We start from the raw sequence: 56385 nt of genomic DNA, 5'->3' as shown, positions 1-56385 counted from the left end.
CGTTCCAGCAACCAGTCGCCGATATGCACCACGGTGACGTCCATGCCGCGCAACTTGAGGCCGTTTGCCGCTTCCAGGCCGAGCAGACCACCGCCGATGACCACCGCGTGCTTATGGGTCTTGGCGGTTTCCATCATGGTCTGGGTGTCGGCGATGTCGCGGTAACCGATCACGCCCTGCAGGTCCTTGCCCGGTATCGGCAGGATGAAGGGGTTGGAGCCGGTGGCGATGAGCAGGCGATCGTATTCGGCCTCGCTGCCGTCATCGGCCACGACTACGCGAGCCTTGCGGTCGATCTTCACCGCTTTGCGTCCGAGCAGCAGCTTGATGCCGTTGTCGGCGTACCAGTTGAGGTCGTTGAGCACGATTTCTTCGAAGGTCTGCTCGCCGGCCAATACCGGGGAGAGCAGGATGCGGTTGTAGTTCGGGTGCGGTTCGGCACCGAACACCGTGATGTCATAGAGATCGGGAGCGAGCTTGATCAGCTCTTCGAGGGTGCGCACTCCGGCCATGCCATTACCGATCATTACCAGCTTGAGTTTTTTCATGGTTCCTCACCGTCACGCATAACCGGAAAACAAAAAAGGCGTCCCGCTAGTCACCTAGCGAGGACGCCTTTGTCCAAGTCCCGTTCTCTCGGGGAGTGCGCTCTTCAACGTTGAAGAGCGCACTTTATTTAAATTTGCGAATATCAATGCAGGGCTTATGCCAACTTGGCAATCGCCTGAATATTCACGGGCTAGAGCCGTTTTTTGCTGCTGTATCGGCAGTTCATTGCACCTGTATAAGGCGTGTTGCGCCGTCCTGGTGCGTTTGCAGGCTCACTTCAGCAGTAGCACCAGCAGGGCCAGATTCACCAGTAGGGACACCAGCGCCACGGTGCGCCAGACTTTCACCGGCTCGCGTTCGAGCAATGGCCGTGGCCTGCTGCTGAGTGACTGGCGCTCACCCTGTTCCAGGGCCAGCAACCACTCCTCGGCGGTCTCGTAGCGTTGCTTGGGGTCGGCGCTGAGGGCGCGACTGAGGCTCTCGTCGATCCAGTTCGGCAGGTCGGGACGATAGCGGCTGGCCGGCGTTACGTTGCCGAAGCGCGGATGCTGGAAGGCCTCGATCTCGCCATAGGGATAGTGGCCGGTGAGCAGGTGGTAGAGGCTCACGCCCGCCGCATAGAGGTCTTGTTGGGCGCTGGGTGCGACCCCGGTAAAGGCCTCCGGCGCGATATAGCTGGGGGTGCCGGGCAGGTCATTGGGCTCGTCGCGAGACAGGCCGGGGCAGTAGGCCAGGCCGAAATCCAGCACCCGCAGTTCGCCGTCGTCACCCCACAACAGGTTTTCCGGCTTGATGTCGCGGTGCAGAATGTTGCGCCGGTGCAGCATGCCCAAGGCTCTGACCAGGCGTGGGGCGAGATCCAACCACTCGGGCAGGCCGAGCGGGCCGGACAGGCGCAGCTGTTCGGCCAGGGTCTGCCCGGCGTATTCGCGCTGCACGTAATACAGGTGCTGGCGCTGCGGCAGGGGATGGACTTCGGCGAAGAAGCGCCCGGCCACTCGGCGCAAGAACCATTCCTCGAGCAGCAGGGCAGGCCCGGCTTGCGGCTCATCCATGCGGCTGGCGGGCAGGGTCTTCAACAGCCAGCGGCGCGCCTGGCCATCGCGCACGCGGTAGATCAGCGACTGGCGCGACTCGGCCAGCAAGCGCTCGACCTGCCAGCCTTCGAAGTCCTGGCCTTCGCGCAGTTTCGGCGGCAAGGGCCAGTGCTCGAGTTGGGCGAGGGTATCGGCCAGGGCGCTTTCCGGCAGACCGTCGACTCTCACCAGCAAGGCGCTGGCATTGTCCTGGCTGCCAGCCAGGTGCGCCGCGCTGACCAGCGCGCGGGTCGCGGCGGCAGGGTCTTGTTCATCGTGCAGGATGCGCTGGATGCCCGGGTCGCCGAGTGTCGCCCAGATGCCATCGCTGACCATCAGGAAGCTCTCGCCCTCGCGCAACTCACCGTCCAGGTAGTCGACCACCAGATGCTGGTCCAGGCCCATGGCGCGTTTGAGCACATGCTGCATGCCCTGTTGTTCCCAGACGTGGTCTTCGCTGATGCGCTCGAGTTGGCCGGCGTGCCAGCGATAGGCTCTGCAGTCGCCGACATGCGCCAGGGTGAAGCGCCGGCCGCGCAGGACCAGGGCGGTGAGGGTGGTCAGCAGCGGTTGGCCGCCACCGTTGGCTTGCAGCCAGCGGTTGTGCGCGACCAGCAGGCGATCCAGCGATTGCGCCACCGCCCAGGTTTCCGGGGTGGCGTAGTAGTCCAGGGCCAGCGCTTGCAGGGTCGCGCGAGCGGCCAGACCGCCGTCGGCGCATTGGCTGACGCCATCGGCAATGGCGAACAGATAGCCCTTGCTCGCGGCCAGGGCCGGCGCCGGGGTCACCACGCGAATGGCGTCCTGGTTCTCTGGGCGCGGGCCGGTAGCGCTGGCTTCGCCGAAGGTGAGGTGCAGGGCCATGGCGGCGTTCCTGGGGATGAAGGATTGAGGCAAAGGCGGGGCCGGGGCATGGCTGCAGGGTTGGCCGTTGCCGGCGTCACCCATCGTTCCTGACCAGTGCGATTCAACTCTGCCAGTCAGCCCCGCCTTTGCCTCAATTCTCCCGTGGTTGGGGGCATGGGTGGGTCGCGCCTTGCCGATCCACCCATGCACCATGCGATTACACCCGGGCGGCGGTCACTGCAGCCGAGCCCCAAGTGGTGCGCCAGCGGCGTTTGACGCTGTACAGGCCGAACCAGGCCAGTACACCGAGGCTGGCAAAAAACCACAAGGCCAACTGATAGTCACCGGTCTGTTGCTTGATCGCCCCCAGGCCTGCGGCCAGGAGGAAACCGCCGATACCGCCGGCCATTCCGATCAAGCCGGTCATCACGCCAATCTCCCGACGAAAGCGCTGTGGCACCAGCTGGAACACCGCGCCATTGCCCGCGCCGAGGCCGAGCATGGCGGTGACGAACAAGGCCAATGCGGCGGTGGAGCTGGGCAGATTGAAACCGACGGCGGCAATGCTCAGCGAGGCGAGGGTGTACATCATCAGCAGGGCACGGATGCCGCCGATGCGGTCGGCCAGGGCGCCGCCGAGCGGGCGCAGCAGGCTGCCGGCAAAGACGCAGGCCGCAGTGTAGTAGCCCGCGGTCACCGGGCTCAGCCCGTATTGATCGCTGAAGTAACCGGGCAGGGCGCTGGCCAGGCCGATGAAGCCGCCGAAGGTGACGCTGTAGAAAAACATGAACCACCAGCTGTCGCGGTCGCCCAGGGCGCGCAAGTAGTCGGCCGCAGCCTTCGGCTTGGGCCGCTCAGGCGAGTTCTTCGCCATAAAGGCAAAGATCAGCAGGGTCAGCAGCAACGGAATCAGCGCCCAGCCGAACACATTCTGCCAGCCGAACAAGGCCGCCAGGCCCGGGGCGAACAAAGCGGCCAGAACGGTGCCGGAGTTGCCCGCGCCGGCGATGCCCATGGCTTTGCCCTGGTGCTGCGGCGGGTACCACTGCGAGGCTAGCGGCAGGGCCACGGCAAAGGCGGCGCCGGCAAAGCCGAGAAACAGGCCGAATAACAGTGCTTGTTCGTAGCTCTCAATGCCGATCTGCCAGGCGCAGAACAAGGCTGTTATGACCGCCACCTGACCGATCAACCCGGCAGTCTTGGGCGATAGCCGGTCGGCCAGAAAGCCCATGAGCAGGCGCAGTATGGCGCCTGCCAGGATCGGCGTGGCGACCATCAGGCCGCGTTGTTGCGCCGTCAGGTCGAGGTCGGTAGCAATTTGCACGGCCAAGGGGCCGAGGAGGTACCAGACCATGAAGCTCAAGTCGAAATAGAGGAAGGCGGCGAACAGCGTCGGTGTATGGCCGGCTTTCCAGAAACTGTTATTCATCGAATACCTCGTCAGCAAAAAAAGGGTCCCGGCCAGTCACGGTTCGTCGTGGTCGTGGACACGCCGAGCGCAACTGGCCGGGGAGGCTATGCACTTGTGGTGCAAGGCCCTGCGGCCGAGGCCACAGCTGGGTTGAGAGAGTGACAAGCAGAACCACTGGATCGCAGGGGAGCCACCATCCCCAGGCGTTGGGGGCAGAAACTAAAAAACGCCGCGTCACCGTTCGCGCTGGGCGAGGGTGAGGCGACGTCTTTGTCGTTCATGAGGGCAGCCGCCATTGGCTGCCTAGGGCAATGTCTAAGCAAGACCCGAGCCAATAGAGAAACTCGGTGATTTCAGGGGATATCCAGGTAAGCCCTGGTGCTGTTTGTGGTGCAAAAGAGAGCGTGCTGCTGGTTTGTGCGCCGAGATGGGGCGAGATCGTCAGTTGAGGTGTGGCTGGGGGCCGCACCAGGCAAGGGGTGATTCATAGGCTCTGAGCGCTTGTGAATTAACTCCCCCAGCAGCGGCCGCCCCAGGCGCCCGCTGCTGCGTTGCGCTCTATTTATGCCCGACCTCTGAGGCTGCCGGTGTGGTCTGACCCCGTGATCTGGGCTCTAAACAGCATGTTTTTTAGGGGCTTTGACTTATTGACTTGACTTTTGCTTGATTGTTGTTTTTAGCGAGGCGCCTATACTTATAGTTGATCGAACAAGAGAACAGGGGCCATGTCGCTGCACCCATGCCGCAAGCCTCTCTCGGTGAAGGTCGGGTGATCGCGATTTTGCAGTGGCGGCTAGGCTAGATGGGAGGTACGTCATGAATAGGCACTATTACACCAGTGACAATCTCGACGATCTTGAAACCGTCGAGCAGGAGTTGGAGGCCAAGGGCATCAGCACCGAGCAGATTCACGTGCTCAGTGAAAAGGATGCCGATGTCGAGCAACATCACCTGCACGATGTGCCTTCCTTCATGAAGCAGGATGTCGTTCACTCCGGAGAGATTGGTGCAGTCGTCGGTGTGGTACTTGCCGTGCTGGTGCTCGGTGGTGCCTATTTGCTGGGTTGGACCGCAACCGCTGCGGGATGGGTACCCTTCATCTTCCTGGCGATCGTGCTGTTTGGTTTCTGTACCTGGGAAGGTGGCTTTTTCGGCATCCAGGTGCCCAATGCCCACTTCCGCCGCTTCAGGAAGAATCTCCAAGAAGGCAAGCATGTCTTTTTCGTCGATGTCGAGCCGGAACAGGAAGCGGTGCTGGAGCAGGTGGTCAACCATCATCCGCGGCTGCAAGTTGCCGGAACGGGCTCCGCCGCTCCGCACTGGATCGTGGCCTGGCTGCACAGATGGCATCAGTTCAAGCGAACGATCTGATCTAGAGCCTTGATTACAGCAACCGCGGCGTCATCATGGTGACGGCGCGGTTATGCCTTGGCCAAAGAAGAGCACCCGGCTGAGGAAAATGTAGTCCGCCTCGCTGACCATCAGCCCCACCAGCACCAGCAGGCACAGGGGTGGCACCAGAATGGCGTAGACCATGGCCAGGCGTTCCCAGGCCATGTGCATGAAGATGGCGACGATCAACCCGGCCTTCAGCAGCATGAAGGTGATGATCAGCGACCACCTGAGGTAACCGGCGAAGTGGAAGTAGTCGACCAGGTAGGAGCAGGTGCTGAGGACGAATAGCAGCCCCCAGATTTTCAGGTACAGGCTGATCGGATGCTGTTGTCCGCTGTGCGTCATGGCCAGTGCTCCTCTGCAGCGCTACCAGAGATAAAAGAAAGCGAAGATAAACACCCACACCAGGTCGACGAAGTGCCAGTAGAGCCCGGCTATCTCGACGTTCTGGTAGTTGCCGGAGCGCTCGTAGTCCCCGCGTAGCACCTTCCACGCGATGGTGCACAGGTAGAGCACGCCGATCGATACGTGCAGGCCGTGGAACCCGGTGATCATGAAGAAGCTCGCGCCAAACTGTGGCGCGCCCATGGGGTTGCCCCAGGGGCGTACGCCTTCGGCGATCAGCTTGCTCCATTCGAACGCCTGCATGCTGACGAAGGCCACGCCACACAAGGCGGTGGCCAGCATCAGGGCGGCGGTCATGCCGCGGTTGCGGCGGTAGGCGTAGTTGACCGCCATGGCCATGGTGCCGCTGCTGCTGATCAGCACGAAGGTCATGATGGCGATCAGGATCAGCGGAATGTGGTTGCCGGCGATGGTCAGGGCGAAGACCTCGCTGGTGTTCGGCCAGGGCTCGGTGCTGCTGATACGCACGGCCATATAGCCGGTCAGGAAACAGGTGAAGATAAAGGTGTCGCTGAGCAGGAAGATCCACATCATCGCCTTGCCCCAGGGCACCTGCTTGAACGCATCCTTGTCCGACGACCAGTCGCGGGTGATGCCCTGCCAGCCCGCGGCAGATGCATCGGGCGCAAGCGTTGGGTGATCTGTGGGGGGGGCTGAATGCGCTGCCATGGCTTCACCTCAGGCCGCAGAATGCGGCGATGGCCTCATAGGTTTGCGGTGTACTGGTCAGGAGGGCGAACAGCAGCAGCCAAAGCCCCAGCAGGTAATGCCAGTAGATGGCGCAGAGTTCGACGCTGCTGGCGAGCCGCGCCAGGGGCACATGGCGCAGAAACTTGCCCAGGGTTCTGCCCCAGGCCACCAGGCCGCCCAGCAGGTGCAGGCCGTGCAGGCCGGTCAGCAGGTAGAAGAAGCTGTTGGCCGGGTTGCTGGCGACGAAATAGCCCCAGGCGGCGAATAGCCGCCAGACCCAGAGTTGGCCGAGCAGAAAGGCGATCGCCAGCAGGCCGCCGAGGGTGAAGCCGGCCAGCGTCGCCTGCGCGTTGCCCCGGCGGGCGGCCACGCGGGCCCATTGCAGGGCGATGCTGGCGCCTATCAGCGCGGCGCTATTGAGCCAGAGCGCGTTGGTCTGGGCCAGGGGCGCCAGCGGTTCGGTCAGCGGCTGCCAGTCAGGTACCTGCGAGCGGATGATGAAGGCGATCAGGAACAGCAGGAACAGCGAACTGACCACCGCGAGCAACAGGCGCAGGCCGACTCTTGCGGTGCGTGCGCGATCCATCGCGGCAGGGCTGGGCATGCCCGCGTTGGGATGCCAGCCGCCACTGGGTTCGAAGCTGTCGGTGTTCCTCAGCAGCAAGCGGTTCATGGTCGTTGATCCTTTGGGGTGGTCGCGCGGTCGCGCTGGCGCATGTGCTGCAACTCTTCGGCGGACACCGTCTGCGGGACAAAATCCTGCTCGATTCCCGGCACGCTGTAGTCATAGGCCCAGCGATGCACCACCGGCAGCTTGGCGCCCCAGTTGCCGTGCATCGGCGGGGTTTGCGGCGTCTGCCATTCCAGGCTGGTGGCTTGCCAGGGGTTGCCGCCGGCGGGTTTGCCGTTGAAGGCACTCCAGAACAGGTTGAACAGGAACAGCAGCTGGGTCACGCCGACCGTCAGGGCGGCCACGGTGATGAAGGCGTTGAGGTCCTGAGCCGACTGCGGGATGAACGCATAGTCTTCGTAGGCGTAGTAGCGCCGCGGCATACCGAGGAAACCCAGGTAGTGCATGGGGAAGTAGATGGCGTAGGTGCCGAGGAAGGTGATCCAGAAGTGCAGCTTGCCCAGGCGCTCATTCATCATGCGCCCGGTTATTTTCGGGTACCAATGGTAGATGGCGCCGAACACCACCAGAATCGGCGCGACGCCCATGACCATGTGGAAGTGGGCGACGACGAAATAGGTGTCCGAAAGCGGGATGTCGACGATCACGTTGCCGAGGAACAGCCCGGTCAGGCCGCCGACCAGGAAGGTGAGGATAAAGGCCAGGGCGAACAGCATGGGCACGGTCAGGTGGATATCGCCCTGCCACAGGGTCAATACCCAGTTGTAGACCTTAAGCGCGGTGGGTACCGCGATGATCAGGGTGGTGGTGGCGAAGAAAAAGCCGAAGTAGGGGTTCATGCCGCTGACGTACATGTGGTGTGCCCAGACCACGAAGCTGAGCACACCGATGGCCACTATGGCCCAGACCATCATGCGGTAGCCGAAGATGTTCTTGCGCGCATGGGTACTGATCAGGTCGGAGACCAGGCCGAAGGCGGGCAGGGCGACTATGTAAACCTCCGGGTGGCCGAAGAACCAGAACAGGTGCTGGAACAGAATCGGGCTGCCGCCCTGGTGCTCCAGTGACTGGCCCAGCGAGATGATCGCCGGCATGAAGAAGCTGGTGCCCAGCAGCTTGTCGAACAGCATCATCACCGCGCTGACGAACAATGCCGGGAAGGCCAGCAGGGCCAGAATCGAGGCCATGAAGATGCCCCAGACCGACAGCGGCATGCGCATCAGGGTCATGCCATGGGTGCGCGCCTGCAGCACCGTGGTCACGTAATTCAGGCCACCCATGGTGGCGGCGATGATGAACACTGCCAGGGACACCAGCATCAGCACGATGCCCCATTCGGTGCCCGGGGTGCCCTGGGTGATTGACTGCGGTGGGTAGAGCGTCCAGCCCGCACCGGTGGGGCCGCCGGGGGCGAAGAAGCTGGCGAGCAGGATCACCACCGAGAGCAGGTAGAACCAGTAGCTGAGCATGTTGACGTAGGGAAAGACCATGTCGCGCGACCCCACCATCAGCGGGATCAGGTAGTTGCCAAAACCGCCGAGGAACAGGGCGGTGAGCAGGTAGATGACCATGATCATGCCGTGCATGGTCATCGCCTGATAATAGGCGCCGGCGTCCATGAACCCGATACTGCCGGGGAAACCCAGTTGCATGCGCATCAGGCCGGACAAGACCAGGGCAATCAGGCCGACGAAGATCGCCGTCAAGGCATACTGAATGGCTATGACCTTGTGGTCCTGGCTCCAGATATAGCGGGTCAGGAAGCTCTTGGGTTCGTGTAGAGCCTCTGTTTCGACCTGTTCCGCGTAGGCCATCACATCATCCTCCGGGTGAGGGTTGAGTGCATCTTGGCGGCTTAGGGGGCTGCTCCCGGTGTGCTGTCACCTTCGTCGGCGATGGATTTGATCAACGCGACCAAGGCGTCGAGTTCCTCATCGGTCATTTCGAAGGCCGGCATGATCGGGGTAAACCCCTTGACGATCACCGCATTGGGATCGCGAATGGATTCCCTGAGATAGGCTTCGTCGACCTCCACGGAGGTCCCGTCGGCCAAGAGCTCCGTTTTGCCATACAGGCCACGCCACGTCGGCCCGACGCCCGGCTTGCCATCGATGCTGTGGCAGGTCAGGCAGCCGAAGGAGCTGGCCAGTTGCCGGCCCTGCGCCGCCGGATCTTCGGAGGCTGCCGCTGCGCCGGACGGGGCCTGTTCGTCTGGCATCGCGCCGCTGAGCGACTTGATCAGGGCGAGCAGCGCATCCAGCTCCTCCTGCTTGAAAGTGTAGGGCACCATGACCGGCGGGTAGCCCTGCACCAGCTTGGCCTTGGGCTGGAGGATCGATTCGATCAGGTAGGCCTCGTCGACCTGCACGCTGCTGCCGTCGGCCAGCCGCTCGGTGCGGCCGTACAGGTCCTTCCAGCTCGGGCCGAGGCTGGCGCTGCCATCCAGGCTGTGGCAGGCCAGGCAGCCGGAGTTCTGCGCCAGCTGGCGGCCCTGCTCCAACACGCTTGCGCGGCTGGGTTTGGCGGCGCTAAGTCGGGTCTGGGCAAAGGTCGGCTGGCTGTTCAACCACTGGTCGAAGGCTGCGGGTTCCTCCACGATCATCTTGCCGCGCATATTGTAATGGGCCAGGCCGCAGTACTCGGCGCACAACACTTCATAGGTGCCGAGTTTGGTCGGGGTGAACCAGAAGTGGGAGACCATGCCGGGGACCATGTCCATCTTGCTGCGGATCTGGGGTATATAGAAATTGTGCAATACGTCCTTGGAGCGCAGCAGTACCTTCACCGGTTGATCGAGCGGCAGGCGCACTTCATTGTTGCGGATAAGCACATCGTCCTGGCCGAGCGGATCATCGGGATCGAGGCCGAAGGGGTTGGCGCTGTTGACCCATTTGATATCCGACTTGCCCAGCATGCCGTCCTGGCCTGGGAAGCGAAAAGACCACTGCCACTGTTGGGCAACCACTTCCAGTTCGTGAGCGCCTTGCGGCACCCGGACGAAGTCGTGGTACACCACCAGGCCCGGTGCCAGCAGGCCGATGATGCCGACGCTGGTGACGCCGATTAACCACCATTCCAGCTTCTTGTTTTCGGGCTGATAGGCCGCCCGGCGTCCTTCTTTATGGCGGTAGCGAATGATCGCCAGCGCCATGAACAGGGTGACGGCGATGAAGAAGATGCCGGTGATGAGCAGGGTGATGAACAGTGCGGCGTCTATCGAGCCCCAGTTGGAGGCTGCCGCCGTTGCCTGCCAAGGGCTCAGTACATGGAACAGTACCGATGCCACAACGATTAGCACCAAGACAATTGCAAATACCATGTGTTTTGCATCCTGTTCCTGTCGCGCTTTGGCCACACAAACATCCTGCCAAACAGCAAGGTCGAACAAATTCGGCCAGCAATTCATCCCGCGTCGCGCCTGGCAATGCTAGTAGGCTGGCGAGCAACGCTGGGGGAAGTATAGGGGAGGAAAAGTCGCGCTGCCCACGTCAGCCGCAGATGTGCCCGGCGAGGGGTCGCCGGTCGGGCGGATTGGCCGTCTGCTGGTGCAGCACCTATAAGTTAAGGCGTAATTGCGACTCGGTAATGCGATCGACAGTGTTGCGGAGGGTCAAACGATGTCCGCCAATCCCCTGCTCGACATGATCGGCAACACCCCGGTCTTGCCGCTCACCCACCTCGACACGGGGCCGTGCCAGCTGTTCATCAAGCTGGAAAACCAGAACCCCGGCGGCTCGATCAAAGACCGCATCGCCCTGACCATGATCGAGGCCGCCGAGCGCAGCGGCGCGCTCAAGCCCGGCGGCACCATCATCGAGGCCACCGCCGGCAACACCGGCCTGGGCCTGGCCCTGGTCGCCGCGCAGAAGGGCTACCACATGCTGCTAGTGGTGCCGGACAAGATGAGCCGCGAGAAGATCTTCCACCTCAAGGCCCTCGGCGCCGAGGTGCGCCTGACCCGTTCCGATGTCGCCAAGGGCCACCCCGAGTACTACCAGGACCTGGCCCGCAGCATCGCTGCGCAGACCCCGGATGCTTTCTACATCGACCAGTTCAACAACCCGGCCAATGCCTGGGCCCACGAGCGTGGTACCGGCCCGGAGATCTGGCGGCAGATGGAGCAGCGGGTCGATGCGGTGGTGGTCGGCGTCGGCTCGGGTGGCACCCTCGGCGGCCTGACCCATTTCTTCCAGAAGGTGGCGCCGCAGGTCGAGATGGTCCTGGCCGATCCCGAAGGCTCGGTGCTGGCCGACTATGTCGAGACCGGCCACTACGGCGAGGCCGGCAGCTGGCTGGTCGAGGGCATCGGCGAGGACTTCGTCCCGGCCATCGCCGACTTTGCCCTGGTCAGGCGTGCCTACCGCATCGGCGACGCCGAGAGCCTGCACACCGCGCGCCTGCTGCTCAAGGAGGAGGGCGTGCTGGCCGGCTCGTCCACCGGCACCCTGCTGGCGGCGGCGCTGCGCTACTGCCGTGAGCAGACCACGCCCAAGCGGGTGCTGACCTTCGCCTGCGACAGTGGCAACAAGTACCTGTCGAAGATGTTCAACGACTACTGGATGCTCGACCAGGGCCTGATCGAACGGCCCAAGCAGGGCAACCTGCGCGACCTGATCGCGCGGCGTTACGAGGAAGGCACCACCGTCACCTGCACACCCGAGGAAACCCTGGCGGCGGTCTACGGGCGCATGCGCTTCCACGACATCGACCAGGTGCCGGTGATGGACGGTGACCAGGTGATTGGCCTGATCGACGAGTGGGACCTGCTGCGCGCGGTCAAGGACGCCCCTGAGCATTTCCAGTTGCCGGTGCGCGAGGCGATGGTCAGCAAGCTGCAGACCCTCGACCCGGATGTGCCGCTCGAACGCCTGCTGCAGACCTTCGACGAAGGCCACGTGGCGCTGATCGTGGAAAACGGTCGCTTCCTCGGTCTGATTACCAAGAGCGACGTGCTCAACCTCTGGCGCCGCACCCTGCGCTAGGGACGGCTTGGCGAGCCCTTTGTAGGAGCCAGGGGGACGCCTAGTCCTTGCTGGCGATGAGCTCGTAGGATGGGTCGGGCCGCGTAGGTTGAGCGCAGCGATACCCATGCTGTTGCGGGCCTGATAGGGATGACGCAGCGACGGGTTTCGTCGCTGCGCAGCTAACCCATCCTACGGCCTTGATCAATGCAGGAGCCGACATGAGCGAATTCGAAACCCTGAGCGTGCACGCCGGCTACGAGCCGGACTGGACCGGCGCGGTGATGCCGCCGATCTACGCCACCTCGACCTTCCGTCAGCAGTCGCCGGGGGTGCACGCCGGCTACGAATACGGGCGCAGCCAGAACCCCACGCGCCAGGCGCTGGAGCGGGCGATTGCCGAACTGGAGGGTGGTGCCCACGGCTACGCTTTCGCCTCCGGCCTGGCGGCCTGCGCCACGGTGCTGGAACTGCTGCCGGCCAGTAGCCACATAGTCGCGGTGGATGACCTCTACGGCGGCACCTACCGCCTGTTCGAACGAGTGCGCAAGCCCAGCGCCGGCCTGCAGGTCAGCTACGTGCCGGCGGACGCCGACGTCGCCAGCCTGGCCGCCGCGCTCAGGCCAGAAACGCGGATGATCTGGGTCGAGACCCCGACCAACCCCACGTTGAAACTCTGCGACCTGGCCCGGGTCGGCGAGTTGGGCCAGGCCCACGGCATCCTCACCGTGGCCGACAACACTTTCGCCTCGCCCTACCTGCAGCGGCCGCTGGAACACGGTTTCGACATCGTCGTGCATTCGGCGACCAAGTACCTCAACGGCCACTCCGACGTGATCGCCGGGCTCGTGGCCATCGCCGATCGCGCGGAACTGGCCGAGCAGCTGGCCTTCCTGCAGAACTCGGTGGGCAGCATCCTCGATCCCTTCTCCAGCTTCCTCTGCCTGCGCGGCATGCGCACCCTGGCCCTGCGCCTGCAGCGTCATGTGGATAACGCCGGCGAGCTGGCCGCCTGGCTGGAGCAGCAACCGCAGGTGGCGTCGGTGCTCTATCCCGGCCTGAACAGCCACCCGCAGCATGAGCTGGCGGCCCGGCAGATGCGCGGTTGCGGCGGCCTGATCAGCCTGTACCTGGCCTGCGACGGCGAAGGCACCCGACGCTTCCTCGAGGCCACCCGGTTGTTCACCCTGGCCGAGAGCCTGGGCGGGGTGGAAAGCCTGATCAGCCAGCCAGCGAAAATGACCCACGCCTCGATTCCCGCCAAGCGCCGGGCGCAGCTCGGCATCAGCGACAACCTGGTGCGCCTGTCGGTGGGTATCGAACATGTCGAGGACCTGCGCGGCGATCTGCGGCAGGCGTTGGCGGCCATCGCGTCCTGACCACGACCGTATGGCACCTGGTGCCGCCGCGGAGGGGGCGCGGCTGACTGCGGCTGACTATAGTTTTCCTTAGCGGGCAGGGGCGTCCACTGGTTGTCCAAGCATGCTCGCCAAGGAGTAATGCTCATGACAATGAGGCTGAGTTCCGCCGCTTTTCCAGACCAGGGCACCATCCCGGCGCGTTATACCTGCGAGGGTCCTGATATTTCCCCGCCGCTGGCCTGGAGCGGCGTGCCGCCGGGTAGCGAGAGCCTGGTGCTGATCGTCGACGACCCGGACGCGCCGGACCCGGCGGCGCCCACGACCACCTGGGTGCACTGGCTGCTGTACAACCTGCCGCCGACCACTAGCGAGTTGGCGGAAGACCTGCAGTCGCTGCCGCCCGGCACCCTGCAGGGCCGCAACGACTGGCGCCGAACCGGCTACGGTGGACCCTGCCCGCCGATCGGCAGCCACCGTTATTTCCACAAGCTCTACGCCCTGGACTGCGTCCTGCCGGATCTCGGCGGGCCGACCAAGGCCCAGCTCGAAGGCGCCATGCAGGGCCATGTCCTGGCCAAGGCCGAATTGATCGGCACCTACCGCAAGACGCGCGGCTGAGCGCTGCTGATCAACGCGCGCCTGCTGCGGCCGCCTCCAAACGACCGCTACGGCGTTGCGCCTTCGAGGTCGCGACGCTGCCGGCAGACGGCCTTGATGGTGATGCCGTATCGATGCTTCAGGCGGGGGAATCCGGGTAGGCGCAGGATTCGCCGGCCATCAGCTGGCGCCAGGGGCAGGAGCGAGTCTTTGTGGTGGCGCAGAGAGGCCGAGTCTTCCCGGCCAGTCGAGTGCTCATCAGCGGCGTCTCACAGCAAACCGAGTTGCAGGCGCGCCGCCTCGGACATGCGGCTCTGGTCCCAGGGCGGCTCCCAGACCAGTTCGACCTCGACCTGGCTGACCCCGGGGAGCGCCTGCACCTTGGCCCGCGCCTCTTCCTTGAGCACGTCGCCCATGCCGCAGCCGGGCGCAGTCATCGACATCTTGATGTTCACCCGCTGGCCGCCGTCCGCGAGCGGCTGCGCCTGGCACTGGTAGATCAGCCCGAGATCGACCACGTTGACCGGGATCTCCGGGTCATAGACGCTGCGCAGCACCTCAACCACCTGCTCGAGGTCGAAGGTGCCGGCCGCCGCCGGTTGCTCCGTCTGCAGCGCTTCCAGCCCGAGGGCATCGGCATCTTCGCCGGCGATCCGGGCTAGCTGGCCACTGGCGGTCCTCACCGTGAAGCTGCCGCCGAGCGCCTGGGTCAGCGTCACGGCCTCGCCCTGGGCCAGCCGCAGCGGCTCGCCGTACGGAATCAGGGTGGCCGCGCAGTCGCGCCTGAGCAGCGTCTGCTCGCCGCACCCCGGTTGGTTGGGATTGTCGAAGCGCAAGCCGGCGCCGTGCAGATCCTGGACGAAGTCGATGCACAGGCCATCGGCACGGCGCGCGCTGGCCGGGTCGAGGAGCAGGCGGATGCCGTCCACTTCGACAACGATATCGCCCTCGGCGCCGGGCTCGAACAGCAACTCATGGGCGAAGCCTTCGTCGATCTTCAGCCGTAGCCAACTGCCGCCTTCCCGGGCCAGGGCGTCGGCCAAGGTCTGGCGGGCCGCCTCGCTGAGGCGAATGTGCGGGTTCGGGCGCTCGGTTGGCATGGCTTACTCCGTCGTGACCGGCGCAGGGTCGCCGGCGAGGGCGCTACGCAGGGTGTGCCAAGCCAGGCTGGCGCACTTGACCCGCAGCGGGAACTCCCAGACCCCGGCCAGCACCGCCAGCTTGCCGAGCGTCTCCGGGGCCGCCTGACTGCCCGGGCCCTCGGTGAGCAGCGCATGCACGCGGGCGAACAGCGCCAGCGCCTGCTCCTGGCGCATGCCCTTGACCGCCAGGGTCAGCAGCGAGGCAGAGGCCTGGGCAATGGCGCAGCCTTGCCCCTGGAAGGCGATGTCCTCGATCACCCCGTCGGCGAGGCGCAGATAGATCCTCAGTTGATCGCCGCACAGCGGATTGAAGCCCTCGGCGGTGTGGGTCGCACCTTCCAGCACGTGGAAATTGCGCGGTCGCTTGCCGTGGTCGACGATCACCTCCTGGTACAGCTCGCGCAGTGCGTCGCTCATCGGAACACCTCCTGCACCTTGGCCAGGCCGGCCAGCAGTGCATCGATGTCCTGCTGGTTGCTGTAGCAGCCGAGCGAGGCGCGGGCGGTGGCGGCCAGGCCGTAGCGTTGCATCAGCGGCTGGGCGCAATGATGGCCGGTGCGGATGGCGATGCCCTCGCGGTCGAGGATAGTGCCGATGTCGTGCGGGTGAATGCCGTCGAGGACAAACGAGAGCACGCCGATCTTGTCCGCTGCGGTGCCGATCAGGCGCAGCCCGGGCACTGCCGTCAGCGCCTGGGTCGCGTAGGTCAGCACGGCCTGCTCGTGACCGGCCAGAGCAACCGGATCCAGGCTGGTGAGGAAGTCGATCGCCGCGCCCAGGCCGATCGCACCGACCATGTTCGGCGTGCCGGCCTCGAAGCGGTACGGCGGCTTGTTGTACAGGGTCTTGTCGAAGCTGACCGAGAGGATCATGTCGCCGCCGCCCTGGTAGGGCGGCATCGCCTCGAGCAGCTCGCGGCGACCATAAAGTGCACCGATGCCGGTGGGGCCGTACATCTTGTGCCCCGACAGGGCGTAGAAGTCGCAGCCCAGCGCGCGCACGTCGAGCTTCAGGTGCGGCGCGGCCTGGGCGCCGTCGACCAGTACCCGCGCGCCTTGGGCGTGGGCCAGTTCGACGATGCGGCGGATCGGGTTGACGGTGCCGAGCACGTTCGACACATGGCTGATGGCCACAAGCTTGGTCCGCGGTCCGATCAGCCGTTCCAGCTCGTCGAGCAACAACTCGCCGCTGTCGTCGATCGGCGCCACCCGCAGCCGCGCGCCGCTCTGCTCGCAGAGCATCTGCCAGGGCACGATGTTGGAGTGGTGCTCCATGGCGCTGATCAGCACCTCGTCGCCCGCGTGAACATGCACCTTGCCATAGGTTTGCGCCACCAGATTGACCGCCTCGGTGGTGCCGCGCACGAAGACGATTTCCTCGGCGTGCGCGGCGTTGAGGAAGCGCTGGACCTTGGCCCGCGCCTGCTCGTAGGCCTCGGTGGCGCGCAGCGAGAGGTAGTGCACGCCGCGGTGCACGTTGGCGTTCTCCTCGAGGAAGAAGCGCGACATGGCGTCGATCACCGCCTGCGGCTTCTGGCTGGTGGCGGCGCTGTCGAGGTAGACCAGCGGCTTGCCGTAGATGCGCTGGGCGAGGATCGGAAAGGCCTGGCGCAAGCGCTCGACCTGGTAGGGCTCGAAGCGCTTCGCCAGGGGCTGCAGGCGGCTCGCGCGCGGGTTCATGGCGTCACCTCCAGGCCGCGCAACTGCGCGGCGACCAGGCGCTCGACCTGGCTGCGCAGCGGAGCCAGGCGGATCGCCTCGAGCATCTCGCCGACGAAGGCGTAGGTCAGCAGCGCGCGCGCCGCCGGCTCGTCCAGCCCGCGCGAGCGCAGGTAGAAGATCGCCTGTCGATCCAGCTGGCCGACGGCGGCGCCATGGGCGCACTTGACGTCATCGGCGAAGATCTCCAGGCGCGGCTGGGCGTTAGCCCGGGCCGTCGCCGACAGCAGCTGGTTCTTGATGGTTTGGCTGGCATCGCTCTTGACCGCGCCGGGGTGCACGATGATCCGCCCGTCGAAGACCCCGTGGCCGCGGCCGCCGATCACCCCCTTGTAGCGCTCGCGGCTGGTGCAGTAGGGCGCCAGGTGCTCGATGCAGGTCTGGTTGTCCAGGTGCTGCTCGCCGCCGGGCAGGTACAGGCCGTCCAGGGCCACCTGGGCGCCGGGGCCCTCGAGCGCGACCCGCACCTCGTGGCGGCCGATGGCTGCTCCGCAGGCCGTCAGGTGCGCGGCGAAGCGGCTGTCCCGGGCCTGGCGCACGTCCAGGCAGGCGAGCTGGAAGGCGCTGCGGCTGGCATCCTGCAGGCTGTAGTGCTCAAGCGTTGCGCCGGCCTCGAGCACGACCTCGCTCAGAGAGTTGCTCAGGTAGCCCCCGGCGCCGCTGGCCACATGGCTTTCCACCAGGCTCGCCCGGCTGCCGGCGCCGAGCTGGATCAGGCTGCGCGGATGCGCCGCCAACGGCGTGGCGCCCGGATCGGCGAGGAACACCAGGTGGATCGGCCGCTCGAGCGTGCAGTGGGCGGGGATCTGCAGCACGGCGCCATCCTCGCCGAGGGCGGCGTTGAGTGCACCGAAGGCATGCGGCGCGACCTGCAGGCTATGCGTCAGCAGGGGTTCGAGGGCCGCGCGCTCTGCCTGCGGCAAGGCCGCCAGGTTGCCCAGGCGCACGCCCGCGGGCAGCCCGGCCAACGCCGAGAGCCGCGCGGCGAAATGGCCATTGACGAACACCAGCCGCGGGCCGCCGTAGTCGCCGAGCCACTGCGCCAGGCGGGCGGCGGACAGGCGCCGGTTCGGCGCTGCGGCGGCCGGCTGGAACGGCACTGCCAGGATGGGCGCGACCCGGGTGTACTTCCAGGCTTCGTCCCGGGCCGTGGGAAAGCCGTGCTTGGCCAGCCACTGCCAGGCCGCGTCGCGCGACTGCCGGCGCCAGGCGGGTTGGCGGGCCGGCTCGGCGGCCTGCAGAGCCGTCAGCAGGGGGATCTGGCTGGCACTGTTCATGAGCCTTCCCCGGCCGCCGCTGGCGCGTCGAAGTGGGCGTAGCCGTGGCGCTCCAGTTCCACGGCCAGGTCCTTGTCGCCGGACTGCACGATCCGCCCGTTGGCCATGACGTGGACGTAGTCGGGGACTATGTAGTCGAGCAGGCGCTGGTAGTGGGTGATCAGCAGCAGCGCTCGCTCCGCGCTGCGCAGGGCGTTGACCGCGGCGGCGACGCTGCGCAGGGCATCGATGTCGAGGCCCGAATCGGTCTCGTCGAGGATCGCCAGGCTGGGTTGCAGAATCGCCATCTGGAAGATCTCGTTGCGCTTCTTCTCGCCGCCGGAGAAGCCCTCGTTGAGCGCGCGGTTCATCAGCTCAGGGTCCATCTCGACCAGCTGCATGCGCTCCTTGGCCAGGGCGAGGAAGTCCATCGCGTCCAGCTCCTCGAGCCCGCGCTGCTGGCGTATGGCATTGAGGGCCGTGCGCAGGAAGTACAGGTTGCCGACCCCGGGGATCTCCACCGGGTACTGGAAGGCGAGGAAGATGCCGGCGGCCGCGCGCGCTTCCGCCGGCAGGTCGAGCAGATCCTTGCCCTGGTAGCGCGCTACGCCGCTGACCTGGTAGCTCGGGTTACCGGCGAGCACCTGGGCCAGGGTACTCTTGCCCGAGCCGTTCGGTCCCATGATCGCGTGCACCTCGCCGGCGCCGATGCGCAGGCTGATGCCGCGCAGGATTTCGTGCCCCTCGACACTGGCGTGCAGGTCTTCGATCTCCAGCATGGGTCACCTCCGGCCTCAGCCGATGCAGCCTTCCAGGCTGACGCCGAGCAGTTTCTGCGCCTCCACCGCGAACTCCATCGGCAGTTCCTTGAACACCTCGCGGCAGAAGCCGTTGACGATCATCGGCACCGCGTCCTCCTCGCGGATGCCGCGCTGGCGGCAGTAGAACAGCTGTTCGTCGCCGATCTTCGAGGTCGAGGCCTCGTGCTCGACCCGGGCGCTGGGGTTCTTCACCTCGACATAGGGAAAGGTGTGCGCGCCGCACTGGCTGCCCAGCAGCAGCGAATCGCACTGGGTGTGGTTGCGCGCGCCGCTCGCCGCCTTCTGCACCTTGACCAGGCCGCGGTAGGTGTTCTGCCCGTGGCCGGCGGAAATGCCCTTGGACAGGATGGTGCTGCGGGTGTTGCGGCCGATGTGGATCATCTTGGTGCCGGTGTCGGCCTGCTGGTGGTTGGCGGTCAGGGCCACCGAGTAAAACTCGCCGACCGAGTCGTCGCCCTGGAGGATTACCCCCGGGTACTTCCAGGTGATGGCCGAACCGGTCTCGACCTGGGTCCAGGAGATCTTCGAGCCTCTGCCTGCACACTTGCCGCGCTTGGTGACGAAATTGAAGATGCCGCCGCGCCCTTCGGCGTCGCCCGGGTACCAGTTCTGCACGGTGGCGTACTTGATCTGCGCGTCATCCAGCGCGACCAGCTCGACCACCGCCGCGTGCAGCTGGTTGTTGTCGCGCATCGGCGCGGTGCAGCCTTCGAGGTAGCTGACGTAGGCGCCTTGCTCGGCGACGATCAGGGTGCGCTCGAACTGGCCGGTATCGGCGGCGTTGATGCGGAAGTAGGTCGACAACTCCATCGGGCAGCGCACGCCCTTGGGCACGTAGCAGAAGGAGCCGTCGGAGAACACCGCCGAGTTCAGGGTGGCGAAGAAGTTGTCGCTGTAGGGCACCACCGAGCCGAGGTACTTGCGCACCAGCTCGGGATGCTGCTGCACCGCCTCGGCGAAGGAGCAGAAGATCACCCCGGCCTCGGCCAGCTTGCGCTTGAAGGTGGTCGCCACCGACACCGAGTCGACCACCGCGTCCACCGCGACGCCGGTCAGGCGCTCCTGCTCGGCCAGGGAGATGCCCAGCTTGGCGAACATCGTGCGCAACTCGGGGTCGACCTCGTCGAGGCTCCTGGGCCCTGGGGTTTTCGGCTTGGGCGCCGAGTAATAGATGATGTCCTGGTAGTCGATGGGCGCGTAGTGGACGTTCTGCCAGGTTGGCTCGCGCATGGTCAGCCAGTGGCGGTAGGCCTTCAGGCGCCAGTCGAGCAGCCACTGCGGCTCGTGTTTCTTCGCCGAGATCAGGCGCACGACGTCCTCGTTGAGCCCGCGCGGGGCGGCGTCGCTCTCCAGGTCGGAGACGAAGCCGTACTTGTAGGCACGGCCGCTGAGTTCGCGGATCTTGGCATTGTCGGTGCTCATCGTTGCCTCCTCGTGCTGCTGGCAACTACCTTCAACTGTACTCCTTTGACAAGTTTGGCCAGAAAGATCTCCCCCAAGTATAGATAGCTGGTTCGGCCTGAGCCGGCGGCGCGGCGATCAAGGGGCGGGCCGGCGCAGCAGGATATCGGTACCCTCCACGCGCACCTCGAAACGCTCGACGCAATAGGCCGAATCGGTGAGGCACTCGCCGCTGCAGACGTCGAACTCGTAGGCGTGCAGGGGGCAGGTCACCACGCTGCCGCATAGGCTGCCTTCGCCCAGCGGGCCGTCTTCGTGGGGGCAGTCGTTGTGGATGGCGTAGTACTGGCCGTCGACGTTGAACAGGGCGACCGGCGTTGCCCCCAGATAGAGGGTCTTGCCGGTGCCGGGGGCGATGTCGCCTACCCGGGCGACCTTGACGAATTCACTCATGGCCTACCTCCGCCTCACCAATCGCTCGGGCCCGGCGCTCGGCGACCAGACGCGGCCGCTGGCTAGGCGAGCAACTGCAGACTGCCAATGATTTACTGTACAAAGTTTGCGTATTGGCCAAAAGCACGGAGCGATGAACGTTGCCGGAAAGCCATTGTGCGATCGCACAGGCGGCGAACGGGTGCTGTGCCGTGAACTGCTCGCTGACGGCGTCAGGGTCGCATGCGGCGAACACCTGCTGGCGGCGTGCGCCGTTGCACCTGGCGTACCTTCAGCAGCGAGGTGCGGCCCATACGCCACTAGTGGCCTGGTCGGTCATAGCGCTTGGTCATGGCTTCAAGCCCATCTGGTCGGCACTCGCGCTCGCTGCGGTGGAGGCAGCGCTCAGCTGCCCGCGGTGCCGGATAAACCCTGGAACAGCCTTGCACTGACAGGGCTCAACCGCTGAACTGGCAGTCACCCGCTAAGCGCAGGGGTCACTGCTCGAGCCAGTTGACCTTGGGGAACAGGACGCTGAACGACTCGGGCATCGCCACCACCTGGCCGGTTCTGTAGTTGAAGAATACAAAGCCTGACTTGGCCATCGCCACCAGGCTGCCGTCTGCCGGGCGAGTGATGCGGAAGGTGATGTCGCCGCCGTATTTGTTGAAATCCATAACGCCGACCTCGAACAGCAATTGATCGCGCGCATGTGCTTCGGTCCGGTAGGTGGTGGCGAGGTCGGTGACGATGATGCCGGTGCCATCCTCACGGGTTTCCTGAATGCCGAATTCGAACAAGAAACGCGCCCGGGCCTCGGAAATCATCGAGATCATCGAGTCGTTGCCCAGGTGGTTGGCCGCATTGATGTCGGTGACGCGGACGCTCAGGTGGGTGCTGTAGCAGAACTGGTTTTCGGGGAACTCGAGTTTCAAGCGGGCCATGAGCGGGTCTCGTGCAGGCAGGATAGGGCGGCGCGATTGTACGTGGGCTTGTGTCGGTATTGCATGATATGCCCGGTGAATGACGCGCCGCCGTCTGGCCACGGATCAGCGATGCAGGCGATTCAAGTGCTAGCAGATTAGCCGCCGCCTTCTTTGCTCGGCCCATGGTCGTGCTGCATGTAGGCACCCGTCTTGAAGGACAACTGCTGCACGCGCCAGTAGCCACTCAGCAGCTGATACAGCGCGCCATGCTCATCACGCTGACGCTGAGTTTGCCGCTCGGCGTGATGCGCAGGGCGTAGACGCAACGCTCGTTGAGCTGGATGAGCCCGGCCAGGATAGGGGGCGTCGTTTGCCCTGGAGGCAGCCAGGGCCGCTACAACCCGCGCCGCGCTTGCGTGGGTTGTAGCGGCTTTACAGCGATTCCGCTCAAGCAGCCGGGCGCTGTTGCTTCTGGTAGAGGAATTCCAGCACGGCGGCACGGTATTCGTGGTAGCGCGGGTCATGTGCCAAGGCGATGCGCTCGCGCGGGCGCGGCAGTTCTACGTGGAGAATCTCGCCGACACTGGCCGCCGGGCCATTGCTCATCATGACGATGCGGTCGGACAGCAGCACGGCCTCGTCGACATCATGGGTGATCATGATCACCGTATTGCCGAGGTCCGCGTGGATCTCCATCAGCGAGTCCTGCAGATGGGCGCGGGTCAGGGCGTCGAGGGCGCCGAAGGGTTCATCCATCAACAGCACCTTGGGCTGCATGGCCAGGGCGCGGGCGATACCGATGCGCTGCTTCATGCCGCCGGAAATCTCACTGGGGCGCTTGTCGCGCGCGTGGTTCATGTGCACCAGTTCCAGGTTGTGCTCAATCCATTCGCGCATTTCGTTGCGCGACTTCTTGCCCTGAAACACCTGGCGCACGGCCAGTTCGATGTTCTGGTAGCAGCTCAGCCAGGGCAGCAGGCTGTGGTTCTGGAACACCACCGCGCGCTCCGGGCCGGGCGAGTTGACCTCGCGGCTGTCGAGGATCACCCCGCCGGTGCTGGCCTGGTAGAGGCCGGCGACTATGTTCAGTACGGTCGATTTGCCGCAGCCGGAATGGCCGATCAAGGACACGAACTCGCCCTTGTCGATTTTCAGATTGACGTTCTGCAGGGCGCAGTACAGGCCCTTGTCGGTGGGAAAGCTGATGCCGACGCCGGTCAGTTCAAGGTGTGGATGGTTCATGGTGAGCTCCTGAAGGTGGCGATTAGCGCAGGTCGGCGTTCTTGTCCCAGCTCACGTAGCGCTGGAGCATGAGCATGAGCCGGTCGAGGGCGAAGCCGAGCAGGCCGATGACCACCACCGCAACCATGATCCGGCCGAGCGAGTTGGAGCTGCCATTCTGGAACTCGTCCCAGATGAATTTGCCCAGGCCCGGGTTCTGCGCCAGCATTTCAGCGGCGATCAGCACCATCCAGCCGGTGGCCAGGGACAAGCGCAGGCCGGTGAAGATCATCGGGATGGCAGCCGGCAGGACGATGCGGCGCACATGGCTGAGGGGCGACAGGCTGAGTACGCGGCTGACGTTCTGCAGATCCTTGTCCAGATTGGCTACCCCAACGGTGGTGTTGATCACGGTCGGCCACAGGCAGCACAGCGCCACGGTCACCGCCGAGGTGACGAAGGATTTGGCAAACAGCGGGTCGCTGCTGGTGTAGACGGCGCTGACCACCATGGTCACCAGCGGTAGCCAAGCCAACGGCGACACCGGTTTGAAGATCTGGATCAGTGGGTTGACCGCGTTGTAGATCGGCTTGCTCAGGCCGCAGACAATCCCCAGCGGGATGGCGATCAATGACGCGATGAGGAAGCCGGTCATCACCGTGTACAGGCTGGTGACGATCTGTTTGAAAAACGTCGGCTTGCCGGTGTAAGGGCGAATGCTGACGTTAGCCTCGGGGTCCTTGGCCAGCTTCTCGGCATTGCGTACTTCCTGGCGCTCGAAGAAGGCATCGGCCCGCTTCTGTTCGCGCAGGTGTTCATCGATCAGGGTGCCGAACTGGCTGGCAACCTGGGCTGGCCCGGGGAATTTTCCCAGGCTGGTATCAATGCTGCCGGCAACCATCTGCCAGAACAACAGAAAGGCGAGAATGCCGAACATGGGCATCAGCACGCTGGGCAGCCAGCGCTTGATGGCCAGGCTGCGAGCGGATTTCAGGGTGTCTTTAATGGGCTGGGCGACGGCGGGGTTGCTCATCGTCTTGTCCTCGGAGCAGAGGGGGGCCGGTGTGTCCGGCCCCCAGGGCAATGGCTGCGTTACAGAACTGAGTCGGGTTTCAAGCCAATCTTGAACTGGTTGATGTACTCGTTCGGTTTGCGCCCGTCATAGGTCAGGCCATCGATGAACTCGTTGGTGGGCGCCCGGAAACCTTCTTCGCCGGCCAGGGGAAAGTCTTCGGCCTTGGCCTTGCCTTCTGCGATCAACTCGTTGGCGGCACTTGTGTACACCGCCGGCAGGTAGACCTGTTTGGCGATATCGAAGTACCAGCTGTCCGGTTTGGCTTCGCCAACCTGGCCCCAGCGGCGCATCTGGGTCAGGTACCAGATGGCGTCGGAGTAGTAGGGGTAGGTCGCGTTATAGCGGAAGAACACGTTGAAGTCCGGGACCGCGCGCTTGTCGCCCTTCTCGTACTCGAAGGTGCCGGTCATCGAGTTGGCAATCACCTTGGCATCGGCGCCGACGTACTCGGGACGCGAAAGGATCTCCACGGCTTCCTGGCGGTTGGCGTTGTTGTTTTCATCCAGCCACATGCCAGCGCGGATCAGTGCCTTGACCAGCCGCTTGTGGGTTTCCGGGTTGGCATCGGCCCAGGCTTTCGACACCCCGAGCACTTTCTCCGGGTTGTTCTTCCAGATTTCGTAGTCGGTGATCACCGGCACGCCGATGCCCTTGAATACGGCGGCCTGGTTCCAGGGTTCGCCCACACAGTAGCCGCTGATGGTGCCGGCCTCGAGGGTGGCCGGCATTTGCGGCGGCGGGGTCACCGAGAGCAGCGCGTCGGCGTTGAGGGTGCCGGCGATGTCGCCCTTGGCCGGCGCGTAGTAGCCTGGATTGATGCCGCCGGCAGCCAGCCAGTAGCGCAACTCATAGTTGTGGGTAGAAACCGGGAACACCATGCCCAGATTGAAGGGCTTGCCCTTGGCCTTGTATTGCTCGATCACCGGCAGTAGCGCGTCGGCCTTGATCGGGTGTACCGGCTTGCCGTTTTCCATCGGCACATGCTTCTTCATTTCATCCCAGACGGCGTTGGACATGGTGATGCCATTGCCATTGAGGTCCATGGAGAAGGCGGTGACGATGTCGGCCTTGGTGCCGAAGCCGATGGTGGCGCCCAGGGGTTGGCCGGCGAGCATGTGCGCGCCGTCCAGTTCGCCGGTGATCACCCGGTCCAGCAGGACTTTCCAATTGGCCTGGGCTTCCAGGGTGACGTAGAGGCCCTCGTCCTCGAAGAAGCCTTTCTCGTAGGCAATCGCCAGTGGGGCCATGTCGGTCAGCTTGATGAAGCCAAGCTTGAGTTCATCCTTCTCCGGGTTGGCGGCGTGAGCGATCTGCATGCTCAGTGGCGTGAGCAGCATGACGGCGGCGCAGCCCAGGCCAGTCAGGGTCTTTTTCATGAAGGAGCGGCGAGCGGTGGAGTTGCGCATGGTGGTTCCTCAGTTCTCGGAAACGAAAAAAGACGTCAACGGACAACTCTGCCAGCGAGGGCAGGGTGCCTTTGACGTCTTTGTCTATTCGTCTCGATCACCGCCGTTGGCGATCCGAAGACGGGTGTTAGGTCTTGGAGAGATATAAGCAAAGGGCTTGCCAGGTTTGCCAAGGCCATGGGCATGGCGGCTTGCCTGTGGCTATTCCTGCACCTCGACCGATTCTAGACCAGCTATAGATAAGCTATATATATCAGTTAGATAGACTGTGTAGCTCAGGCTAAATATAGCTAAGGAATCCAGCGCTCGCTGCAGACAGAAGGGGAGAAGTGTCGGCCTGCTGGCGGGAATTTGATCCAATGGCGGGCGCGCTGACGGGGCAATGAGCGCTTTTGGTTCGCTTTTCATGCAGCCGGCCCGGCAACTTGGAGGGGGGTGGTTTGGCCGCTAGCTGTCGTCAATGCAGAGCAGATGGCTGCACCATTACGCACGACGCCGCAGCCTACGCAATCGAGGGGTGATGGCGCCTGGGTTTATCGAGCGGCAGGTTTCATCTGCGCCTCCTCGACAAACTCCTTGAGCCACTTGAGCACATCGACAGCATCCCAGCGCGCCGGATCGAACATGGCGTAGGCAAGCCCCTGATAGCCCACCACGTCCAGTTGCTTGTGATAGCCGGCACGTTGCAGCAGCGCTTCGATTTCGGCGAAGCAGGTGTTGAAGTGCACGCGGGTGAAAGGCGTTCGGCCCTCGGTGACAATCCCCTCCAGGTGCAGTTCGGCGGCTGTGGCGCGAACTTTATCCAGAGGCATCTGGTTCACGCTGTGTTTCAGTTGCAAGACATCCAGCATCGTTGTGCTCCTGATTGACGCTGTGGATTGGCCAGATTCGCTGTCTGCAGACCTGACGAGATAGCAGGGACAAGGGTAGTCTAAAAAGACTGTACAAATAAACAGTATTCGACAATAGTAAAGCCAAGCCTTTCTGGGTATTCACTCGATCACCCCTGGTCAGTCGCTGGCACAGCCGCTGACCATCGGGACTGCAGAGGAGCAACTAGTAATGCAACAGATGCTGATGACAATTGTGCTGTTGGGGCTGCTGGCAGGCTGCGCCCAGCCGCAGGTCGAGCGACCCAGGGCCAATGGCTCTTATCTGGTGATTGAAAACAGCCAGGCCTGGGCGGTAATGGTTTCGGATGGCAAGCGGGTGGAGGAGCGCGGCACCGTGATGGATGTGATCGTGCTGCCCAGCCCGCATTCTGTCCTGGCCGCCAGCTATGTGATCGAAACGGCAAACTGCGGCCGGGTGCAATGGCTGACCGAGCGCGCCGCTGATGCCGGCGGTGCCACCACCCTGATATCGCTGCGCAACAAGCAGCAGCTTGGCGCCGCTGGCTGCATGCTTGGCAATGGGCTGGCCCGGGTCTGGACAGTGCTGGACTATTCGGGCTGAGGCGCGGGCTGCCGCCGGCTGTCGTGCCCGCCAAGTTGCATCAGCGGGCACGAAGCAAATGGCTTAGCCTTCGGTGCCCTTGCGCGTTTTGCTCGGCACCGGGGCCTGAATCAAGCCATCGGTACGGAACATCGCCTTGATCCCGCGTACGGCTTGGCGAATGCGATCCTGGTTCTCGATCAGGGCAAAGCGCACATGGTCGTCGCCATAATCGCCAAAGCCGATGCCGGGTGACACGCATACCTTGGCATCCAGCAGCAGCTTCTTGGCGAACTCCAGCGAACCGAGCTTGGCGTAGGCTTCGGGAATCTTGGCCCAGACGTACATCGAGGCTTTCGGGTTCACCACCATCCAGCCGATCTCATGCAGGCCTTTGACCAGCACATTGCGGCGCTGGCGATACTGTTCGGCGATATCGAGCACGCACTGTTGATCGCCTTCCAGCGCTGCGATGGCGGCGACTTGCAGCGGCGTGAAGGTGCCATAGTCGTGGTAGCTCTTGATCCGCGCCAGGGCGTTGACCAGTTCCTTGTTGCCGACCATGAAGCCAATACGCCAACCGGCCATGTTGTAGCTCTTCGACAGGGTGAAGAACTCCACGGCAATGTCCTTGGCCCCCGGAACCTGCATGATCGACGGCGCCTTCCAGCCGTCGTAGACGATATCGGCATAGGCCAGATCGTGAATCACCAACACGTCGTACTGCTTGGCCAGGGCCACCACGCGCTCGAAGAAGTCCAGCTCCACGCATTGGGCGGTGGGGTTGGAGGGAAAACCGAGGATCATCATCTTCGGCTTGGGGATGGATTCGCGAATCGCCCGTTCCAGTTCGGCGAAGAAGTCCACCCCGGGCACCAGCGGCACCGAGCGCACCTGGGCACCGGCGATCACCGCACCGTAGATGTGGATCGGGTAGCTGGGGTTGGGCACCAGCACGGTGTCGCCATGATCCAGGGTGGCGAGCATCAGGTGCGCCAGGCCTTCCTTGGAGCCGATGGTGACGATGGCTTCGCTGTCCGGGTCGACCTCGACGTCGTAGCGGTCCTTGTACCAGCGCGAGATGGCGCGGCGCAGGCGCGGGATGCCGCGGGAGGTGGAGTAGCCATGGGTATCTTCGCGCTGGGCGACCTGTACCAGCTTCTCGACGATATGTGGCGGTGTCGGGCCGTCGGGGTTACCCATGCTGAAGTCGATGATGTCCTCACCGCGGCGACGGGCAGCCATCTTAAGTTCGGCAGTGATGTTGAATACGTAAGGCGGGAGTCTATCGATGCGCGCAAAGCGACGCGGAGCTTGGTCAGCCATGCTGTCCTCGGAACGTAAGCGCCCGGAACCGTCCGAGCGACGTTGGCCACCTGCTGTGGCCTGGCGGCGAAGATAAGCGGGAATAGGGGCATCTGTCGAGAGGCAGGAGGGCAGGACATGCATCACTTGTCCTGCCTTGCTGCTGCTTGCAGCTCAGGGCCCGATGGTGGCTTCAGCCGCCCAGCATGTCGTGCATGGCGATGATCTGCTCGGCGACCTGCAACAGTTTCTGCTGCCGGCTCATGGCTTGGCGACGCATCAGGGTGTAGGCCTCTTCCTCGTTGCAGCTTTTCATTTTCATCAGCAGGCCTTTGGCCAGTTCGATGCGCTTGCGCTCGGCAAGCTGTGCGTCGCGAGCCTGTAGCTGGGCGCGTAACGCCTGATCGCTCTCGAAACGGGCCATGGCCACGTCGAGTATTGGTTGCAGGCGTTGAGCGTGGATGCCTTCGACGATATAGGCACTGACCCCGGACTGAATGGCCTGACGCATTACCCCAGGGTCGTGCTCGTCGGTGAACATGACGATCGGACGCGGTTGGTCACGGCTGACCAGTACCACTTGTTCCATCACATCGCGGCTTGGGGATTCGGTGTCGATCAGGATCACGTCGGGGCGTACGGCCTCGACGCGTTCGGGCAGGTCGATGGTCAGTCCTGATTCGTCGATCACCTCGAAACCGGCTTCGATCAGCGCGGTTTTCAGGCGTCCGACCTTCTTCGGGGTGTCGTTGATCAATAGGATGCGCAGCATAGAAGCTCTCCGGGCAATTACAGGGCGACAGCGTCGCTGTCGGCCAAGGCGTGGAGCGTGAAGCTGCGGGCATAGCCAGCCGGATCTGAGCCATTCCAGGTCTTGCCATCGAGCAGTGTGGCGCTGCGCTGTTCGGCCGGTACCTTGATATGCAAAGCCTCCGCCGCCTGACAGTAGAGGTCAAGCTGTTGTACCTGGCGGGCAATGCCAAGGTAGTCGGGGTCGTCGCGCAGCAGGCCCCAGCGGCGAAACTGGGTCATGAACCACATACCGTCGGAGAGGTAGGGCATGTTGACTGCCCCGTCGGCGTGAAAGCGCAACGGGTGCGGGTCCAGCCAGGCATGGCCAAGACCATCCTGATACTGACCGAGGAAGCGTGGCTGGATGGCGCTCAGTGGCGCCCCCACATAGTCGTTGCCGCTGAGCAATTGCGCGGTGCTGCGTTTGTTCTCTTCGTTGTCGTCGATGAAGCGACTGGCCTCCAGTACGGCCATCACCAAGGCGCGGGCGCTATTGGGGTGCTGCTCGACAAAGGCACGGGTACAGCCGAGGACCTTTTCCGGGTGGTCCGGCCAGATCGACTGGGTGGTGGCCAGGGTAAACCCAAGATTTTCATCGACCGCCTGGGCGCACCAAGGCTCGCCTGCGCAGAAACCATCGATGCGCCTGGCTTTGAGGTGAGCGACCATTTGTGGCGGCGGCACCACCACGCTATCGACATCGTTGAGTGGGTGAATGCCCTGACTGGCCAGCCAGTAATACAGCCACATGGCGTGGGTGCCGGTGGGCAGGGTCTGAGCGAAGGTCAGTCTTGCGCTGTTTTGGTGCGCGCGCAGCTTTAGTGCGTCGCTTGTGGTCACGCCAGCGAATTGCAGGGCATGGGACAGGTTGATGCTCTGGCCGTTCTGGTTCAGGCCCATCAATACTGCCATATCGGTGGCCGGCGCGCCGCCAAGGCCAAGCTGCACACCATAAATCAGGCCATAGAGGCTGTGCGCGGCATCAAGTTCGCCACTGAGCAGTTTGTCGCGCAGGCTGGCCCAGGACGCCTGGCGCTGCAGGTTGATGGTTAACCCATGCTTCTCGGCGAAGCCCTGGGTGGCGGCGACAATCACCGAGGCGGCATCAGTCAGGGCCATGAAACCCACGTTCAGTACGCGCTTTTCCGGAGCCTCGCTGCCGGCAGGCCATGCCTGTGTATCGATACGGCTGTGTGTATGCTCGCTCATGGCGTTTTTCCCAGATCAACGCAAAAAGGTACCGTTCCAATGGCTGCATGACCCAGCGATTGGAGCGACACCATTGTCTATTGAGCCGATTCCGCCGTTGGAAGGGCTCAGTTGTTTGGGATAAAGCAAGTGATATGCCAGTGCGCGGGATCTGTTGGCAGAATCATGACTGGCGCAGGGCAATGGAGGGGAAGGCATTGGCGGTGTGAAATGATTAGCACCGGCTATGGGCGCATGGCGTCGCTCTCGCTGGTGGTGATGGTGGATGCGCTGCTGCAGCCGGCCAGGGCGCTGCAACAGGTCAGGTTTTCATGACGTGCTCCTTAGGCTGGCAGTGAGTCTGCGGTTACCCCCTCCTGCACCAGATAGCCGCTGGGCATTCACCTCAAGGACTTCAGGCAAGAAAAAGCCCCGCACGATGGCGGGGCTCTTTTTGTTGCGTTGTAGCGTTAGGCTTGAACGACCGGGATGTTGGCGTTCGCTGCCGCTTCACGGAACTCGGCGATCTGGTCGAAACTCAGGTAGCGATAGACATCGGCTGCCATGGTGTCGATTTCCTTCGCGTAGACCATGTACTCCTCGACGGTCGGCAGTTTGCCGGTGATCGCCGCAACCGCAGCCAACTCGGCCGAAGCCAGGTAGACGTTGGCACCATCGCCCAGACGGTTGGGGAAGTTACGGGTCGAGGTCGACACCACGGTGGAGTTCGCTTCAACGCGTGCCTGGTTACCCATGCACAGCGAGCAGCCCGGCATTTCCAGGCGGGCGCCGGCTTTACCGTAGATGCCGTAGTAGCCTTCTTCGGTAAGCTGATGCTGGTCCATCTTGGTCGGTGGCGACAGCCACAGACGTGTAGGCAGGGAGCCTTCGACTTTTTCCAGCAACTTGCCGGCCGCGCGGAAGTGACCAATGTTGGTCATGCACGAGCCGATGAACACTTCGTCGATCTTCTCGCCTTGAACGCTGGACAGCAGACGGGCGTCGTCCGGATCGTTCGGGGCGCAGAGCACCGGCTCGTTGATATCAGCCAGGTCGATTTCGATGATTTCGGCGTACTCGGCGTCCTTGTCGGCAGCCATCAGCTTAGGATCGGCCAGCCAGGCTTCCATCGCCTGAGCGCGACGCTCCATGGTCCGTGCATCGCCGTAGCCTTCGCTGATCATCCAGCGCAGCAGGGTGATGTTCGATTGCAGGTACTCGGCGATGGCCTTTTCCGGCAGCTTGATGGTGCAACCGGCAGCGGAGCGCTCGGCGGAGGCGTCGGACAGCTCAAAGGCTTGCTCGACGGTCAGCTCGTCCAGGCCTTCGATCTCGAGGATGCGGCCAGAGAAGGCGTTGATCTTGCCCTTCTTCTCGACGGTCAGCAGGCCTTTCTGGATCGCGTAGTAAGGGATGGCATGCACTAGGTCACGCAGGGTGATGCCTGGTTGCAGTTTGCCCTTGAAGCGCACCAGGATGGACTCTGGCATGTCCAGCGGCATGACGCCGGTGGCGGCGGCGAACGCGACCAGGCCGGAGCCGGCCGGGAACGAGATGCCCATCGGGAAGCGGGTGTGCGAGTCGCCACCGGTACCGACGGTATCCGGCAGCAGCATGCGGTTCAGCCAGCTGTGGATGATGCCGTCGCCCGGACGCAGGGACACGCCGCCACGGGTACGGATGAAATCCGGCAGGGTGTGGTGGGTGGTGACGTCGATCGGCTTCGGGTAGGCCGCGGTGTGGCAGAACGACTGCATGACCAGGTCGGCGGAGAAGCCCAGGCACGCCAGGTCTTTCAGCTCGTCGCGAGTCATCGGGCCAGTGGTGTCCTGGGAGCCGACGGTGGTCATCTTCGGTTCGCAGTAGGTGCCAGGGCGTACGCCTTGACCTTCCGCCAGGCCGCAGGCCTTGCCAACCATCTTCTGCGCCAGGGTGAAACCCTTGGTGCTGACAGCAGGCGGCTCAGGCAGCTTGAACAGATCGGTTGGGCCCAGGCCCAGTTCGGCACGGGCCTTCTCGGTCAGACCGCGACCAATGATCAGCGGGATACGGCCGCCAGCACGCACTTCGTCGAGCAGGACCGGGGTCTTCATCTCGAAGCGGGTGAGGACTTCGTCGCTGCCGTGCTTGCAGACTTTGCCGGCATGCGGATACAGGTCGATCACATCGCCCATGTGCATATTAGAGACGTCAAATTCGATCGGCAGGGCGCCGGCGTCTTCCATGGTGTTGTAGAAGATCGGAGCAATCTTGTTGCCGAAGCAGAAGCCGCCCGCGCGCTTGTTCGGCACGTTCGGTACGTCGTCGCCGAAGAACCACAGCACCGAGTTGGTGGCGGATTTGCGCGAGGAGCCGGTACCGACCACGTCACCCACGTAAGCGATGGGGAAGCCTTCGCCGCGCATGGTTTCGATTTGCTTCATCGGGCCGGTGACGCCTTGCTCATCGGGCACGATGCCATCGCGCGCCATTTTCAGCATGGCCAGGGCGTGCAGCGGGATATCCGGGCGCGACCAGGCATCGGGTGCAGGGGAGAGGTCGTCGGTGTTGGTTTCGCCAGTCACCTTGAACACGCGCAGGCTGATCTTGTCGGCCAGGGTCGGGCGGTTCTTGAACCACTCGCCATCGGCCCAGGACTGCAGCACGCCTTGAGCGTGAGCGTTGCCGTTCTTGGCTTTTTCCGCAACGTCGTGGAAAGCGTCGAACATCAGCAGGGTGTGCTTCAGTTGGGCAGCAGTAGTAGCGGCCAGTTCGCTGTCGTCGAGCAGCTCAACCAGGGTGGCGATGTTGTAGCCGCCCTGCATGGTGCCGAGCAGTTCGACGGCGTGTTGCTTGTCGATCAGCGGGGAAGTGGCTTCGCCTTTGGCGACAGCAGAGAGGAAACCGGCCTTGACGTAGGCAGCTTCGTCCACGCCTGGCGGTACGCGGTTGGTGATCAGGTCGAGGAGAAAGGCTTCTTCGCCAACCGGCGGGTTCTTCAGCAGCTCGATCAGGCCTGCGGTTTGTTCGGCGTTCAGCGGCTGGGGCACGATACCCTGAGCGGCACGCTCTGCTACGTGTATGCGATAGGCTTCAAGCACAGTTATTACCCTCATCAGTGGTCCCAAAGGGTTGTCCGGGACGCGATCCAGAAAACCCTGAACCAGGCGCTTCGTGGCTTTATGGGCCCCTCAGCCGAGGTTTCAGAGGTTTCTTGCGGAAGCTGTTTTCAAAGTTTTACGCCGGCAGGACGGTTTGATGAGGGCTGACACAGGCACTTGAACGGGCGTTCCAAGTGCCTGCGTCAACATCGTACCTGCAGGATTTACTGTGCTCGTGACGCTTTGAAAACAGCTTCCAACGGACATTGGCGCCTATAAAAGGCGGGCCGATTCTACTGGAAAGCTTCGATAAAGTTAAGCTAAAGCCCCGCCGCGGGCAGACCAGGTACAAATCGCATCTGCAACGGGCAGATGTAGAGAACGTCGGTGAAACGCCGAGTTTGCCTAGGGTTAAGGTGTGCATCCGGTCAGTTATCCGTGCTGCCGGCAAGTCTGCGGTAGCTTTCAGCCGGTCGTTCGCCAGGGGTGAACTGACTTAGACAAAGGGCTAACATGCCCGCCTTTCCGCCAGTATGTATCCATCCTTGCCATGTCCAATCAGCGCATCAAGACCCCGTGTGTCGGCCTTTGCTCCACTGTCTACGGTGACGTGGTGTGCCGTGGCTGCAAACGCTTTCACCATGAAGTGATCAACTGGAACAGCTATCGCGACGAGGAAAAGCATGCGGTCTGGCTGCGCCTCGAGGTGTTGTTGGTGCAGGTGATGGCGGCCAAGCTGGAAGTCTTCGATGCCGCGCGCCTGCGCACTCAATTGGAGCAGCGGCAGATCCGCTTCGTGCCGCAGCAGTCACCCTATTGCTGGGCATACCAGCTGATCGCCCGCGGCGCACGGGCGATCAATCAGCTGGATGCTTATGGCCTGGCGCTTTTACCGGAATTTCGCGGCTGGAGCCTGCCACAGTTGCGCGATGCCATCGATCGAGAGTTCTTCCTCCTCTCCGAGGCGCACTACCAGCGCTATATCGCGCCGCGATTCCTGCGCGAGGGCGTCCAGGGGCTCAGCCAGGGAAGCTGATCCGGCTGCAGTGCCGTCGCTCAAGCGCTGACGCGACTCTGTTCCGGCAGCGGCTCCCCTTCCTCGAGCGGCTCGAGCAAATGAAGGTCCGGATCGTGGGGCTTGAGGATCAGCACATCGCTATCGATCCGATTGAGTACCGCTTCGGCGGTATTGCCGATCCACGCGCCGGCCAGGCCGCTGCGGCCGACGGTGCCGATTACCGTGACCGCGACCTCGAGCTGATGGGCAAATTGTGTAATCAGTGCCTTGGCAGGGCCCTCGGCGACATGAATTTGATGCGCGCGGAGTTGGTATTCCTCCTGGAACCAGCGACAGGCCTCCAGGCAGTGATGGGCATTGCCGTCATATCGCGGTGCGCAGGGGTCGGCTGCCGAGAAGGGGGTTTCCGGATAAGCGCAAACGGCATGAACCGAGCCATGAATCAAGGCCGCAAGGTCGACCGCGTGGGCAATGATGCTGCCCTGCAGGTTGCGATGCTCGCTTTCGTCGTTGTCGATATCCATGGCGGCCAGGACCACGCCGTCATCCCAGGGGCGATCGGTTTTCGTCATCAGTACCGGAACCGGGGATTGCCGCAGCAGTTTCCAGTCATCCGGGGTGAGTAACTTGTGCGTCAGCGGGTTGTCCGGGTAGTGCTGCTTGATCACCAGTCCACAGGGCCGGGTTCGCAGGCTGTCGAGAATCCCGTTCGTCGGATGCAGGTGATCACTCGCATGCTGCTCGGTAGTCACACGAAAGCCTTCTGCGACAAGTTGCCCGCTCAGTCGCCGGAGAAATACGGCGTGGTCGTGCCGGGTGTCGCAAAGCAGCAGGTGAAGTTCTGCCTGGAGGGCTGAGGCAAGGTATTTGGCGCGCTTGAGCGGCAGGCTGTCGGACTGCTCGGCTTTGAGTACGACCATAATATGACGAATGCTGTGCATGGTTATCTCCCACTCGATTGGACCTGGCGTCACTAATCGTGATCGAGGCCTTCCTCGGCATGTCCTGTTACTTGGGAGGTACTGCTGGCCTGGCGTTCAGCCTATGAAGCATGGCTTCTGGTTGCCGTTTTTCTAGTGCCGTACGTCTGTTTGGCTGCTGGGGTCATGCCTTTGGAGGATGTTGGGAAGTCGTCGGCAAAAAGCCGCCCGCAGGCGGCTTGACGGATCGAAGGGTGCTTCAGTGATTGGCGACCAGCTCTTCCAGGTGGGCAATGATGTCGTCGGGCTTGAGCACCAGGACATCGCAATCCAGCGCATCGAGGATCACCTCGGCAGTGTTGCCGATCAGCGCCCCGGACAGTCCGGTGCGAGCCACTGTGCCGATCACGGTCACGGCGGCATTCAGTTGATGGGCGACTTGTGGAATCAGTACGTCAGCCGGGCCTTCGGCGACATGCAGGCGTTCCTCGGCAATGTCGTATTCGGCCTGGAAGGCTTTGCACTGCTCGCGATAACGCGCCTCGATGGTCTCTTTCAGCTGGAAGGTCGGGTCTGCGGCCGACAGCATCGGCGCAGGATGGGCGCTGATTACATGCAGGTTGGCCTTGGCCAGGGCGGCGATGTCGTAGCCGTGGTTGACGATGCTGTTGTGCAGGGTGCGGTGCTCGCCGTCGGCGTTACCGACATCGACCGCGGCGAGTATGGTGCCGCCCGTCCAGGGTTTGTCGGTTTTCACCATCAGCACCGGGGCCGGGCAATAACGCAGCAGCTTCCAGTCGTCCGGGGTGAGCAGGGCTTTTTTCAGCGGATTGTCGGGAAAGTGCTGCTTGATCACCAGGCCGCAACCTTCGGCCTGCTGCACGCTGATGATGGTCTGGTGCAGGTTTTCATGCCAAGCCTGCTGACTGGAGGTGCTGTAACCCTCCTTGTCGAGCGTGGCGCACAGGTCACTGAGATAGCTCGTGTGGTCATGCTTCTTGCCGCAGACCAGCAAGTGCAGGTGCGATTGGGTCACGCCGGCGATCAATTTGGCCCGCTTGAGTGCCAAGCCTTCGGGTCGTTCTGGTTCCATGACGACTAAAATGTTGCGAATGGCTTGCATGCTCGTCTCCGTCCGAAAAGGGTTGTGACTCGTAACTATCAACTATAGGTACAGCATAGATGCGGCAACAGTACTGTGTTGTTGACCGGTATCAACTGACCGGCTGGTCGCGCGCCGCTGCATTCGTATAATGGCCGGCCCAGCCCCTCAGACGAGGCTGCCATTGGATCTCGTGAGCTTATGCAACTGTTACCTGAAATTGAAGCCTTCCTGTTGTGCCCAACGCCTGACGCCTGGATTGCCCAAGCCTTGCAGAATCAGGACGTGATGCTGATAGATCACGCCAACTGTGAGAAAAAGGCCGCATCAACCGCCTTGACTCTGCTTTTTCGCTATATCGAAAAGGCCGATTTGCAGCACAACTTGTCGCGTCTGGCCCGTGAGGAACTGCGTCATTTCGAGCAGGTTGCGGCGCTGATGAAGAAGCGTGGGATCACCTATCGTCCGGTCAGTGCCGCCCTGTATGCCCAGCGTCTGCACAAGCACATGCGCACCAGTGAGCCGCACAAACTGGTGGACACCCTGATCGTCGGCGCTTTTATCGAGGCGCGTTCCTGCGAGCGATTCTTTCGCCTGGCGCCGCATCTGGATGAGGAACTCGGGCAGTTCTATCGCTCGCTGCTGAAGTCCGAGGCGCGACACTACCAGGGCTACCTGAAGATGGCCCGGGACTATGCCGGTGAGCCAATCGATGAGCGGGTGGCGTACTTCGCCGAGGTCGAGCGCGAGGCGATTCTCACGCCGGACAAGGAATTCCGCTTTCACAGCGGCGCTGCCGCTTAGGGCAAGCGCCACCTTTAGTGGAAATCAGCAGGACTACACGGCTACCGGCTTCGCCGTCAGTGCTGCCTGGCGGTCACCACGCAGGATGACGATGGCCAGGGCCACCAGCAGCAGGGAGGCGCCGGTCAGCACGAAGAACACGTCCTGCAGCGAGCCGGTGGTTTCGCGGATATAGCCGGCCAGCAGGTTGCCCAGGGTGCCGCCCAGGCCGAAGGTCACCATGCAGATGCCGCTGATCTGCATGGTCGCGGTCGATGAATAGTGCTGGTTGAGCCAGCCGGCGACGATGCCCCACATCGGGAAGTACATCAGGCCGTAGCCGAAGCCGGCGACCAGGGCGAACTTGCCCGGGTCCGCGACGAATGCCAGCAAGCCTAGGGTGAAGCCGCTGAAGATCACCATCAGCGCGGTGCCATGGCCCTTGCGGTCGGCCAACTTGCCGGTGAGGAAGCCGGCCACCATGCCGGTGCCGCCGACCGTCGCCCAGGTATAGCCGCCCAGCGCCGCCGGCAGGCTGAGTTCATCCAGGTAGCTGTTGAGCCAGTAGGAAAACGGCATGGTGGTGAAGCCGACGAGCAGGCAGATCAGGCAGGCGAACAGCGCGGTGCGCTCGCCGATGATGGTGGCGAACAGCCGGGAAGTGGGGATCACCGAGTCGACCGGGCCGCTGCCGGCGAGCGCAGCCGCGGGCGCGGCCTTGAGGTCGCGCAGCATGTGCCAGGTCAGAGCCACGACCAGCAGGCCGAACAGACCGGCGACTTGCCAGCTGGCCTGCCAGCCAAGCAGCGGCACCACGACAAGGATCAGCAGGCCGTTGAGCGCATAGCCCCAGGCCGTGCCGCTGGAGGCGCAGGACAGGTAGGTCGAGCGCGACTCGGCACGGGCGCAGCGGCTGACGATCTCGACGATGCAGCCCCAGCTGATCGCCGCGCTGGCGGCCAGGCAGGTCAGGGTCAGCGTGATCAGCAGGGGATCACGCAGCTGCGACATGGTGAGCAGCAGGCTGCTGCTGGTAATGCCGGTAATCAGGGCCAGGCGGCTGGTGCCCAGGCGATGGCCGAGCAGGCCCAGGAGCATGGCGCCGCCGAGATAGGCCAATTGGGTCAGGGCGCCGATGGTCGCCAGCTGCCAGGCACTGATCTCGATGGACTCGCGCATAAACGGCATCAAGGCGGCAAACAGGAACATGCCGAAACCGTGGCTGACGATCTGGTTCATGCCGAACGTGGTGGGCATTCGCATCATTCGAACTCCGTGATGGCGCTGAGGCGCATGGGGCTGGCTGGATGCGGGCTAAGATATCCGCTTGCCAGAATTCGTAAAAACGATAAATATTGATCACCACTTTCAAGAAGATTGAACTCTGCCATGCGCGACCTGCCAATCGTCTTGCTGCGTACCTTTGTCGTGATCGCGGAGACGCTTAATCTGACCACTGCGGCTCAGCGCCTGCATCGCGCGCCTTCGACCATCAGCATGCAGCTCACGCGGCTGGAGGCCCTGGTGGCGGCCGAACTGCTGCAGCGCGGTCAGTACGGCGTCAGGCTGACCCCGGCCGGGGAGCAGCTGAAGTCCTGTGCCCAGCAGTTGCTCAACCTGCATGACCGCATTCTCGGCAGCTTCCAGCATGCCGATGTGGGCGGGCAGGTGCGTTTCGGCACCCATGATCAGTACGCCACCCGCAGCCTCGTCCCGCTGCTGGAGAGCTTCGTGCTGAGCTACCCGGAGGCCAGCCTGGAAGTGGTCTGCGATCACCGCCCCTATCACCTGGCATCAATGGTGGACGAGGGCAAGCTGGACCTGGCCCTGGTGGAGATGCCGGCCTTGTCGGATGGGGGAAAGCGCTTGTTTCGCGATGAACTGGTCTGGGTGCGCAATGAGGCGCATTCGACACACCAGCGCGAGCCCCTGCCGCTGGCGGTCTTTGTCGAGGGCTGCTATCACCGTGATTCGGCGCGCAGGGCTCTGGCCGATGCACAGATCCCGTACCGAATCGCGTTCACCAGTCAGAGCCGGGCCGGGGTGCTGGCGGCTGTGCGAGCGGGGATCGGTGTGGGCATCATTCCCCGTTCGACCCTGGAGCCTGGTCTACACGTGATCGAGGAAGGGCTGCCGTCCCTGCCGGGTACGGATATCACCTTGTTCGTCGCCGAACGGGTCAACGAGGCGACTCAACGCCTAGCGCAAACCATTGAGGCAAGCCCGCAATACCGACACCAGGAGCGGCCGTCGCTGCTGCAGCGCTAAGCCCGCAGCGGCGCTGATCAGCTGAGGGAGAAGGGTGCCAGCTGCCAGTTTTGGTCGTCGACCTGCAAGGCCCAGCCTTGACTGTCCCAGTCACCCAGAACAATCCGCCTGGCAGGCTGACCCGCCACTTGCAGCGGGTGTATCGCTGGGCGGTGGGTGTGGCCGTGAATCAGCGTGCGCACGCCATGGGCGGCCATGATTCGCGGCACTTCCTCCGGGGTGACATCGACAATGTCGCTGGCTTTCATGCGGGTTTGCGCGCGGCTTTCATTGCGCAGTTTGCGCGCCAGCTTGCGGCGGCTGGCCAGCGGCAGGTTGCGCAGGATAAACAGCGACAGCGGGTTGCGTAGCCAGCGGCGCAGGCGCATGTAAGCCGCATCCTGGGTGCAGAGGCTGTCACCGTGCATCAACAGGACTTGCTCCCCGCCGAGTTCGACCAGGCTGGGGTCGCGCAGCAGGGTGCAGCCCGCCTCGCGGCAAAAGGCCTGGCCAATCATGAAGTCGCGATTGCCGTGCATCAGGTAGATGCGCGTGCCACTGTCACTGAGGCGGCGCAGGGCCTGGGCGATGCTGCGCTGAAAGGGGCTGATGGCGTCGTCGCCGATCCACACCTCGAAGAAGTCACCAAGGATATACAGCGCCTCGGCTTCGCTCGCGCGGCTCTCGAGAAAATGCAGAAACGCCCGGCTAATATCCGGGCGCTCCTGTTCAAGATGCAGGTCGGAGATCAGCAGGATCACTCGACGATCTCGGCCTTCTCGATGATGACGTCGTCGACCGGCACGTCCTGGTGGCCGGATTTCATGGTGGTGGCAACACCCTTGATCTTTTCGACCACGTCCATGCCTTCGACCACTTCAGCGAATACCGCATAGCCCCAGCCTTGAACGGTGGGGGCGCTGTGGTTGAGGAAGCTGTTTTCAGCGACGTTGATAAAGAACTGCGCGGAGGCCGAATGCGGCTCCATGGTGCGGGCCATGGCCACGGTGCCGATCTTGTTGAGCAAGCCATTGTTGGCTTCGTTCTTGATGGTCGCGCGGGTGGCCTTCTGCTTCATGCCCGGCTCGAAACCGCCGCCCTGGACCATGAAGTTGCTGATTACGCGGTGGAAGATGGTGCCGTCGTAATGACCTTCCTTCACGTATTGCTTGAAGTTGGCCACGGTTTCCGGCGCCTTGTCTTCGAACATCTTGAGGGTGATGACGCCATGGTTGGTATGCAGCTTGATCATGTAGGTAATCGCTCTGTCGAGAAATCCATTAGCCTGCTCGCCATCCTATGCTGGCACCGCGTTAGCGATGTGCGGGGGATAGAGAACCGGTTCGTGGGCCTGTCAGGGGGTTGACAGCTTCGGCTATGATAAGCGCTTTGTTTTAGTCGGCCTACCCTGCGCCGCGCACCTGCATGATCAAGGACCCCATGAGCAAGCCAGAGATTGTCGCCGCTTCGAATTTTCTTCGTCCCATCGTCCAGGCTGACCTGGACAGCGGCAAGCACACGAAGATCATCACCCGGTTCCCGCCGGAGCCCAATGGCTACCTGCATATCGGCCATGCCAAGTCGATCTGCCTGAACTTCGGCCTGGCCAAGGAGTTTGGCGGCGAGTGCAACCTGCGCTTCGACGACACCAATCCGGCCAAGGAAGACCAGGAATACATCGACGCGATCAAGGACGACCTGCAGTGGCTGGGCTTCCAGTGGGCCGGTGAGGAGCGTTACGCCTCCAATTACTTCGATCAGTTGTATGCCTGGGCCGTCGAGCTGATCAAGGCCGGCAAGGCCTACGTCTGTGACCTGTCGCCCGATGAGGCGCGCCACTACCGCGGCAATCTGACTGAACCGGGCAAGAACAGCCCGTTCCGCGAGCGCTCGGTGGAGGAGAACCTCGACTTGTTCGCCCGCATGAGGGCCGCTGAGTTCCCCGATGGCGCTCGTGCCCTGCGCGCGAAGATCGATATGGCCTCGCCGAACATGAACCTGCGCGATCCGATCCTCTATCGCATCCGCCATGCCCATCATCACCAGACCGGTGACAAGTGGTGCATCTACCCGAGCTATGACTTCACCCACGGCCAGTCGGACGCCATCGAGGGCATTACCCACTCGATCTGCACCCTGGAGTTCGAGGATCATCGGCCGCTCTACGAGTGGTTCCTGGACAACCTGCCGGTGCCGACCAAGCCACGTCAATACGAGTTCGCCCGTCTCAACCTGAACTACACCATCACCAGCAAGCGCCGGCTCAAGCAGTTGGTCGATGAAGGTCATGTGCAGGGTTGGGACGATCCGCGCATGTCGACCCTCAGCGGCTATCGCCGGCGCGGCTACACCCCGGGTTCGATTCGCACCTTCTGCGACATGGTCGGCGTCAACCGCGCTGGCGGCCTGGTGGATATCGGCATGCTCGAATTCGCCATTCGCGAAGACCTCGATGCCTCCGCTTCGCGGGCCATGTGCGTATTGCGGCCCCTGAAGGTAGTGATCACCAATTACCCCGAGGCTCAGGTGGAAAACCTCGAGTTGGCGCGCCATCCCAAGCAGGACATGGGCGTACGTCAGCTGCCGTTTGCCCGCGAGATCTATATCGACGCCGGCGACTTCGAGGAAATCCCGCCTGCCGGTTTCAAGCGCCTGATCCCAGGTGGCGAGGCCCGGTTGCGTGGCAGCTACGTGATCCGCGCCGACGAAGCGGTCAAGGATGCCGAGGGCAATATCGTCGAACTGCGCTGCACCTACGACGAAAATACCCTGGGCAAGAATCCCGAGGGGCGCAAGGTCAAAGGCGTGATCCATTGGGTGCCGGCCGCTGCCAGCGTCGAGTGCGAAGTGCGCTTGTACGATCGCCTGTTCCGCTCGCCGACCCCGGAAAAAGCAGAAGAGGGCAGCAGTTTCCTCGACAACATCAACCCCGAGTCGCTGGTGGTGCTCAAGGGCTGTCGCGCCGAGCCGTCGCTGGCCCAGGCGCAGCCTGAGGAGCGTTTCCAGTTCGAGCGCGAGGGCTACTTCTGTGCCGACATCAAGGACAGCAAGCCTGGTGCCCCGGTGTTCAACCGGACCGTGACCCTGCGCGACTCCTGGGCTTAAGAACCTGTCTTGGATCAGCTGCGCGTCGGCGATACTGCGTTAAAAATGGCCTCGGAATGCTCATTTACAGCTAGTAAACTCCGCTTCCTCGGCCATTTTTGCCTTGTCTCGCTCTAGCTCGCGAGATCCGAAACAGGCTCTCAGGCCCAGACGCTCTGATTAGAACCGGGCCGGTGCGCTGGCCCGTGGTTTCCAAGGAATCCCGATGCTCTCGATCTACAACACGCTGACCAAAAGCAAAGATGTCTTCAAACCGCTGGTGGACAACCAGGTGCGCCTGTACGTGTGCGGCATGACGGTTTACGACTTCTGTCATATCGGTCATGCGCGGGTGATGGTGGCCTTCGACGTGGTCACCCGTTGGCTGCGCCATCGCGGTTATGACGTGAATTACGTGCGCAATATCACCGATATCGACGACAAGATCATCAGGCGCGCCCAGGACAACGGCGAGCCGTTCGAAGCCCTGGTCGAGCGCATGATCGCCGCCATGCACGAAGACGAAGCGCGTCTCAACGTGCTGCGTCCGGATCAGGAGCCGCGTGCCACCGCGCACATCGCCGGCATGCACCAGATGATCCAGACCCTGATCGACAAGGGCTTCGCCTATGCCCCGGGCAATGGCGACGTGTATTACCGGGTCGGCAAATTCGTCGGTTACGGCAAGCTGTCACGCAAGAAGATCGAAGACCTGAAGGTCGGTGCGCGCATCGAGGTCGACGAAGCCAAGCAGGATCCGCTGGACTTCGTCCTGTGGAAGGGGGTCAAGCCCGGCGAGCCGAGCTGGCCGTCGCCCTGGGGCGCGGGGCGTCCAGGCTGGCACATCGAGTGTTCGGTGATGTCCACCTGCTGCCTGGGCGAGACCTTCGACATTCACGGCGGCGGCCCGGACCTGGTGTTCCCGCACCACGAGAACGAGATCGCCCAGAGCGAGGCGGCCACTGGCAAGCTTTACGCCAACGCCTGGATGCATGCCGGCGCGGTGCGCGTGGATGGCGAGAAGATGTCCAAGTCCCTGGGCAACTTCTTCACCATCCGCGAGGTGCTGGAAAAGTACCACCCGGAAGTGGTGCGCTACCTGCTGGTGTCCAGTCACTACCGCAGCCCGATCAACTACTCGGAAGACAGCCTCAAGGAAGCCAAGGGCGCCCTGGAACGTTTCTATAATGCGCTCAAGGGGTTGCCGGATGCGCCCGCGGCCGGCGGTGAAACCTTCGTCGAGCGTTTCGGCGCGGCCATGGACGACGACTTCAACTCCCCGGAAGCCTGCGCCGTGTTGTTCGAACTGGCGCGCGAGATCAACCGCCTGCGCGACAGCGATCAACCGGCGGCTGCCGGTCTGGCTGCGCGTTTGAAGGAACTGGCCGGGGTGCTCGGTGTGCTGCAACTGCACCCGGATGCATTTCTCCAGGCTGGCGCCGCAGGCAAGGTCGATGCCGCAGAGGTCGAGACGCTGATCGCCGCGCGCCTGCAAGCTCGCGCCGAGAAGAACTGGGGCGAATCCGACCGCATCCGCGACCAGCTCACCACCATGGGCGTGGTGCTGGAAGACGGCAAGGGCGGGACCACCTGGCGCTTGGCGGAGTAACCGTTCGCCGGACTAAACAGGCCGCTTTCGAGCGGCCTTTTTCTTTTCCGCGGGAGGAGCGTGCCAGCCGGTTGAGCGACGCGATCGTCAGCCTTCTGCCTGAAAACCAGAACGATTTATCCCGGTAAGGAGGATGAAGCGTTTTTGGGTAGCCGGGGGGCTGCGCAAGAGCGCTAGAAGCTCGATGCCCTGCAGGGGGGGGGGCGGCGGGGCTTCTTGCCCACCGGGCATTCGCCTGTCGTGCCGCTAGCCAACCACCTGTTGCAGGGGCCGGAATATCTGCGGCGGCTCAAGAGCGGGGTGCGCCGGTGATGGCTGGACGCAGGCTTTTGCAGGATCCAGCTGCTGGCGCTACTGCTTGCTAAGGAGCGGGCTCCCAGTGTGCACGCCATCCCGCCTAGGTCATTACACTGGCGAGCAGCCGATCGCTGGGGCTCAGGCTCAGTTCCAGAGCCAGTTCCAGATTCCAGGCAGGCGGGCATACTGCAGCGGGTCACTGAGGCTGCGCTTCAAGGCTGCACGCTCGAGGGGCCGGCGCTGGTCGTAGAAGGGTTTGGCGTCAGTGGCGAGTCCGACGTCTACGGCCACATCCAGCAAAATCTGCAGGTACTCCTGCATATGCCGCGCGGTGTAGGTGTTGAGGTCATGGAAGGTCACGATGACCGGGATGACCCCTTCCACCACCGGCATGCGGCCGGCTTGGATCTGAGTCGCTATCAGTGCGAGTTGCTCGCGCAGGCTGCTGCGCCGGCGCAGGCTGCCGTTAATGCCCCAGGTCTTGCCATCGTTGGCGCTCAGGTCGGTCAGCAGCAAATGCAGGCCATGCGCCTGGTAGGCGGCAAAGGTGCGCTGGTCGTAGTTCCAGAACGGCGGCCGGACCAAGCGCGGCGGCTTGCCACTGACGGCGCTGAGGTCGGCCACGCCATGGCGTAGCGACTGTTCCAGTTCGGCCGGGCTGAGGAAACGATGATTGGAATGCCTGGGGGTGGCGCTGTGAAAACCCAGCAAGTGGCCGTTTTTTTGCTGGCGGCGCAGCAATGCCTGCCCCTGAGCGCTGCCGCCGGCGTAAGGGGCGCGCGTCTGGATAAAGAACAGCGCCTTGATGCCGGGCTGGATGGGATTGTCTGACAGGGCGTCGAGAATCTGGCGGGTCGGGTTGAGTCCCTCGCTGCCACTCGGGCCGTCGTCGAAGCTGAGCAAAAAACGTATCGGCGCACTCCCGGGTGATGGCAAGGGGGGCGGTGCGCTGACGCAGGCACTCAACAGCGCCAGAGCCGGTATCGCCCAGCCCCATGCACCTAGCTTTCGTGGGGCACGGCAAAGCCATGCCAATGCTCGTGAAGCAGCGACTGCAGGGCGCAATGGAAAACTCATCGGGTTGTTTGACTCGTGAAGACCGGAGGCGAAGGGTACAGCAGTCGGGGTGGTTCGGGGCTTTACCGTGGATGCCGGCAATTGCCGGCTGACGGCGAAAGACCCAGAGTCGGCAAACTGCGCGGAGCGATGGTTGGCGGTTATGCCCGTTCCGCCACCCTTCGGCGATTAGCGCAGGAGTTGGTCCAGCATTAGCCACAAAAGTTCGCCTGTCACCGCTGTTGAAGCTGTGAGCACATTGCGCTGCAAGGGGCGATCGATGGCCGCGTTTTAAGGCTTCAACCCCCGCTCCCTCAAGCGCTTGTACAGCGTATTGCGGCTCAGGCCCAGGCGCCGTGCCAGGTGCGAAATATTGCCGCCGCAGGCCTGGAACTGGCTGGCCAGATCATCAGCAGCGGTCGCCAATAGCCCCGCTTGCTCAGCGGCCGAGTTGCGCTCATCGACTTCCTGCAAATCGGCAAAAAAATCATCCGGCAGATGCTCCGCTCGAATCGGCTGGTCATCGGCCATGGCCAGAGCGATTTGCAGCACACTGCTGAGTTGGCGCAGGTTGCCCGGCCAGGGGTGGCGTTCGAACAGTTCCATCACTTCAGGGCTGGGTTTGGCCCATTGCTGGGGTTCGCGGTGGTACTCCCAGAGGCGTTGCACCATGGCGGCAATATCGGTGCGTTCACGCAGGGGCGGCAGTTCCAGGTTGAGGCCGCTGATGCGGTAGTAGAGGTCCTGGCGGAACAGGCCGGCGTCGACGTCCTGGCGCAGGGAGCGGTTTGTCGCGGAGATCAGGCGGATATCCACCGGGTAGAGTTCGCTGCTGCCCAGCGGTTGCACGCAGCGTTCCTGCAACACCCGCAGCAGGCGGGCCTGCACGCGCAGCGGCATGTCGCCGACCTCGTCGAGAAACAGGGTGCCTTGATGGGCCTTGCGGATCAGGCCGACGCTGCCTTTCTGGTTGGCACCGGTGAAGGCCCCTTTTTCGTAGCCAAACAGTTCGGATTCCACCAACTCGGCGGGAATGGCCGCGCAGTTGACCGCAATCAACGCATGCTTGGCGCGGGAGCTGGCGTGGTGCAGGGCTTTGACGAATACCTCTTTACCGACCCCGGTTTCGCCATGCACCAGGATCGGGATGTCCTTTTCCAGCAGGCGTTCGGCCTGGCGCACGGCTTTATCAACGCGTGGGTCGCCGAGGTTGATCGAGGCCAGGGTGAAGCCCTTGCTACTGGCTTCGGGCTCGATGGGCTGACGGAAATCCCTGGCCTGGATCGGCGCCGGCTGCTGCGGGCGTTTGACCTGAGCGTGAAAACGGAAACGGCCACCGGCACGCAGGCAGAAGGGCAGGGCTTCGGGCTGGTTGAGCAGGTGTTGCAGGGGCACATCGAACAGGCTTTCGATACTCACCCGCGCCAGACCGACGCCGAGCAGGTTGTCGGCGCGGCGGTTGGCCGACACCACCTGGCCCTGGTCATCGAAGATCAGCAGTCCGGCCCAGGGGCTTTCCAGGTTGTCCAGGCTGGTATTGAACGTCAGTTGAAAGTAGCGCTGCTGGAACAGGTTGAGGATCAGCCGGTTTTCCACCGACTGGCTCATCATCTTGACCATGCCCAGGGTATGGGAGGGCGGCAGGTAGCTGTCGCTGGAAACGTCCAGTACCGCAATCATTTGCCGTTGCTCGTCGAAAATCGGCGAGGCCGAGCCGGTCATGAAGCGGTTGACCTTGAGGAAGTGCTCATCGTGCTGGATATGCACGGGTTGCGCGCAGTTCAGGGCGGTGCCTATGGCATTGGTGCCGGTGTAGCGCTCCAGCCAGCTGGCCCCGGCGACGAAGCCGGGCGCGCGGCTGGGCTCGATAAAACGCTGGTCGCCCCAGGACTGCAGCACCTGGCCCTGCTTGTCGGCGAGCATGATCAGGCAATTGGAATTGGCCAGGATATTGCCGTAGTAGGGCAGTACTTCTTTATGGGTGGTGTGCACCAGGGCGTGCTGACTTTCCAGCAGGGCAGACACTTCGCCGGCACTGGGCTGGGTGAAGGTAGGGGTGCTCTGGTGGGTCAGGCCGAAGTCGCGGCAGCGCGACCAGGAGTCCTGAATGATGGTCTCGTGGGGCAGGACACTGGCAGCTTCAGCCATGACAAAAGTCTCGCAGTGGGTCTTGTTGTTATTAGGTGCCGGTCTTCGCCGAGGTGCACTCAGTGTCGCCTATGGCTGTTCAAAGTCAACGTTTCGACTGTTCAATTGTTCATGATTGACTGTGCAAAATTGTTCATTTGCGAACATGGCGCCAACGGCAATATTCAGTTAAGTCTATATAAATCAATCAAGTAGATGGCTTTGTAGGCGCTTGGCACGGAACTCGCCTTGTCACTGTGCAGTTAGAACGCACATAACAAGAAAATAGGACGGTCCATGTCACTTACGCTTGAGAATGTCACGCGTATCGTCGAGCAGCAGGTGCACATCGACGATGTATGCCTGAGCTTCGAACCCGGTTCCTTCAATGTGTTGCTCGGCCGCACCCTGTCCGGCAAGACCAGCCTGATGCGCTTGATGGCTGGCCTGGACAAGCCGAGCAGTGGGCGCATTCTGATGAATGGCGCGGACATGACCAATGTCTCCGTGCGTCAGCGCAACGTGTCGATGGTCTACCAGCAGTTCATCAATTACCCGACCCTGACGGTGTTCGAGAACATCGCCTCGCCGTTACGCCAGGCCGGGGTGAGCAAGGCCGAGATCCTCGAAAAGGTGCATGCCACCGCGAAGATGCTGCGCATCGAGGCGTTGCTCCAGCGCCACCCGCTGGAGCTTTCCGGCGGCCAGCAGCAGCGCACGGCCATGGCTCGTGCCCTGGTCAAGGATGCCTCGCTGATCCTGTTCGACGAGCCACTGGTCAACCTCGACTACAAACTGCGTGAAGAGCTGCGCCAGGAGATGCGCGAGTTGTTTCAGGCGCGTCATACCATCGCCATCTACGCCACCACCGAGCCGAACGAGGCCCTGGCCCTGGGTGGTACTACCACCATCCTGCATGAAGGACGGGTGGTGCAGAGCGGCAAGACCGCCGAGGTCTACCATCAGCCGCAGCAGGTGCTGGCCGCCGAGCTGTTCTCGGAGCCGGCGATCAACCTGATGCCAGGACGCATCAGTGGCACCGAGGTGAGCTTCGCCGATGCCGTGCATTTTCCGCTCAACTCCGATCTGCAAAGCATCGCCGTAGGCGAGTACCGCTTCGGCGTGCGCCCCAGCCATATCGGTCTGGTGCCATCCAACGACGACGATCTGGAATTGGCCGTGACCGTGGAGCTGGCGGAAATCAGTGGCTCGGAAACCTTCCTGCATGTGCGCAATGAACAGTTCGTGCTGGTGCTGCACCTGCCGGGCGTGCACGAGTACGACGTCGATACGCCGATTCTGATTTATATCCCGACCCACAAGCTGTTCGTCTTCGAGGTCAATGGCCGATTGATCCAGGCGCCGAGCCGCCGTTCAGCGAGGAGCGCCTGATGGCCGAGATACGCTTGCACAACCTGGCGCACAGCTACAGTCGAGCGCCCAATGGCGCGGCGGATTATGCGATCCGCGAGATGAACCATGTCTGGGAGCAGGGCGGTGCATATGCCTTGCTCGGACCGTCCGGCTGCGGCAAGTCGACCCTGCTCAATATCATTTCCGGTTTGCTCAGCCCCTCCCACGGCGAGGTGCAGTTCGACGGCAAGGTGGTCAACCAACTGCATCCCGAGCAGCGCAATATCGCCCAGGTTTTCCAGTTTCCGGTGGTCTACGACACCATGACGGTGTTCGACAACCTGGCCTTCCCGTTGCGTAACCAAGGCATGAACAAGGCCAGGATTCTGGCCAAGGTCAACGAAATCGCCGAAGTGCTGGAGCTGCACCCGCTGTTGCACAAGCGAGCGAGCAACCTGACTGCCGACGAGAAGCAGAAGGTCTCCATGGGCCGCGGCCTGGTGCGCGATGACGTCTCGGCGATCCTCTTTGACGAGCCGCTGACGGTGATCGACCCGCACCTGAAATGGAAGCTTCGGCGCAAGCTCAAGCAGATCCACGAGCAGTTCAATATCACCATGGTCTACGTCACCCACGACCAGCTGGAAGCGTCCACCTTCGCCGACAAGATCGCGGTGATGTACGGCGGCCAGATCGTCCAGTTCGGCACCCCGCGCGAGCTGTTCGAGCGGCCCAGCCACACCTTCGTTGGCTACTTCATTGGCAGTCCCGGGATGAACCTGATCGAAGTCGAGCGCTGCGAAGGCGGCGTGCGTTTCGCCGATACCGTGCTGCCCTTGTCGCCGGCGCTGAATCAACGATTGGACCAGCTGGATTGGAGCAGCCTGAAAGTCGGCATTCGTCCCGAGTTCGTCCATGTCTGGGAAGGCCCAAACGAAGACGCGTTGTGCGGTGAGGTGGTGCACCTCGAAGATCTGGGCACTTATAAGATCCTCACCCTGCGCCTGGACGGCCAGCTGCTCAAAGTGCGCCTGCAGGAGGATCAGCCGGTACCGCACCAGCGGGTTTATCTGAGCTTCCCGGCGCAGTGGCTGATGCTCTATGCCGACGAATACCTGGTGCAAGAGCTGCCAGCGCCAGCTCGGTCGACTTCAGGGGAGGTGCAGCCATGAAGGTTTATAACAACAAGGCCTGGTGGCTGGTATTGCCGGTATTTCTGCTGGTGGCGTTCAGCGCCATCGTGCCGATGATGACGGTGGTCAACTACTCGGTGCAGGACATTTTCGACCACTCGACGCGCTATTTCGTCGGGGTCGATTGGTACAAGCAGGTGCTGCAGGACACACGCCTACATGACTCGCTGCTGCGTCAGTTCATCTATTCCGGCTGCGTGCTGCTGATCGAAATCCCCCTGGGGATCGCCATCGCCCTGACCATGCCAACCAAGGGCCGTTGGGCATCGCTGGTGCTGATCGTCATGGCGATTCCGTTGTTGATCCCGTGGAACGTGGTCGGCACCATCTGGCAGATCTTCGGTCGCGCCGACATCGGCCTGATGGGCTGGGCGCTGAACAGTCTGGGTATCAGCTACAACTATGCGTCCAACACCAGCGACGCCTGGGTCACGGTGCTGATCATGGATGTCTGGCATTGGACGTCGCTGGTGGCGCTGCTCTGTTACTCCGGGCTGCGGGCGATCCCCGATGTGTATTACCAGGCGGCGCGCATCGACCGCGCCTCGGCCTGGGCGGTGTTTCGGCACATTCAGCTGCCGAAGTTGAAAAGCGTGCTGCTGATCGCGGTGATGCTGCGTTTCATGGACAGCTTCATGATCTACACCGAGCCCTTCGTGCTGACCGGCGGCGGCCCGGGCAATGCCACCACCTTCCTCAGCCAGACCCTGACTCAGATGGCCATCGGCCAATTCGATCTGGGCCCGGCGGCGGCGTTCTCGCTGGTGTACTTCCTGATCATTTTGCTGGTGTCCTGGCTGTTCTATACCGCCATGACCCATAACGACAAGACCCGCTGAGGCCGACCATGACCCTACGTAAAAAAGTGGTGCTGGGGCTGTATATCCTGTTCCTGTTGGTGCCCATCTATTGGCTGCTGAACATGTCGTTCAAGAGTAATACCGAGATTCTCGGTGGTCTGAGTATGTGGCCGCAGAGTTTCACCCTGGCCAACTACCAGGTGATCTTCACCGACCCCAGCTGGTATGAGGGCTACCTCAACTCGCTGTACTACGTGACCCTGAACACGCTGATCTCCCTGAGCGTGGCGCTGCCGGCGGCTTATGCCTTCTCGCGCTACCGCTTTCTTGGCGACAAGCACCTGTTCTTCTGGCTGCTGACCAACCGCATGGCTCCCCCGGCAGTTTTTCTGCTGCCGTTTTTCCAGCTGTACTCCTCGATTGGCCTGTTCGATACCCATATCGCCGTGGCCCTGGCGCACTGCCTGTTCAACGTGCCGCTGGCGGTGTGGATTCTCGAAGGTTTCATGTCCGGGGTGCCAAAGGAAATCGACGAAACGGCCTATATCGATGGCTACAGCTTCCCGAAATTCTTCGTGAAGATATTTATCCCGTTGATCGGCTCCGGCATCGGTGTCACCGCGTTCTTCTGCTTCATGTTCTCCTGGGTCGAGCTGCTACTGGCACGCACCCTGACCTCGGTGAACGCCAAACCCATTGCCGCGGTGATGACCCGCACAGTCTCGGCCTCCGGTATCGATTGGGGGGTGCTGGCGGCTGCCGGTGTGCTGACCATCCTGCCGGGAATGCTGGTGATCTGGTTCGTTCGCAATCACGTGGCCAAGGGCTTTGCCCTGGGCCGGGTCTAAGGAGCAAAGATTATGGATTGGATGGCTTGGACTCTGCCCACCGCATTGTTCTTCGGCACTATCGCCGCGATTCTGGCGGGCATGACGGTGTGGGAACTGCGCTCCCCCTGTATCGAGCGCAAAGGCTTCTTGCCGATCAGCACCACCCGTGGTGATCGGTTGTTTATCGGTCTGCTGGGAAGCGCCTACCTGCATTTGCTGGTGGTGGGTACGACCGATTGGAGTGTGTGGATAGCCTCGGTGCTGTCCTTATTCTGGCTGTTTGCAGTGATGCGTTGGGGCTAAGCCGGATTGTCGCCGGTCGCGACCGCTGGGGCCACGATCTGCAACCGACTTACCTCGCCCAAAACCCTGAGATGGAGGTCTCTCTATGTTCGACAATAACAACAAAACTCGACATAGCATGGCGCTGGCTGCCTTGCTGACGTTGTCCGGATTAAGCGGCGCCGCTTGGGCGGATGCTTATGAGGAGGCGGCAAAAAAATGGATTGCCGATGAGTTCAGCCCCTCGACGTTGACCGCGCAGCAACAGCTCGAAGAGCTGAAATGGTTCATCAAGGCGGCGGAGCCGTTCCGCGGCATGGAGATCAGCGTCGCCTCGGAGACCATCGCTACCCATGAGTACGAATCCAAGGTGCTGGCCAAGGCCTTCAGTGAAATCACCGGGATCAAGCTCAAGCACGACCTGATGCAGGAAGGCGATGTGGTTGAGAAGCTGCAGACCCAGATGCAGTCGGACAAGAATATCTACGACGGTTATATCAACGATTCTGACCTGATCGGTACGCACTTCCGCTACGGCAAGGCCGTGCCGCTGACCGACATGATGGCCGGCGATGGCAAAGACTTCACCTCGCCGACTCTGGACCTGCCGGATTTCATCGGCCTGGATTTCACCACTGCGCCGGATGGCAAGTTGTATCAACTGCCTGATCAACAGTTCGCCAACCTCTATTGGTTTCGCGCCGACTGGTTCGAGCGCCCGGAACTGAAGGCCAAGTTCAAGGAGATCTACGGTTACGAGCTGGGTGTGCCGGTCAACTGGTCCGCCTATGAAGATATCGCCGAGTTCTTTTCCGAGAAGGTCAAGGAAATCGACGGCCAACGCGTCTATGGCCACATGGACTACGGCAAGAAAGACCCCTCCCTGGGCTGGCGCTTCACCGATGCCTGGTTCTCCATGGCCGGTGGTGGCGACAAGGGGCTGCCTAACGGCCTGCCCGTAGACGAATGGGGTATCCGGGTAGACGGTTGCCGCCCGGTCGGATCCAGTGTCGCGCGCGGTGGTGCCACCAACGGCCCGGCGGCGGTCTATGCGACCACCAAGTACGTCGACTGGATGCGCCAATACGCGCCGCCGGAAGCCCAGGGCATGACCTTCTCCGAGGCCGGCCCCGTGCCAGCTCAGGGCGCCATCGCTCAGCAGATATTCTGGTACACCGCCTTTACTTCCGATATGACCAAGGCGGGCCTGCCGGTGGTCAACGAAGATGGCACGCCGAAGTGGCGCATGGCGCCATCACCGAAAGGTCCGTACTGGGAAGAGGGCATGAAGCTGGGTTATCAGGACGCCGGCTCCTGGACCTTCCTCAAGTCCACCCCGGACAAGCAGCGCCTGGCGGCTTGGCTGTATGCCCAGTTCGTTACCTCGAAAACCGTGTCGCTGAAGAAGACTTTGGTTGGCCTGACGCCGATTCGCGAGTCGGATATCAACTCGCAGGCGATGACCGATCTTGCGCCGAAGCTTGGCGGTTTGGTCGAGTTCTATCGCAGCCCGGCCCGGGTGCAGTGGACACCGACCGGTACCAACGTACCGGATTATCCGCGTTTGGCGCAGCTGTGGTGGCAGTTCATCGCCGAAGCAGCCAGTGGCGACAAAACGCCACAAGAGGCGCTGGATGGTCTGGCGGCAGCCCAGGACACCATGCTCGGTCGTCTGGAGCGCGCCGGCGTGCTGGGTGAATGCGGGCCTAAGCTGAACGAGGCGAAAGACCCGCAGTACTGGCTGGATCAGCCGGGCGCGCCCAAGCCGAAACTGGCCAACGAAAAGCCCAAGGGTGAAACCATCAATTACAACGAGCTGCTCAAATCCTGGGAACAGGCGCGTGATTGATCGTTAACCGATAAAAAAACGGCACCCTCGGGTGCCGTTTTTTATGACTGTCGAGCACTCTACTTGTGCAGGTGCTCGGCCGCATGCAGGGTGTTCTCCAGCAGGCCGGCGCGGGTCATGGGGCCAACTCCGCCCGGTACCGGGGTGATCCAGCCGGCGCGGGGCAGGGCAGCGTCGTACTCCACGTCGCCGGTAAGTTTGCCGTCCGTCTGGCGGTTGATCCCGACATCGATGACGATGGCGCCAGGCTTGACCCACTCGCCCTTGACCAGACCAGGCTTGCCGGCTGCCACCACCAGGATGTCGGCTTGTGCCACATGGCTGGCCAGGTCCTTGGTGAAACGATGGGTGATGGTGACTGTGCAACCGGCCAACAGCAGCTCCATGGCCATGGGTCTGCCGACGATATTGGATGCCCCAACTACCACGGCGTGCAGGCCATACAGGTCCACGCCGGTGCTGTGCAGCAGGGTCATGATGCCTTTTGGCGTGCAGGGGCGCAGCAGCGGCATGCGCTGGGCAAGGCGGCCAATGTTGTAAGGATGGAAGCCGTCGACATCCTTGTCCGGGCGGATGTGCTCGAGCAATAAGGATGCATCCAGGCTTTCCGGCAGCGGCAGCTGCACTAGGATGCCGTCAATGCTCGGGTCATCGTTCAGCCGTTCAATCAGTGCCAGAAGCTCACTTTGGCTGGTGCTGGCGGGAAGGTCATAGGCTTGGGAAACGAAGCCGACTTCTTCGCAGTCTTTGCGCTTGTGCGAAACGTAGACCTGAGAGGCAGGATCGCTGCCGACCAGAATCACCGCCAGGCCAGGCGCTCGCAGACCTAGCTGACGCCTTTCGGCGACGCGTTTAGCGATCTGCTGGCGGAGGTTGGCGGCGATCGCTTTGCCATCGATCAGTTGTGCGGTCATTGCGCTTGGTTAACCATTGGAAAGGATTGAAAAAGGAGGCGCATTCTCGCATGACCAAACCCCAGGGCAAAGGCGCGTGCGAGGCTTTTCGCGTAACTCCTTTATATAACTGAATTTTTTTAGCTTTCCCTGTTGACGTGCTATCGACGCCTCTATAACATTCGCCCCGCTTGTCGAGCACAGCCAGTCGCTGGGTAAGACGGCAAACGCAGAGGTCGCAAGGCTTCTGCTGCAGCCGAAAGCTTTAAGTCTGCTCTTGCAGATGGATAGGCGCCCGTAGCTCAGCTGGATAGAGCATCCGCCTTCTAAGCGGATGGTCGCAGGTTCGAGTCCTGCCGGGCGTGCCATTTGGCAGCTTTGGCGCAAGTAAATGCAATATGGTGGGCGTAGCTCAGTTGGTAGAGCGCAGGATTGTGACTCCTGTTGTCGTGGGTTCGATCCCCATCGTCCACCCCATATTTAAAGGCGCCAGGCCAAAAGCCTGGCGTTTTTGTTTGAAAGCCTTACCACGCGGACGTGGTGGAATTGGTAGACACACTGGATTTAGGTTCCAGCGCCGCAAGGTGTGAGAGTTCGAGTCTCTCCGTCCGCACCATCTAAGGTGCTGTTTTCAAAGGGTTTCGTTTTCAGCGCTCGTTATATGGGAGCGATTTGGGAACACTTTGGGAATGGCAGACAAAAAAGGCAGCTCCGAAAGGGCTGCCTTTTGTCGTTTCTGGGGGCTGGATTCAGAGCTTTAGCGCGTGCTCGAGCAGGCTGATCATGTCGGGGCCGTCCTGGTTGATCCATTTGCCGTAGTGGCGCCAGATCATGGCCGTGGACGTGTGGCCTAGCTGGTCGGCGATCCAGTCGATTGGCACGGCGCCGGTGCTGAGCAGTTGGCTGGCGTAGGTGTGCCGGCAGTTGTTCGGGCCACGGTAGCGCACGCCGACGCTCTCCAGGTGCGGCCGCCAGAATCCCTTGAGCAGCATGTCCGAGCTGCTGTGCGCCGCGCTGGTGGTGGTGCAGTGGAAGACAAAGCGCACCTTCACCTGTTTTTTCGTCTTGTTGTCCCGATCCGTCACCTCGATGTCCACCGGCGCGGCCTTCTCGGTAAACCGCTGCTGTGCCTTGAGCGCCTCGATCGCCGGCTTGAGCAGGCGCACCTCGCGGGTAGAACGGCGGGTTTTGGTGACCTTGTAGTGGCCACGCACCTGCGAGCGGCGGAACTTCACCGTGCCGGCCTTGAGGTCGACGTCCTCCCAGGCCAGTGAAATCGCCTCGGACACTCGTGGACCGGCCCAGAGCATGAACTGCGCCAGGTTGATCTCCTGCGGCTTGTCCGTTGCACCGCCCAGGATGTCGCGGATCTCTTTACGGTCGAACGGGTCGGCCTCGTCCGGGTCCGGCAGCGTCACGCCCAGCCCCTCGGTCGGATCATGGGCGGTCTTGTTGCGGGTGCGGTAGATCACAAACACCTGGCGCAGCAGGCTGATGATTTCGCGCACAGTCTTGTTGTGCAGCGCCGGCATCAGCTTGGTTTGGATCCAGCTTTGCAGGTCCAGGTGATCGATCTGGTCGGCCTGGTGCTCGCCCCAGCGCGGGCGGATGTGGGTTTCTACTTTGCTCTTGTACGTCCGGAAGCCAGACGGCGCCATCTGGTTGGCCTTGATCTCAAGCCACAGGTCGATGTAGTGGCCCAGGGTATTGGTCTTGATCCTGGGCGACTCCGGGAAGTGCCGCGCATAGCTGAACGTGCCGGCCTTGATTTCGTAGTTGATCATGCCCACCAGCCGCTCGGCCTGGGCGATGTTCTCCGGGCT

General features: G+C 62.7%; 50 protein-coding genes and 3 tRNA genes (2 of these 53 only partly in view). 19 read left to right on the top strand and 34 right to left on the bottom strand.

Annotated elements, in window-relative coordinates; all coding sequences use genetic code 11:
• The 3 genes from nirB to PH586_RS09390 all read right to left on the bottom strand — a co-directional run.
• Nucleotides 1–548, bottom strand: the beginning of a protein-coding gene (nirB, locus tag PH586_RS09400; protein ID WP_271347489.1) for a nitrite reductase large subunit NirB. Its footprint begins 1906 nt before the window's first position; 548 of the gene's 2454 nt are visible here — the first part of the coding sequence; it begins with the start codon at nt 546–548; the stop codon falls past the left edge of the window.
• Between the two features lie 273 nt (nt 549–821).
• Nucleotides 822–2489: a bifunctional protein-serine/threonine kinase/phosphatase gene (locus PH586_RS09395; protein ID WP_271347488.1), complete on the bottom strand. Its 1668-nt coding sequence runs from the start codon at nt 2487–2489 to the stop codon at nt 822–824.
• Between the two features lie 199 nt (nt 2490–2688).
• Complete coding sequence (locus PH586_RS09390; protein WP_271347487.1) at nt 2689–3900, bottom strand: nitrate/nitrite transporter; 1212 nt, start codon at nt 3898–3900, stop codon at nt 2689–2691.
• Between the two features lie 798 nt (nt 3901–4698).
• Here PH586_RS09390 and PH586_RS09385 point away from each other — a divergent pair.
• The gene (locus PH586_RS09385; protein ID WP_271347486.1) at nt 4699–5253 is read left to right on the top strand and encodes a magnesium transporter; all 555 of its coding nucleotides are present in this window, start codon (nt 4699–4701) and stop codon (nt 5251–5253) included.
• Nucleotides 5254–5286: 33 nt separating this feature from the next.
• Here the strand turns inward: PH586_RS09385 and PH586_RS09380 are convergent, their stop codons facing one another.
• Genes PH586_RS09380 through PH586_RS09360 form a run of 5 tightly spaced genes read right to left on the bottom strand, consistent with a single transcriptional unit; the run spans nt 5287 to nt 10322 of the window.
• Entirely contained in the window at nt 5287–5622 is a 336-nt protein-coding gene (locus PH586_RS09380; protein ID WP_271347485.1) for a cytochrome C oxidase subunit IV family protein, read from the bottom strand.
• A 21-nt stretch (nt 5623–5643) separates the two neighbouring features.
• A complete protein-coding gene (locus PH586_RS09375; protein WP_271347484.1) occupies nt 5644–6351 on the bottom strand; it encodes a heme-copper oxidase subunit III family protein in 708 nt (235 codons plus the stop codon).
• 4 nt (nt 6352–6355) lie between these two features.
• Nucleotides 6356–7045, bottom strand: a complete 690-nt coding sequence (locus PH586_RS09370) for a cytochrome c oxidase subunit 3 (RefSeq protein ID WP_271347483.1) — start codon at nt 7043–7045, stop codon at nt 6356–6358.
• The gene (ctaD, locus tag PH586_RS09365; protein ID WP_271347482.1) at nt 7042–8817 is read right to left on the bottom strand and encodes a cytochrome c oxidase subunit I; all 1776 of its coding nucleotides are present in this window, start codon (nt 8815–8817) and stop codon (nt 7042–7044) included. The genes PH586_RS09370 and ctaD overlap by 4 nt, the downstream gene beginning before the upstream one ends.
• A gap of 41 nt (nt 8818–8858) precedes the next feature.
• Nucleotides 8859–10322 carry a c-type cytochrome gene (locus PH586_RS09360; protein ID WP_271347481.1) on the bottom strand — a complete coding sequence of 488 codons (1464 nt, stop codon included), beginning with the start codon at nt 10320–10322 and terminating at the stop codon, nt 8859–8861.
• Between the two features lie 298 nt (nt 10323–10620).
• Between PH586_RS09360 and PH586_RS09355 the strand changes: the two genes are divergently transcribed.
• From PH586_RS09355 to PH586_RS09345, 3 genes are all read left to right on the top strand, one after another.
• A complete protein-coding gene (locus PH586_RS09355) occupies nt 10621–11985 on the top strand; it encodes a cystathionine beta-synthase (protein WP_271347480.1) in 1365 nt (454 codons plus the stop codon).
• A 200-nt stretch (nt 11986–12185) separates the two neighbouring features.
• Nucleotides 12186–13343 (top strand): trans-sulfuration enzyme family protein, encoded by a 1158-nt coding sequence (locus PH586_RS09350; protein ID WP_271347479.1) that lies wholly within the window; start codon nt 12186–12188, stop codon nt 13341–13343.
• A gap of 126 nt (nt 13344–13469) precedes the next feature.
• The gene (locus tag PH586_RS09345) at nt 13470–13943 is read left to right on the top strand and encodes a YbhB/YbcL family Raf kinase inhibitor-like protein (RefSeq protein ID WP_271347478.1); all 474 of its coding nucleotides are present in this window, start codon (nt 13470–13472) and stop codon (nt 13941–13943) included.
• A gap of 248 nt (nt 13944–14191) precedes the next feature.
• Here PH586_RS09345 and sufT read toward each other — a convergent pair whose 3' ends face one another.
• The 13 genes from sufT to PH586_RS09280 form a co-directional block, all read right to left on the bottom strand.
• Complete coding sequence (gene sufT / locus PH586_RS09340) at nt 14192–15022, bottom strand: putative Fe-S cluster assembly protein SufT (RefSeq protein ID WP_271347477.1); 831 nt, start codon at nt 15020–15022, stop codon at nt 14192–14194.
• Nucleotides 15023–15025: 3 nt separating this feature from the next.
• Nucleotides 15026–15481 (bottom strand): Fe-S cluster assembly sulfur transfer protein SufU, encoded by a 456-nt coding sequence (gene sufU / locus PH586_RS09335; RefSeq protein ID WP_271347476.1) that lies wholly within the window; start codon nt 15479–15481, stop codon nt 15026–15028.
• On the bottom strand, nt 15478–16743 hold the full coding sequence (locus PH586_RS09330) for a cysteine desulfurase (RefSeq protein WP_271347475.1): 1266 nt from the start codon (nt 16741–16743) through the stop codon (nt 15478–15480). Before PH586_RS09330 ends, sufU begins: the two co-directional genes overlap by 4 nt.
• Nucleotides 16740–18059 (bottom strand): Fe-S cluster assembly protein SufD, encoded by a 1320-nt coding sequence (gene sufD / locus PH586_RS09325; RefSeq protein WP_271347474.1) that lies wholly within the window; start codon nt 18057–18059, stop codon nt 16740–16742. The genes PH586_RS09330 and sufD overlap by 4 nt, the downstream gene beginning before the upstream one ends.
• Nucleotides 18056–18817, bottom strand: coding sequence for a Fe-S cluster assembly ATPase SufC (sufC, locus tag PH586_RS09320; protein WP_271347473.1), 762 nt, complete (start codon nt 18815–18817; stop codon nt 18056–18058). Before sufC ends, sufD begins: the two co-directional genes overlap by 4 nt.
• A 15-nt stretch (nt 18818–18832) precedes the next feature.
• Entirely contained in the window at nt 18833–20281 is a 1449-nt protein-coding gene (sufB, locus tag PH586_RS09315) for a Fe-S cluster assembly protein SufB (RefSeq protein ID WP_271347472.1), read from the bottom strand.
• 117 nt (nt 20282–20398) lie between these two features.
• Nucleotides 20399–20713 carry a Rieske (2Fe-2S) protein gene (locus PH586_RS09310; protein ID WP_271347471.1) on the bottom strand — a complete coding sequence of 105 codons (315 nt, stop codon included), beginning with the start codon at nt 20711–20713 and terminating at the stop codon, nt 20399–20401.
• Nucleotides 20714–21189: 476 nt separating this feature from the next.
• Entirely contained in the window at nt 21190–21636 is a 447-nt protein-coding gene (locus PH586_RS09305; RefSeq protein ID WP_271347470.1) for a thioesterase family protein, read from the bottom strand.
• 137 nt (nt 21637–21773) lie between these two features.
• Nucleotides 21774–21944 carry a hypothetical protein gene (locus PH586_RS09300; protein ID WP_271347469.1) on the bottom strand — a complete coding sequence of 57 codons (171 nt, stop codon included), beginning with the start codon at nt 21942–21944 and terminating at the stop codon, nt 21774–21776.
• A gap of 121 nt (nt 21945–22065) precedes the next feature.
• Nucleotides 22066–22860 (bottom strand): ABC transporter ATP-binding protein, encoded by a 795-nt coding sequence (locus tag PH586_RS09295; protein ID WP_271347468.1) that lies wholly within the window; start codon nt 22858–22860, stop codon nt 22066–22068.
• A gap of 22 nt (nt 22861–22882) precedes the next feature.
• Complete coding sequence (locus tag PH586_RS09290) at nt 22883–23872, bottom strand: ABC transporter permease (RefSeq protein WP_271347467.1); 990 nt, start codon at nt 23870–23872, stop codon at nt 22883–22885.
• 59 nt (nt 23873–23931) lie between these two features.
• Nucleotides 23932–25251 (bottom strand): CmpA/NrtA family ABC transporter substrate-binding protein, encoded by a 1320-nt coding sequence (locus tag PH586_RS09285; protein WP_408636817.1) that lies wholly within the window; start codon nt 25249–25251, stop codon nt 23932–23934.
• A 602-nt stretch (nt 25252–25853) separates the two neighbouring features.
• On the bottom strand, nt 25854–26171 hold the full coding sequence (locus tag PH586_RS09280; RefSeq protein WP_271347465.1) for a transcriptional regulator: 318 nt from the start codon (nt 26169–26171) through the stop codon (nt 25854–25856).
• Between the two features lie 211 nt (nt 26172–26382).
• On the opposite strand from PH586_RS09280, the gene PH586_RS09275 reads away from it, so the two are divergent.
• Nucleotides 26383–26775 (top strand): hypothetical protein, encoded by a 393-nt coding sequence (locus PH586_RS09275; RefSeq protein ID WP_271347464.1) that lies wholly within the window; start codon nt 26383–26385, stop codon nt 26773–26775.
• 63 nt (nt 26776–26838) lie between these two features.
• On the opposite strand, the gene alaC is transcribed toward PH586_RS09275, so the two are convergent.
• The 4 genes from alaC to acnB all read right to left on the bottom strand — a co-directional run bounded on the left by alaC (nt 26839) and on the right by acnB (nt 33119).
• The gene (alaC, locus tag PH586_RS09270; protein ID WP_271347463.1) at nt 26839–28080 is read right to left on the bottom strand and encodes an alanine transaminase; all 1242 of its coding nucleotides are present in this window, start codon (nt 28078–28080) and stop codon (nt 26839–26841) included.
• A 172-nt stretch (nt 28081–28252) separates the two neighbouring features.
• Nucleotides 28253–28831, bottom strand: coding sequence for an ANTAR domain-containing response regulator (locus PH586_RS09265; RefSeq protein WP_090500590.1), 579 nt, complete (start codon nt 28829–28831; stop codon nt 28253–28255).
• Between the two features lie 17 nt (nt 28832–28848).
• A complete protein-coding gene (locus PH586_RS09260) occupies nt 28849–30060 on the bottom strand; it encodes a CmpA/NrtA family ABC transporter substrate-binding protein (RefSeq protein ID WP_271347462.1) in 1212 nt (403 codons plus the stop codon).
• Nucleotides 30061–30509: 449 nt separating this feature from the next.
• A complete protein-coding gene (gene acnB / locus PH586_RS09255; RefSeq protein WP_271347539.1) occupies nt 30510–33119 on the bottom strand; it encodes a bifunctional aconitate hydratase 2/2-methylisocitrate dehydratase in 2610 nt (869 codons plus the stop codon).
• A gap of 550 nt (nt 33120–33669) precedes the next feature.
• On the opposite strand from acnB, the gene PH586_RS09250 reads away from it, so the two are divergent.
• Nucleotides 33670–34155: a DUF1289 domain-containing protein gene (locus PH586_RS09250; protein ID WP_271347461.1), complete on the top strand. Its 486-nt coding sequence runs from the start codon at nt 33670–33672 to the stop codon at nt 34153–34155.
• A gap of 20 nt (nt 34156–34175) precedes the next feature.
• Here PH586_RS09250 and PH586_RS09245 read toward each other — a convergent pair whose 3' ends face one another.
• Together PH586_RS09245 and PH586_RS09240 are read right to left on the bottom strand one after the other, a co-directional pair.
• The gene (locus tag PH586_RS09245; RefSeq protein WP_271347460.1) at nt 34176–35078 is read right to left on the bottom strand and encodes a universal stress protein; all 903 of its coding nucleotides are present in this window, start codon (nt 35076–35078) and stop codon (nt 34176–34178) included.
• Between the two features lie 238 nt (nt 35079–35316).
• Entirely contained in the window at nt 35317–36180 is an 864-nt protein-coding gene (locus PH586_RS09240) for a universal stress protein (protein WP_271347459.1), read from the bottom strand.
• 180 nt (nt 36181–36360) lie between these two features.
• Here PH586_RS09240 and miaE point away from each other — a divergent pair, with 180 nt between their 5' ends.
• Nucleotides 36361–36963 (top strand): tRNA-(ms[2]io[6]A)-hydroxylase, encoded by a 603-nt coding sequence (gene miaE / locus PH586_RS09235; protein ID WP_271347458.1) that lies wholly within the window; start codon nt 36361–36363, stop codon nt 36961–36963.
• Between the two features lie 33 nt (nt 36964–36996).
• Here the strand turns inward: miaE and PH586_RS09230 are convergent, their stop codons facing one another.
• Nucleotides 36997–38208: an MFS transporter gene (locus PH586_RS09230; protein WP_271347457.1), complete on the bottom strand. Its 1212-nt coding sequence runs from the start codon at nt 38206–38208 to the stop codon at nt 36997–36999.
• Between the two features lie 123 nt (nt 38209–38331).
• Here PH586_RS09230 and PH586_RS09225 point away from each other — a divergent pair, with 123 nt between their 5' ends.
• A complete protein-coding gene (locus PH586_RS09225) occupies nt 38332–39210 on the top strand; it encodes a LysR substrate-binding domain-containing protein (protein ID WP_271347456.1) in 879 nt (292 codons plus the stop codon).
• 17 nt (nt 39211–39227) lie between these two features.
• Here the strand turns inward: PH586_RS09225 and lpxH are convergent, their stop codons facing one another.
• Entirely contained in the window at nt 39228–39950 is a 723-nt protein-coding gene (gene lpxH, locus PH586_RS09220; protein ID WP_271347455.1) for a UDP-2,3-diacylglucosamine diphosphatase, read from the bottom strand.
• Complete coding sequence (locus PH586_RS09215; protein WP_271347454.1) at nt 39947–40441, bottom strand: peptidylprolyl isomerase; 495 nt, start codon at nt 40439–40441, stop codon at nt 39947–39949. Before PH586_RS09215 ends, lpxH begins: the two co-directional genes overlap by 4 nt.
• A gap of 188 nt (nt 40442–40629) precedes the next feature.
• Between PH586_RS09215 and PH586_RS09210 the strand changes: the two genes are divergently transcribed.
• Together PH586_RS09210 and cysS are read left to right on the top strand one after the other, a co-directional pair.
• A complete protein-coding gene (locus tag PH586_RS09210; protein ID WP_271347453.1) occupies nt 40630–42294 on the top strand; it encodes a glutamine--tRNA ligase/YqeY domain fusion protein in 1665 nt (554 codons plus the stop codon).
• 205 nt (nt 42295–42499) lie between these two features.
• On the top strand, nt 42500–43882 hold the full coding sequence (gene cysS, locus PH586_RS09205) for a cysteine--tRNA ligase (RefSeq protein WP_271347452.1): 1383 nt from the start codon (nt 42500–42502) through the stop codon (nt 43880–43882).
• Between the two features lie 441 nt (nt 43883–44323).
• On the opposite strand, the gene PH586_RS09200 is transcribed toward cysS, so the two are convergent.
• Together PH586_RS09200 and PH586_RS09195 are read right to left on the bottom strand one after the other, a co-directional pair.
• A complete protein-coding gene (locus PH586_RS09200) occupies nt 44324–45082 on the bottom strand; it encodes a polysaccharide deacetylase family protein (RefSeq protein WP_408636807.1) in 759 nt (252 codons plus the stop codon).
• A gap of 444 nt (nt 45083–45526) precedes the next feature.
• Nucleotides 45527–47383 carry a sigma-54-dependent Fis family transcriptional regulator gene (locus PH586_RS09195; RefSeq protein WP_271347451.1) on the bottom strand — a complete coding sequence of 619 codons (1857 nt, stop codon included), beginning with the start codon at nt 47381–47383 and terminating at the stop codon, nt 45527–45529.
• Between the two features lie 276 nt (nt 47384–47659).
• Here PH586_RS09195 and PH586_RS09190 point away from each other — a divergent pair, with 276 nt between their 5' ends.
• The 6 genes from PH586_RS09190 to PH586_RS09165 all read left to right on the top strand — a co-directional run bounded on the left by PH586_RS09190 (nt 47660) and on the right by PH586_RS09165 (nt 53669).
• Nucleotides 47660–48754: an ABC transporter ATP-binding protein gene (locus tag PH586_RS09190; protein ID WP_271347450.1), complete on the top strand. Its 1095-nt coding sequence runs from the start codon at nt 47660–47662 to the stop codon at nt 48752–48754.
• A complete protein-coding gene (locus tag PH586_RS09185) occupies nt 48754–49887 on the top strand; it encodes an ABC transporter ATP-binding protein (RefSeq protein WP_271347449.1) in 1134 nt (377 codons plus the stop codon). Before PH586_RS09190 ends, PH586_RS09185 begins: the two co-directional genes overlap by 1 nt.
• Nucleotides 49884–50747 (top strand): carbohydrate ABC transporter permease, encoded by an 864-nt coding sequence (locus PH586_RS09180; protein WP_271347448.1) that lies wholly within the window; start codon nt 49884–49886, stop codon nt 50745–50747. Before PH586_RS09185 ends, PH586_RS09180 begins: the two co-directional genes overlap by 4 nt.
• Before the next feature lie 8 nt (nt 50748–50755).
• On the top strand, nt 50756–51556 hold the full coding sequence (locus PH586_RS09175; RefSeq protein ID WP_271347447.1) for a carbohydrate ABC transporter permease: 801 nt from the start codon (nt 50756–50758) through the stop codon (nt 51554–51556).
• A 12-nt stretch (nt 51557–51568) separates the two neighbouring features.
• Nucleotides 51569–51841, top strand: coding sequence for a DUF2160 domain-containing protein (locus PH586_RS09170; protein WP_238041203.1), 273 nt, complete (start codon nt 51569–51571; stop codon nt 51839–51841).
• An 85-nt stretch (nt 51842–51926) separates the two neighbouring features.
• Nucleotides 51927–53669, top strand: a complete 1743-nt coding sequence (locus tag PH586_RS09165) for an ABC transporter substrate-binding protein (RefSeq protein WP_271347446.1) — start codon at nt 51927–51929, stop codon at nt 53667–53669.
• 59 nt (nt 53670–53728) lie between these two features.
• Here the strand turns inward: PH586_RS09165 and folD are convergent, their stop codons facing one another.
• Entirely contained in the window at nt 53729–54583 is an 855-nt protein-coding gene (gene folD / locus PH586_RS09160) for a bifunctional methylenetetrahydrofolate dehydrogenase/methenyltetrahydrofolate cyclohydrolase FolD (protein ID WP_271347445.1), read from the bottom strand.
• A gap of 270 nt (nt 54584–54853) precedes the next feature.
• Between folD and PH586_RS09155 the strand changes: the two genes are divergently transcribed.
• The 3 genes from PH586_RS09155 to PH586_RS09145 all read left to right on the top strand — a co-directional run bounded on the left by PH586_RS09155 (nt 54854) and on the right by PH586_RS09145 (nt 55178).
• Nucleotides 54854–54930: transfer RNA gene (locus tag PH586_RS09155), tRNA-Arg, on the top strand.
• 33 nt (nt 54931–54963) lie between these two features.
• Nucleotides 54964–55039, top strand: a tRNA-His gene (locus PH586_RS09150).
• Nucleotides 55040–55093: 54 nt separating this feature from the next.
• Nucleotides 55094–55178: transfer RNA gene (locus PH586_RS09145), tRNA-Leu, on the top strand.
• 133 nt (nt 55179–55311) lie between these two features.
• Here PH586_RS09145 and PH586_RS09140 read toward each other — a convergent pair.
• Nucleotides 55312–56385, bottom strand: partial view of an Arm DNA-binding domain-containing protein gene (locus tag PH586_RS09140; protein WP_271347444.1) — the 3' portion only. It continues 93 nt past the right edge of the window; the window shows 1074 of its 1167 coding nt (coding positions 94–1167); its start codon lies beyond the right edge, outside the window; its stop codon occupies nt 55312–55314.

The sequence above is a fragment of the Pseudomonas aestuarii genome, assembly GCF_027988105.1.
GTDB classification, from domain to species: Bacteria; Pseudomonadota; Gammaproteobacteria; order Pseudomonadales; family Pseudomonadaceae; genus Aquipseudomonas; species Aquipseudomonas aestuarii.
Note: the sequence above shows the minus strand (reverse complement) of the source record. Positions and strands in the feature narration are given on the sequence as shown.

Excerpts from the sequence above, each read along its gene's own strand:
- PH586_RS09395 (WP_271347488.1), bottom strand. The coding sequence starts at position 2,489 with ATGGCCCTGCACCTCACCTTCGGCGAAGCCAGCGCTACCGGCCCGCGC.
- PH586_RS09390 (WP_271347487.1), bottom strand. The coding sequence starts at position 3,900 with ATGAATAACAGTTTCTGGAAAGCCGGCCATACACCGACGCTGTTCGCC.
- PH586_RS09385 (WP_271347486.1), top strand. The coding sequence starts at position 4,699 with ATGAATAGGCACTATTACACCAGTGACAATCTCGACGATCTTGAAACC.
- PH586_RS09380 (WP_271347485.1), bottom strand. The coding sequence starts at position 5,622 with ATGACGCACAGCGGACAACAGCATCCGATCAGCCTGTACCTGAAAATC.
- PH586_RS09375 (WP_271347484.1), bottom strand. The coding sequence starts at position 6,351 with ATGGCAGCGCATTCAGCCCCCCCCACAGATCACCCAACGCTTGCGCCC.
- PH586_RS09370 (WP_271347483.1), bottom strand. The coding sequence starts at position 7,045 with ATGAACCGCTTGCTGCTGAGGAACACCGACAGCTTCGAACCCAGTGGC.
- ctaD (WP_271347482.1), bottom strand. The coding sequence starts at position 8,817 with ATGGCCTACGCGGAACAGGTCGAAACAGAGGCTCTACACGAACCCAAG.
- PH586_RS09360 (WP_271347481.1), bottom strand. The coding sequence starts at position 10,322 with ATGGTATTTGCAATTGTCTTGGTGCTAATCGTTGTGGCATCGGTACTG.
- PH586_RS09355 (WP_271347480.1), top strand. The coding sequence starts at position 10,621 with ATGTCCGCCAATCCCCTGCTCGACATGATCGGCAACACCCCGGTCTTG.
- PH586_RS09350 (WP_271347479.1), top strand. The coding sequence starts at position 12,186 with ATGAGCGAATTCGAAACCCTGAGCGTGCACGCCGGCTACGAGCCGGAC.
- PH586_RS09345 (WP_271347478.1), top strand. The coding sequence starts at position 13,470 with ATGACAATGAGGCTGAGTTCCGCCGCTTTTCCAGACCAGGGCACCATC.
- sufT (WP_271347477.1), bottom strand. The coding sequence starts at position 15,022 with ATGCCAACCGAGCGCCCGAACCCGCACATTCGCCTCAGCGAGGCGGCC.
- sufU (WP_271347476.1), bottom strand. The coding sequence starts at position 15,481 with ATGAGCGACGCACTGCGCGAGCTGTACCAGGAGGTGATCGTCGACCAC.
- PH586_RS09330 (WP_271347475.1), bottom strand. The coding sequence starts at position 16,743 with ATGAACCCGCGCGCGAGCCGCCTGCAGCCCCTGGCGAAGCGCTTCGAG.
- sufD (WP_271347474.1), bottom strand. The coding sequence starts at position 18,059 with ATGAACAGTGCCAGCCAGATCCCCCTGCTGACGGCTCTGCAGGCCGCC.
- sufC (WP_271347473.1), bottom strand. The coding sequence starts at position 18,817 with ATGCTGGAGATCGAAGACCTGCACGCCAGTGTCGAGGGGCACGAAATC.
- sufB (WP_271347472.1), bottom strand. The coding sequence starts at position 20,281 with ATGAGCACCGACAATGCCAAGATCCGCGAACTCAGCGGCCGTGCCTAC.
- PH586_RS09310 (WP_271347471.1), bottom strand. The coding sequence starts at position 20,713 with ATGAGTGAATTCGTCAAGGTCGCCCGGGTAGGCGACATCGCCCCCGGC.
- PH586_RS09305 (WP_271347470.1), bottom strand. The coding sequence starts at position 21,636 with ATGGCCCGCTTGAAACTCGAGTTCCCCGAAAACCAGTTCTGCTACAGC.
- PH586_RS09295 (WP_271347468.1), bottom strand. The coding sequence starts at position 22,860 with ATGAACCATCCACACCTTGAACTGACCGGCGTCGGCATCAGCTTTCCC.
- PH586_RS09290 (WP_271347467.1), bottom strand. The coding sequence starts at position 23,872 with ATGAGCAACCCCGCCGTCGCCCAGCCCATTAAAGACACCCTGAAATCC.
- PH586_RS09285 (WP_408636817.1), bottom strand. The coding sequence starts at position 25,251 with ATGCTGCTCACGCCACTGAGCATGCAGATCGCTCACGCCGCCAACCCG.
- PH586_RS09280 (WP_271347465.1), bottom strand. The coding sequence starts at position 26,171 with ATGCTGGATGTCTTGCAACTGAAACACAGCGTGAACCAGATGCCTCTG.
- PH586_RS09275 (WP_271347464.1), top strand. The coding sequence starts at position 26,383 with ATGCAACAGATGCTGATGACAATTGTGCTGTTGGGGCTGCTGGCAGGC.
- alaC (WP_271347463.1), bottom strand. The coding sequence starts at position 28,080 with ATGGCTGACCAAGCTCCGCGTCGCTTTGCGCGCATCGATAGACTCCCG.
- PH586_RS09265 (WP_090500590.1), bottom strand. The coding sequence starts at position 28,831 with ATGCTGCGCATCCTATTGATCAACGACACCCCGAAGAAGGTCGGACGC.
- PH586_RS09260 (WP_271347462.1), bottom strand. The coding sequence starts at position 30,060 with ATGAGCGAGCATACACACAGCCGTATCGATACACAGGCATGGCCTGCC.
- PH586_RS09250 (WP_271347461.1), top strand. The coding sequence starts at position 33,670 with ATGTCCAATCAGCGCATCAAGACCCCGTGTGTCGGCCTTTGCTCCACT.
- PH586_RS09245 (WP_271347460.1), bottom strand. The coding sequence starts at position 35,078 with ATGCACAGCATTCGTCATATTATGGTCGTACTCAAAGCCGAGCAGTCC.
- PH586_RS09240 (WP_271347459.1), bottom strand. The coding sequence starts at position 36,180 with ATGCAAGCCATTCGCAACATTTTAGTCGTCATGGAACCAGAACGACCC.
- miaE (WP_271347458.1), top strand. The coding sequence starts at position 36,361 with ATGCAACTGTTACCTGAAATTGAAGCCTTCCTGTTGTGCCCAACGCCT.
- PH586_RS09230 (WP_271347457.1), bottom strand. The coding sequence starts at position 38,208 with ATGATGCGAATGCCCACCACGTTCGGCATGAACCAGATCGTCAGCCAC.
- PH586_RS09225 (WP_271347456.1), top strand. The coding sequence starts at position 38,332 with ATGCGCGACCTGCCAATCGTCTTGCTGCGTACCTTTGTCGTGATCGCG.
- PH586_RS09215 (WP_271347454.1), bottom strand. The coding sequence starts at position 40,441 with ATGATCAAGCTGCATACCAACCATGGCGTCATCACCCTCAAGATGTTC.
- PH586_RS09210 (WP_271347453.1), top strand. The coding sequence starts at position 40,630 with ATGAGCAAGCCAGAGATTGTCGCCGCTTCGAATTTTCTTCGTCCCATC.
- cysS (WP_271347452.1), top strand. The coding sequence starts at position 42,500 with ATGCTCTCGATCTACAACACGCTGACCAAAAGCAAAGATGTCTTCAAA.
- PH586_RS09195 (WP_271347451.1), bottom strand. The coding sequence starts at position 47,383 with ATGGCTGAAGCTGCCAGTGTCCTGCCCCACGAGACCATCATTCAGGAC.
- PH586_RS09190 (WP_271347450.1), top strand. The coding sequence starts at position 47,660 with ATGTCACTTACGCTTGAGAATGTCACGCGTATCGTCGAGCAGCAGGTG.
- PH586_RS09185 (WP_271347449.1), top strand. The coding sequence starts at position 48,754 with ATGGCCGAGATACGCTTGCACAACCTGGCGCACAGCTACAGTCGAGCG.
- PH586_RS09180 (WP_271347448.1), top strand. The coding sequence starts at position 49,884 with ATGAAGGTTTATAACAACAAGGCCTGGTGGCTGGTATTGCCGGTATTT.
- PH586_RS09175 (WP_271347447.1), top strand. The coding sequence starts at position 50,756 with ATGACCCTACGTAAAAAAGTGGTGCTGGGGCTGTATATCCTGTTCCTG.
- PH586_RS09170 (WP_238041203.1), top strand. The coding sequence starts at position 51,569 with ATGGATTGGATGGCTTGGACTCTGCCCACCGCATTGTTCTTCGGCACT.
- PH586_RS09165 (WP_271347446.1), top strand. The coding sequence starts at position 51,927 with ATGTTCGACAATAACAACAAAACTCGACATAGCATGGCGCTGGCTGCC.
- folD (WP_271347445.1), bottom strand. The coding sequence starts at position 54,583 with ATGACCGCACAACTGATCGATGGCAAAGCGATCGCCGCCAACCTCCGC.